At 29.7% G+C, this 49,873-nt stretch carries 51 protein-coding genes, 1 tRNA gene and 1 rRNA gene (1 of these 53 cut by a window edge); 20 read left to right on the top strand and 33 right to left on the bottom strand.

The window, feature by feature from the left end; genetic code table 11:
• Positions 1–593 (bottom strand): 16S ribosomal RNA (locus tag C7N41_RS04005); the annotation flags it as partial.
• Positions 594–1,159: 566 nt separating this feature from the next.
• On the opposite strand from C7N41_RS04005, the gene C7N41_RS04000 reads away from it, so the two are divergent.
• From C7N41_RS04000 to C7N41_RS03990, 3 genes are all read left to right on the top strand, one after another.
• Positions 1,160–2,338: a thiolase family protein gene (locus tag C7N41_RS04000; protein WP_105964433.1), complete on the top strand. Its 1,179-nt coding sequence runs from the start codon at positions 1,160–1,162 to the stop codon at positions 2,336–2,338.
• 146 nt (positions 2,339–2,484) lie between these two features.
• Positions 2,485–3,018, top strand: a complete 534-nt coding sequence (locus C7N41_RS03995; protein WP_105964432.1) for a GNAT family N-acetyltransferase — start codon at positions 2,485–2,487, stop codon at positions 3,016–3,018.
• Between the two features lie 16 nt (positions 3,019–3,034).
• Positions 3,035–3,226 carry a hypothetical protein gene (locus tag C7N41_RS03990; RefSeq protein ID WP_105964431.1) on the top strand — a complete coding sequence of 64 codons (192 nt, stop codon included), beginning with the start codon at positions 3,035–3,037 and terminating at the stop codon, positions 3,224–3,226.
• Positions 3,227–3,266: 40 nt separating this feature from the next.
• Here the strand turns inward: C7N41_RS03990 and C7N41_RS03985 are convergent, their stop codons facing one another.
• From C7N41_RS03985 to C7N41_RS03975, 3 genes are all read right to left on the bottom strand, one after another.
• Positions 3,267–3,860, bottom strand: coding sequence for a L,D-transpeptidase (locus C7N41_RS03985; RefSeq protein WP_225362860.1), 594 nt, complete (start codon positions 3,858–3,860; stop codon positions 3,267–3,269).
• Between the two features lie 204 nt (positions 3,861–4,064).
• A complete protein-coding gene (locus C7N41_RS03980) occupies positions 4,065–5,036 on the bottom strand; it encodes an AEC family transporter (RefSeq protein ID WP_105964429.1) in 972 nt (323 codons plus the stop codon).
• Positions 5,037–5,633: 597 nt separating this feature from the next.
• Positions 5,634–6,407 (bottom strand): (S)-acetoin forming diacetyl reductase, encoded by a 774-nt coding sequence (locus C7N41_RS03975; protein WP_105964428.1) that lies wholly within the window; start codon positions 6,405–6,407, stop codon positions 5,634–5,636.
• A 188-nt stretch (positions 6,408–6,595) separates the two neighbouring features.
• On the opposite strand from C7N41_RS03975, the gene C7N41_RS03970 reads away from it, so the two are divergent.
• The 3 genes from C7N41_RS03970 (at position 6,596) to C7N41_RS03960 (ending at position 10,164) form a co-directional block, all read left to right on the top strand.
• Entirely contained in the window at positions 6,596–7,930 is a 1,335-nt protein-coding gene (locus C7N41_RS03970) for a dihydrolipoyl dehydrogenase family protein (protein WP_105964427.1), read from the top strand.
• A gap of 148 nt (positions 7,931–8,078) precedes the next feature.
• Positions 8,079–9,419, top strand: a complete 1,341-nt coding sequence (locus C7N41_RS03965) for a dihydrolipoyl dehydrogenase family protein (protein WP_105964426.1) — start codon at positions 8,079–8,081, stop codon at positions 9,417–9,419.
• An 82-nt stretch (positions 9,420–9,501) separates the two neighbouring features.
• Positions 9,502–10,164, top strand: coding sequence for a DUF975 family protein (locus C7N41_RS03960; protein ID WP_105964425.1), 663 nt, complete (start codon positions 9,502–9,504; stop codon positions 10,162–10,164).
• Positions 10,165–10,277: 113 nt separating this feature from the next.
• Here the strand turns inward: C7N41_RS03960 and C7N41_RS07675 are convergent, their stop codons facing one another.
• Together C7N41_RS07675 and C7N41_RS07670 are read right to left on the bottom strand one after the other, a co-directional pair.
• Positions 10,278–10,433 (bottom strand): hypothetical protein, encoded by a 156-nt coding sequence (locus C7N41_RS07675; RefSeq protein ID WP_157944967.1) that lies wholly within the window; start codon positions 10,431–10,433, stop codon positions 10,278–10,280.
• A gap of 28 nt (positions 10,434–10,461) precedes the next feature.
• Complete coding sequence (locus C7N41_RS07670; RefSeq protein WP_157944966.1) at positions 10,462–10,605, bottom strand: hypothetical protein; 144 nt, start codon at positions 10,603–10,605, stop codon at positions 10,462–10,464.
• A 138-nt stretch (positions 10,606–10,743) separates the two neighbouring features.
• On the opposite strand from C7N41_RS07670, the gene C7N41_RS03955 reads away from it, so the two are divergent.
• Together C7N41_RS03955 and C7N41_RS03950 are read left to right on the top strand one after the other, a co-directional pair.
• On the top strand, positions 10,744–12,894 hold the full coding sequence (locus tag C7N41_RS03955) for a peptide cleavage/export ABC transporter (protein WP_105964424.1): 2,151 nt from the start codon (positions 10,744–10,746) through the stop codon (positions 12,892–12,894).
• 13 nt (positions 12,895–12,907) lie between these two features.
• A complete protein-coding gene (locus C7N41_RS03950; protein WP_105964423.1) occupies positions 12,908–13,576 on the top strand; it encodes an HlyD family efflux transporter periplasmic adaptor subunit in 669 nt (222 codons plus the stop codon).
• 971 nt (positions 13,577–14,547) lie between these two features.
• Here the strand turns inward: C7N41_RS03950 and C7N41_RS03945 are convergent.
• Together C7N41_RS03945 and C7N41_RS03940 are read right to left on the bottom strand one after the other, a co-directional pair.
• A complete protein-coding gene (locus C7N41_RS03945) occupies positions 14,548–14,979 on the bottom strand; it encodes a universal stress protein (RefSeq protein ID WP_105964457.1) in 432 nt (143 codons plus the stop codon).
• Positions 14,980–15,031: 52 nt separating this feature from the next.
• Complete coding sequence (locus C7N41_RS03940; RefSeq protein ID WP_105964422.1) at positions 15,032–16,606, bottom strand: Nramp family divalent metal transporter; 1,575 nt, start codon at positions 16,604–16,606, stop codon at positions 15,032–15,034.
• Between the two features lie 318 nt (positions 16,607–16,924).
• On the opposite strand from C7N41_RS03940, the gene ade reads away from it, so the two are divergent.
• Positions 16,925–18,598 carry an adenine deaminase gene (gene ade / locus C7N41_RS03935; RefSeq protein ID WP_105964421.1) on the top strand — a complete coding sequence of 558 codons (1,674 nt, stop codon included), beginning with the start codon at positions 16,925–16,927 and terminating at the stop codon, positions 18,596–18,598.
• A 65-nt stretch (positions 18,599–18,663) separates the two neighbouring features.
• On the opposite strand, the gene C7N41_RS03930 is transcribed toward ade, so the two are convergent.
• The 10 genes from C7N41_RS03930 to yycF all read right to left on the bottom strand — a co-directional run bounded on the left by C7N41_RS03930 (position 18,664) and on the right by yycF (position 28,462).
• On the bottom strand, positions 18,664–19,263 hold the full coding sequence (locus C7N41_RS03930; RefSeq protein WP_105964420.1) for a cation transporter: 600 nt from the start codon (positions 19,261–19,263) through the stop codon (positions 18,664–18,666).
• Positions 19,253–19,567, bottom strand: a complete 315-nt coding sequence (locus C7N41_RS03925; protein WP_225362867.1) for an ArsR/SmtB family transcription factor — start codon at positions 19,565–19,567, stop codon at positions 19,253–19,255. The genes C7N41_RS03930 and C7N41_RS03925 overlap by 11 nt, the downstream gene beginning before the upstream one ends.
• A gap of 86 nt (positions 19,568–19,653) precedes the next feature.
• Positions 19,654–20,457: a sulfite exporter TauE/SafE family protein gene (locus C7N41_RS03920; protein ID WP_105964419.1), complete on the bottom strand. Its 804-nt coding sequence runs from the start codon at positions 20,455–20,457 to the stop codon at positions 19,654–19,656.
• 160 nt (positions 20,458–20,617) lie between these two features.
• A complete protein-coding gene (locus tag C7N41_RS03915) occupies positions 20,618–21,412 on the bottom strand; it encodes a sulfite exporter TauE/SafE family protein (protein WP_263852009.1) in 795 nt (264 codons plus the stop codon).
• A 172-nt stretch (positions 21,413–21,584) separates the two neighbouring features.
• A complete protein-coding gene (locus C7N41_RS03910; protein WP_105964417.1) occupies positions 21,585–22,820 on the bottom strand; it encodes a S1C family serine protease in 1,236 nt (411 codons plus the stop codon).
• 69 nt (positions 22,821–22,889) lie between these two features.
• Positions 22,890–23,702, bottom strand: a complete 813-nt coding sequence (locus C7N41_RS03905) for an MBL fold metallo-hydrolase (RefSeq protein WP_105964416.1) — start codon at positions 23,700–23,702, stop codon at positions 22,890–22,892.
• 21 nt (positions 23,703–23,723) lie between these two features.
• The gene (locus tag C7N41_RS03900) at positions 23,724–24,560 is read right to left on the bottom strand and encodes a two-component system regulatory protein YycI (protein ID WP_105964415.1); all 837 of its coding nucleotides are present in this window, start codon (positions 24,558–24,560) and stop codon (positions 23,724–23,726) included.
• A gap of 17 nt (positions 24,561–24,577) precedes the next feature.
• On the bottom strand, positions 24,578–25,882 hold the full coding sequence (locus C7N41_RS03895; protein ID WP_157944965.1) for a YycH family regulatory protein: 1,305 nt from the start codon (positions 25,880–25,882) through the stop codon (positions 24,578–24,580).
• Positions 25,872–27,722: a cell wall metabolism sensor histidine kinase WalK gene (gene walK / locus C7N41_RS03890; RefSeq protein ID WP_105964413.1), complete on the bottom strand. Its 1,851-nt coding sequence runs from the start codon at positions 27,720–27,722 to the stop codon at positions 25,872–25,874. Before walK ends, C7N41_RS03895 begins: the two co-directional genes overlap by 11 nt.
• A 32-nt stretch (positions 27,723–27,754) precedes the next feature.
• Complete coding sequence (yycF, locus tag C7N41_RS03885) at positions 27,755–28,462, bottom strand: response regulator YycF (protein ID WP_105964412.1); 708 nt, start codon at positions 28,460–28,462, stop codon at positions 27,755–27,757.
• Positions 28,463–28,719: 257 nt separating this feature from the next.
• Between yycF and C7N41_RS03880 the strand changes: the two genes are divergently transcribed.
• Together C7N41_RS03880 and C7N41_RS03875 are read left to right on the top strand one after the other, a co-directional pair.
• A tRNA-Lys gene (locus C7N41_RS03880) sits at positions 28,720–28,792 on the top strand.
• Positions 28,793–29,110: 318 nt separating this feature from the next.
• Positions 29,111–30,241 carry a cation:proton antiporter gene (locus C7N41_RS03875; RefSeq protein ID WP_105964411.1) on the top strand — a complete coding sequence of 377 codons (1,131 nt, stop codon included), beginning with the start codon at positions 29,111–29,113 and terminating at the stop codon, positions 30,239–30,241.
• 1,303 nt (positions 30,242–31,544) lie between these two features.
• On the opposite strand, the gene C7N41_RS03870 is transcribed toward C7N41_RS03875, so the two are convergent.
• The 9 genes from C7N41_RS03870 to C7N41_RS03830 all read right to left on the bottom strand — a co-directional run bounded on the left by C7N41_RS03870 (position 31,545) and on the right by C7N41_RS03830 (position 39,281).
• Positions 31,545–32,414 carry a hypothetical protein gene (locus tag C7N41_RS03870; RefSeq protein ID WP_105964410.1) on the bottom strand — a complete coding sequence of 290 codons (870 nt, stop codon included), beginning with the start codon at positions 32,412–32,414 and terminating at the stop codon, positions 31,545–31,547.
• Positions 32,415–32,419: 5 nt separating this feature from the next.
• Positions 32,420–32,869 carry a Panacea domain-containing protein gene (locus C7N41_RS03865; protein ID WP_225362859.1) on the bottom strand — a complete coding sequence of 150 codons (450 nt, stop codon included), beginning with the start codon at positions 32,867–32,869 and terminating at the stop codon, positions 32,420–32,422.
• A 545-nt stretch (positions 32,870–33,414) separates the two neighbouring features.
• A complete protein-coding gene (locus C7N41_RS03860) occupies positions 33,415–33,657 on the bottom strand; it encodes a hypothetical protein (RefSeq protein WP_105964409.1) in 243 nt (80 codons plus the stop codon).
• A 956-nt stretch (positions 33,658–34,613) separates the two neighbouring features.
• A complete protein-coding gene (locus tag C7N41_RS03855; protein WP_105964408.1) occupies positions 34,614–34,796 on the bottom strand; it encodes a hypothetical protein in 183 nt (60 codons plus the stop codon).
• A gap of 516 nt (positions 34,797–35,312) precedes the next feature.
• Complete coding sequence (locus tag C7N41_RS03850; RefSeq protein WP_105964407.1) at positions 35,313–37,637, bottom strand: phage/plasmid primase, P4 family; 2,325 nt, start codon at positions 37,635–37,637, stop codon at positions 35,313–35,315.
• A 13-nt stretch (positions 37,638–37,650) separates the two neighbouring features.
• Entirely contained in the window at positions 37,651–37,854 is a 204-nt protein-coding gene (locus tag C7N41_RS03845) for a hypothetical protein (RefSeq protein ID WP_105964406.1), read from the bottom strand.
• Between the two features lie 128 nt (positions 37,855–37,982).
• On the bottom strand, positions 37,983–38,663 hold the full coding sequence (locus C7N41_RS03840) for a Rha family transcriptional regulator (RefSeq protein WP_105964405.1): 681 nt from the start codon (positions 38,661–38,663) through the stop codon (positions 37,983–37,985).
• A 172-nt stretch (positions 38,664–38,835) separates the two neighbouring features.
• Positions 38,836–39,105: a hypothetical protein gene (locus tag C7N41_RS03835; RefSeq protein WP_105964404.1), complete on the bottom strand. Its 270-nt coding sequence runs from the start codon at positions 39,103–39,105 to the stop codon at positions 38,836–38,838.
• A gap of 2 nt (positions 39,106–39,107) precedes the next feature.
• Positions 39,108–39,281, bottom strand: coding sequence for a DNA-binding protein (locus tag C7N41_RS03830; protein ID WP_140935001.1), 174 nt, complete (start codon positions 39,279–39,281; stop codon positions 39,108–39,110).
• 177 nt (positions 39,282–39,458) lie between these two features.
• Here C7N41_RS03830 and C7N41_RS03825 point away from each other — a divergent pair, with 177 nt between their 5' ends.
• The 4 genes from C7N41_RS03825 to C7N41_RS03810 all read left to right on the top strand — a co-directional run bounded on the left by C7N41_RS03825 (position 39,459) and on the right by C7N41_RS03810 (position 42,526).
• A complete protein-coding gene (locus C7N41_RS03825) occupies positions 39,459–39,884 on the top strand; it encodes a helix-turn-helix domain-containing protein (RefSeq protein ID WP_105964402.1) in 426 nt (141 codons plus the stop codon).
• Positions 39,885–39,892: 8 nt separating this feature from the next.
• On the top strand, positions 39,893–40,081 hold the full coding sequence (locus C7N41_RS03820; RefSeq protein ID WP_105964401.1) for a hypothetical protein: 189 nt from the start codon (positions 39,893–39,895) through the stop codon (positions 40,079–40,081).
• Positions 40,082–40,129: 48 nt separating this feature from the next.
• Entirely contained in the window at positions 40,130–41,290 is a 1,161-nt protein-coding gene (locus C7N41_RS03815; protein ID WP_105964400.1) for a tyrosine-type recombinase/integrase, read from the top strand.
• A 429-nt stretch (positions 41,291–41,719) separates the two neighbouring features.
• Complete coding sequence (locus C7N41_RS03810; protein ID WP_105964399.1) at positions 41,720–42,526, top strand: manganese catalase family protein; 807 nt, start codon at positions 41,720–41,722, stop codon at positions 42,524–42,526.
• A gap of 82 nt (positions 42,527–42,608) precedes the next feature.
• Here the strand turns inward: C7N41_RS03810 and C7N41_RS03805 are convergent, their stop codons facing one another.
• Positions 42,609–43,595: an ADP-ribosyltransferase gene (locus tag C7N41_RS03805; protein ID WP_105964398.1), complete on the bottom strand. Its 987-nt coding sequence runs from the start codon at positions 43,593–43,595 to the stop codon at positions 42,609–42,611.
• 120 nt (positions 43,596–43,715) lie between these two features.
• Positions 43,716–44,195 carry a hypothetical protein gene (locus tag C7N41_RS03800; RefSeq protein WP_105964397.1) on the bottom strand — a complete coding sequence of 160 codons (480 nt, stop codon included), beginning with the start codon at positions 44,193–44,195 and terminating at the stop codon, positions 43,716–43,718.
• 179 nt (positions 44,196–44,374) lie between these two features.
• Between C7N41_RS03800 and C7N41_RS07910 the strand changes: the two genes are divergently transcribed.
• Positions 44,375–44,539, top strand: a complete 165-nt coding sequence (locus C7N41_RS07910) for a DUF1304 family protein (RefSeq protein ID WP_318530562.1) — start codon at positions 44,375–44,377, stop codon at positions 44,537–44,539.
• Between the two features lie 3 nt (positions 44,540–44,542).
• Positions 44,543–44,734 (top strand): DUF1304 family protein, encoded by a 192-nt coding sequence (locus tag C7N41_RS07905; RefSeq protein WP_318530563.1) that lies wholly within the window; start codon positions 44,543–44,545, stop codon positions 44,732–44,734.
• A gap of 37 nt (positions 44,735–44,771) precedes the next feature.
• Here the strand turns inward: C7N41_RS07905 and C7N41_RS03790 are convergent, their stop codons facing one another.
• Both C7N41_RS03790 and C7N41_RS03780 read right to left on the bottom strand, forming a co-directional pair.
• On the bottom strand, positions 44,772–45,269 hold the full coding sequence (locus C7N41_RS03790; protein WP_105964396.1) for a hypothetical protein: 498 nt from the start codon (positions 45,267–45,269) through the stop codon (positions 44,772–44,774).
• 386 nt (positions 45,270–45,655) lie between these two features.
• Positions 45,656–46,339 carry a C39 family peptidase gene (locus C7N41_RS03780; protein WP_105964394.1) on the bottom strand — a complete coding sequence of 228 codons (684 nt, stop codon included), beginning with the start codon at positions 46,337–46,339 and terminating at the stop codon, positions 45,656–45,658.
• 111 nt (positions 46,340–46,450) lie between these two features.
• On the opposite strand from C7N41_RS03780, the gene C7N41_RS03775 reads away from it, so the two are divergent.
• Entirely contained in the window at positions 46,451–46,849 is a 399-nt protein-coding gene (locus tag C7N41_RS03775; RefSeq protein WP_105964393.1) for a hypothetical protein, read from the top strand.
• A 13-nt stretch (positions 46,850–46,862) separates the two neighbouring features.
• Positions 46,863–47,423 carry a hypothetical protein gene (locus C7N41_RS03770; protein ID WP_105964392.1) on the top strand — a complete coding sequence of 187 codons (561 nt, stop codon included), beginning with the start codon at positions 46,863–46,865 and terminating at the stop codon, positions 47,421–47,423.
• On the opposite strand, the gene C7N41_RS03765 is transcribed toward C7N41_RS03770, so the two are convergent.
• Positions 47,416–48,111: a helix-turn-helix domain-containing protein gene (locus C7N41_RS03765; protein WP_105964391.1), complete on the bottom strand. Its 696-nt coding sequence runs from the start codon at positions 48,109–48,111 to the stop codon at positions 47,416–47,418. The two genes, C7N41_RS03770 and C7N41_RS03765, sit on opposite strands and share 8 nt — an antisense overlap.
• 125 nt (positions 48,112–48,236) lie before the next feature.
• Positions 48,237–48,551, bottom strand: a complete 315-nt coding sequence (locus tag C7N41_RS03760; RefSeq protein WP_105964390.1) for a hypothetical protein — start codon at positions 48,549–48,551, stop codon at positions 48,237–48,239.
• 261 nt (positions 48,552–48,812) lie between these two features.
• On the opposite strand from C7N41_RS03760, the gene nrdD reads away from it, so the two are divergent.
• On the top strand, positions 48,813–49,873 hold the 5' end (the start) of the coding sequence (gene nrdD / locus C7N41_RS03755) for an anaerobic ribonucleoside-triphosphate reductase (RefSeq protein WP_105964389.1). It continues 1,114 nt past the right edge of the window; only the first 1,061 of its 2,175 coding nucleotides appear in the window; the start codon lies at positions 48,813–48,815; its stop codon lies beyond the right edge, outside the window.

Below are 49,873 nucleotides of genomic sequence, written 5' to 3'. Positions count from 1 at the left end.
AATAAATCCGGACAACGCTTGCCACCTACGTATTACGCGGCTGCTGGCACGTAGTTAGCCGTGGCTTTCTGGTTAAATACCGTCAAAGCGTAAACAGTTACTCTTACACTTGTTCTTCTTTAACAACAGAGTTTTACGAGCCGAAACCCTTCTTCACTCACGCGGCGTTGCTCCATCAGACTTTCGTCCATTGTGGAAGATTCCCTACTGCTGCCTCCCGTAGGAGTCTGGGCCGTGTCTCAGTCCCAATGTGGCCGATTACCCTCTCAGGTCGGCTACGTATCATCGCCTTGGTGAGCTTTTATCTCACCAACTAGCTAATACGCCGCGGTCCATCCTAAAGTGATAGCAGAGCCATCTTTCAAGTTGGAACCATGTGGTTCCAACTAATTATACGGTATTAGCATCTGTTTCCAAATGTTATCCCCTRCTTYAGGCAGGTTACCCACGTGTTACTCACCAGTTCGCCACTCGTCCCGAATCCAAAAATCATTTATGCAAGCATAAAATCAAATTGGGAGGACTCGTTCGACTTGCATGTATTAGGCACGCCGCCAGCGTTCGTCCTGAGCCAGGATCAAACTCTCATCTTATAGATGAAAAGCTTTTAACTAGCTCATCAAATTAATTGTTTTTTATAAGCGAATTGACTTCGCAATGTTTAATTTCTTATGATATAAATCATAAGAATCCTTACACATCATCGATTATCAATCTTGTTCAGTTTTCAAAGATCTACTTATCAGTTAGCTGCTTTCAATAAGCAGCTCTTTAATTATATCAGGTTATCAACTTAATGTCAACAACTTTTTATAATTAAATTTTTGAATTAATTTGTTGCTCTTTGTCATATCAACAACGCAACATTAATTATTATGCCATTTTAACAAGTGAAAGTCAATAACTTTTTATAATTATTTTTCAATAACTAACTTGTCTTTTTCAACGACAATTACAATAATACCAAAGCTGTAAAACAACGTCAACAACTTTTTATAATTATTTTTTTGCTACCGTTATCAAAAACGACAACAGGAATAATAATATCAATAATTAATATCAACGTCAACAATAAATTTAAAAAATGATTAAACTTCAACAAAAAACAAATCATAACCTTTATAATGAAAAATAAATTACTTAAAAGGAGAAAAGTATATTGGAAAAAGTAGTTATTGTAGCAGCGAAGAGAACCCCAATTGGGAAAATAAATGGTGAGCTTAAAAATTTTTCATCAGTTGAATTGGGAACAATTGTAACTAAAGAAGCAATCAAACAAGCAAAAATAAACAATGATAATGTCGATCAAGTTATCTTTGGTAATGTTCTACAAGCTGGGGCTGGTCAAAATATTTCCAGACAAATCGAAATAAACTCTGGCATCCCCTACTCAAGTACAGCCAACACTGTTAATCAAGTTTGTGGCTCTGGATTAAAAGCTGTGCGTAATGCCCAAGCAGCCATTGCTATGGGTGATGCAAACATAGTTGTTGCTGGTGGCGTCGAAAGCATGTCCAATGCTCCCTTCTTAAACATGAACATGAGAAAAGGCAAGAAGTTTGGCAATGTTTCATTAATTGATTCTATATATAATGATGCTTTAATGGATGCTTTTAACAAACAACCAATGGGAATGACTGCAGAAAATGTAGCTAAAAAATATAATGTTACTAGAGCAGAACAAGATAAATGGGCATATGAATCACATATGCGTGCTTTAAATGCTCAGAAAAATGATTATCTTAAGGAGGAAATTGTTCCTATTGAGATAAAGAGTCGTAAAGGTAGCTTCATATTTAAAGATGATGAAACAGTTAGACCAGATACTAATATGGAAGCTTTAGGAAAATTAAAGCCTGCATTTACCCAAGAAGGATCTGTCACTGCTGGGAACGCAGCTAGTTTAAATGACGGTGCATCTGCACTTGTTTTAATGAGTGCATCCGAAGCCGAAAAAAGAGGCATTAAACCCTTAGCTGTAATTGATGATTACGCAGAAACTGGATGTGATCCAGATTACATGGGTTATGCACCATATGATGCTACTAAAAAATTATTCACTAAAATGAACATTAGTATGGATGACATTGATTTAGTAGAACTTAATGAAGCATTTGCAGCACAAGTATTAGCAGTGGCCAAAAATTACAATATCGATAAAAACAAATTGAACATTTCTGGTGGTGCTATTTCAATGGGACATCCTCTTGGTGATTCAGGAGCTAGAATTATTGGAACGTTAATATATAACTTAAAACGTACTAATAAGAAAAATGGTTTAGCTACTATTTGTATTGGTGGTGGCATGGGAATGGCAATGAAAATTACATTATTATAAAACAAATCACGTGGAACAAATATCGATTTGTTGTATCCTATATTATATGAGAGTTTTTTTATTCGTTGCATTTAACAGCGATTATATATATACTCTTAAGTTATGGTTTTTATAAATTAATAATTAATCCAAAAGGAAGTGTTAAAATGCCCGCAACATACTTAAGAAAATCAATAGAAAAGGATTTACCAGAAATTTTGGACATTATCCATTCAGCTATTGCATATTTAGGTGAACAAGGAATTGACCAATGGCAACATGGTTACCCTGCTGATGATGACTTGAAAAAAGATATTGCAGACGGAATCAATTATGTACTAGTAACTGATGGTAATATTGCTGGAACCGCAACTATCCATCAAGGAATTGATCCTAATTACTTAAAAATTGAAGATGGTGAATGGGTAAATGGTTCTGAAGCTCATTATGCAGCAATTCATCGTGTAGCAATTTCAAATAAATTCCGTGGACAACATCTTTCACAAAAACTAGTGAGCGGTTTAATTACAGTTTCCACTGTCTTAGGATTTAAAGATGTAAGAATCGATACTCATCCCGAAAATATGGCAATGCAACATGTAATCACATCTAATGGTTTTGAAAAACGTGGGATTATTCACATGCGTGAAAATGGTCACCCTTGGACTGCTAGATATGCATACCAATTACTAATTAAATAATAAAGGTGGCTAAAATATGATGGCTAGTGATTTCTCAGTTCAAATCAAATTAATCGTTATGTATGCAATCGGAGTGATTGCCATGCTTTTATTACTTGGATTTTTATATTACAAGCAACGTAAACTGCTTACTAAAAATATAATTCCAATTTTAATTATAGCTATTATAATGATCTTGATTTTAGCCATTGTTATTACTTTACCTTAAAACAAAAAATGTCGGTACGAATAAATCGTATCGACATTTTTTATTTAATGACAACTTTGGTTCCAAACGGAACATGTTGATTAATCCATTTAGCATCTGGTACTGATAAACGAATGCAACCATGTGAATTAGCCTTTTTACCCAATTCATGAGCATCCTTCATTAAATACTTACCATTTTTATCAACGGGAACACTATGGAACAAGTAAATTCCATGATCTTTCCAAGAAGTCCAATAATTAGCACCTTCTCCTGAACTAGCATTGTAAAAATGATTGCCACGTTCAGCTTGAATATGATAAGTACCCTTAGGAGTTGCACTATTGCCACTGCCAGTAGAACAATACATTGTATATAGAAGCTTATTTTTAGGGGTCATTACATAAACACGTTGATGTTCGCTAGAAACCAATAACCAATTCTTCTTTTTTGGATTCATATTAGGATAAGGGATCTTTTCAGAAGGTTTTCGCCAATCAATCTTTTGTAACTTGGCTTCAACTCGTTCATCAATATTAAAATGACCCTTTTTTATATTATTTTTAGCTGTTGCTTTTCCACAAGAAATTAAAATAAGAGTAGTTAAAAAACAAGACAAAATTAATGCAATTTTCTTTTTATTTAATAATTTCAAAATATTACCTCTTTTTAATAACAAATAATATAAACTGCAATTGTAATAATAATAGCGATTGCGATTAATACATAACATAATTTTTCAAACATATAAATTCCTTCTTCGTATGCAAATTAAGCTTAACTAAAAGTTTATTCTACCCCACAAACATTGTCAATCCAACAAAAAAGAGCTGCCAATTAATTGACAACTCTTTATTAACTAAATGTATTGAACAATTGTCATTAAAATAGGAATAACAACAATGAATAAAATAGTTGATGTAGTAACAATATTGGTAGCATATTTAACGTCACCATGAGCTTCAGCAGCTAGGATAGGCAATACAGCTAGCATTGGAGTAGCAGATTGAACAATCATCGTTTGGTTAAACATTGATGGTAATGAGACTCCACCGTGCATAGCTAAAACTAAGATTCCAATCATTACAACTGGTGCTAAAATGAAACGACCAATTAAGGCTACAACTGTATCACGATCAAATGAGATGCTCTTTAATCCAGCATCAGCTAAAACAATTCCAATGTAAATAAGTGATAATGGTGTTACTAAACTTCCTACATATGATAATGTTTGTGAAATAAATGGTACTTTTAATACTGGAATATTTAACAATAAGAAAATCAAAGCGATTAAGAATCCAACAAGTGGCATTGGAAGAACTTGCTTCCAATTAATCTTGTGATGTTCTTTTGGTTGGTCTTTCTTAGTAGGATCATCATTACTAATTAAGAAGACCCCAAAGGCCCAAGTCGAAACGGTATTAATAATGTAGTAAACCAAGAAATAAGTCATTGAGTTAGGAAATAGTGCTAAGTTCAATGGTAATCCAATAAAAATAGTATTGGCATTTACAATGGCATTAATAAATACTCCACGACGACCCACTCTGATCTTCATGATTTTAACAAGTGCAAACGCAATAATATAGCCAATGACTACTGAAATAATTCCCCAGATTAAATAACTACTAAAACCAACTAGCTGATCACGAGTTAATTTATTTAACACTGCAACAAAGATTGAAGCAGGTAGCGCAATATTTTTAATTAGTTTAGAAATATTCTTACTAAATGTATCAGCAAACCATCCAGTTTTACGCAATACATAACCTAGAATCATGATTAGTACAACTACTAGGACACTTTGAATTGATGTAAAAAATACACCCATTTATAACCCCTCCTATTAATTATATAAAATTTTATTTTTAAATTTATTTAACGATAACAAACTATAAAACATCGCATAAGATATAGTCAAAAAATAAGTTCATTATAAATAAAATTTATATGTCAATAGAAAGATCATTTATATTGTTGTTATAAAGCTATTTGTGTCTTTTATTTTGACGATGAAGAATCCAAACAGTAGTAAATGTTGATACTAAAAATAAAATTATTACAAATAAAATTAAATAAATAATAAAACTCATTATAAATCCTCCCAAATATGTATTCGTAGACAAAGTATATCTAAATTTAGAAAAAATACCAAATTTTTGTTGCATTAAAATTAATATTATGGTTTAATATTAATTGTTGATTAGTAATCGACAATTAATTCAATATTATGAGCTGTTAGCTTAAGGTAAAAGCACTCAGTCCTTTGCTGAGAAGATGGTGTTCGAAGCATCACAGCTCACTAACCAAAGTACTTTGAAGATTTAATTTTTGGAGTACTTTTTTATTAATATTGTTTTTATTATATCTCACACAAAAGGACATGCATTTTATGCATGTCCTTTTATTTTTGTCTAATATGGAATTATTAATGAAATTGCATTCCACCATCTAATTCAAGTGTTTGTCCAGTAATATAATCTGAGTCTTTACCTGCTAAAAAGGCAACCCCATTAGCAATATCTGCAGATTCAGCCAAACGACCTAATGCAATATCTTTGGAGAAAGTACTCATTCCCCATTCATCATCTTTACCTGCATTTTGAGCAACTTGATGTGCAATATCCATCATCATAGGAGTCTTAACAATTCCTGGGGCAAATGCATTAACTGTGATATCTAATGGAGCTAAGTCACGAGCTGTTGATTGAGTAATTCCACGAATAGCAAATTTACTACCACTGTATAATGCTAAATTAGGATTACCCACTACCCCAGCTTGAGAAGTAGCATTGATAATTTTTCCACCATGACCTAATTTTTCAAATTTTTCTTTAGCTGCTTGAGTGCCCCAAATTACTGAAGCAACATTGGTTTTATATACAAAATCAAATTGATCTGGAGTAATTGTATCAATTGGAGTTGTTGGACCCACTCCAGCATTGTTAACAACCACGTTTAAATCACCTAACTGTTCAACTGTTTCATCAACCGCTTTAAACATTTCATCACGTTTTGATACATCGACTTGAACAAAAATTGCCTTTCCACCATCAGCATTAATTTCTTTGGCTACTTTTTCACCTTTTTCTGCAGTACGATTTGCAATAGCGATTGCAAAACCATCTTTTGCTAATCTTTTAGCAATTGCTTCTCCAATACCCTGACCACTACCAGTAACAAATGCAACTTTTTGTGCCATAACAAGATCCCCTTTTTCTATTAATATAATTCACTATTATAATACATAATGAACATTAAAAATACATAAGATTTTCATCGTACTCTAAACAATCTAAGACAAAATATTTGAATTATAATAATAAGCCAGCTATTCTAGAATTTAGAAATATTAATTAATAACTTTAATAATGTTAGGAATGATTATAAATGACTGATAAATACGATTATGATGTTTTATATATTGGTGCTGGTCATGGTACATTTGATGGTGCTATTCCATTAGCACAAAAGGGTTATAAAATTGCAGTCGTTGAAGCAGATAAGGTTGGTGGAACATGTCCTAATTGGGGATGTAACGCTAAAATTGCTTTAGACATTCCAGTTCAATTAAATGAAACTCAAAAGCGATTACAAAATATCATTAATGGTGATACTTCAATCAACTGGAAAGAAAATATGATTAATAAACACAAGGTAATTGATGGATTACCTGATGCAATTAGTGGATTAATCACATCACTTGGTATCAATTTAATTCATGGTTTTGCTAAATTAAATGATAATCATACTGTAAATGTTGGTGATAAAAGCTATTCTGCAGATAAAATTGTCATTGCCACTGGACTACGTCCAAATCGTTTAGATGTTAGCGGTAAAGAATTAGCTCATGACTCTAAAGATTTCTTAAACTTAGATGAAATGCCAAAACATGTAACAATCATCGGTGCTGGATATATTGCAATGGAATTTGCAACTATCGCTAATGCTGCTGATGCTCAAGTCACTGTTTTAATGCATGGTGACAAAGCACTTCGTCAATTCAATCAAGAATATGTTGATATGGTTATGAAAGAATTGGAAAATAAAGGTGTTCGTTTTGTAAAAAATGCTAAAATTAAAGATTTTGTACAAAAGGATGACTGCGTAACCGCTGTTCAACTAGCTGATGAAGATATTCGTACCGACTACATTTTAGATGCCACTGGTAGAATTCCCAATGTTGAAAACATGGGCTTAGAAGACTTAGGTATCAAATATGATAAAAATGGTATCAAAGTTAATGATCATTTAGCAACAAATGTTGATAATATCTATGCATCTGGCGATGTTGCTGATACTGGTAAACCTAAGTTGACCCCTACTGCTATGTTTGAATCAAAATATCTAACTAGTTTATTCTCTGGTGAAACTACAGCTGCTATTGATTTCCCTGTAATTCCATCCGTTGTCTTCACAACTCCAAGGATTGCAGAAGTTGGTGTTTCAGTTGATGAAGCTAAGAACAGTGATGAATATACAGTTGAAGAAACTGATATGACAAAAGATTGGTATCGTGCCATTACCAAAGAACAAATTGCTAAACGTGCATATGTCTTTGATAAAGAACATCATTTGGTAGGTGCTACTGAAGTATCTGATCAAGCTGATTCTGTTATCGATTCAATCTTACCTGCCGTTGCTCTAAAACTAGATCAAAAACAAATTGGTCGTTTGGTTCACTTATTCCCATCCATCGGAAGCGATGCATGGCAAAGTATTTAATCTCTAAAATTTAAAACAAGCATATCTATAAATAAAAATTCCAGGAAACTGGAATTTTTTATTTATATAAGTCTATTTGTTTGTGTATTCATGAACACTATATTAAATTAAGTGTTGATAGATACATATATTATGAGGAGGATTATTTATGCAAAATAATAAATATAATTACGATGTAATTTATATTGGTTCTGGCCATGCTGCTTTTGATGGCGCCAAAAAGCTATGTAAGAAAGGTTTTAAGATTGCTTTTGTTGAAGCCGATGCAGTTGGTGGAACATGTCCTAATTGGGGCTGTAATGCAAAAATAACATTAGATTTGCCAATCACTTTAGCCAAAAAACAACATCGCATGAGTAGCATTGTTGAAGGTGATACCAAGATTAATTGGCATGCTAATATGCAAAATAAACATACTGGAATTGATAATATTAAAGTAAATCGTGAAGCTACTATGAAGTCATTAGGCATGGATGTTATTCATGGATTTGCCAAATTTACTGATGCTCATACATTAGAAATTAATGGTGAACATGTTACTTCCGATAAAATCGTCATCGCAACTGGTTTAACTCCTCATAGAGTGAATGTAGAAAATACAGAATTATCTCATGATTCTAAAGATTTCTTAAACTTAGATGAAATGCCTAAATCCATGGCCATTGTAGGAACCGGTTATATCGCAATGGAATTCGCTACTATGGCTAATGAAGCTGGTGCTGATGTCACAATGCTAATGCATAGTGATAAAGCATTACGTGGCTTTTATCAACCATATGTAGAAAAAGTAATTAATGAAATGAAAGAATCAGGCATTCATTTCATTCAAAATGCTGATATTCATGCTTTTAATCGTGATGGCAACAATTATGTTGTAAATTATGGTGATAAAAAAGAACTAAATGTAGAATGGATTTTAGATGCATCTGGTCGTGTTCCTATGGTTCATAATATGGGACTAGAAGAAATTGGAGTTAAATATGATGATAAAAAAGGTGTTATTGTAAATGATCATTTACAAACTTCAGTTGATAACATTTACGCTTCCGGTGATGTTGCCGCTACTGGTCAACCTAATTTAACCCCTACTGCTACCTTTGAATCACAATATTTAAATCATCTCTTTGCTGGCGAAACTGATAAGGCTATTGATTTCCCTGCTATTCCTTCAGTTGTCTTTACATCTCCAAGAATTAGCCAAATGGGTGTCTCAGTTGCTGCTGCTGAACAAAGTGATGCATATACAGTTGAAAGACATGATATGGCAGGAACATGGTTTAGACAAGCCACTAAAGCTAAAATTGCTGAAAATGCATATGTCTTTGATAAAGAACATCGTTTAGTCGGTTTTACAGAAATTTCTGATGATGCTGATAATACAATTGATACACTTGTTCCCGCAGTTAACATGCGTATGAATGAAGAAGAAATTGAACGAAATGTTCATCTTTTCCCTTCAATCGGTCATGAAGCTTGGAAAAACTTATAAAAAATAAAAACTCTTTAAGTAAATTGCTTAAAGAGTTTTTTACATATAGTATAATAAAAGAAAAATATGAGGAGGTTTTCAATTGGATCGTTCACAACTAAAAATGGAAGCTAATCAAATGGTAAGTCAACATTTTGGATTCTTCTTTACCTTATTTATACCATATTTTATTATGGCGATAATAACAAACATGACTAACCAAGGTACTGAATCTTTTTCTTTGACCGATGGTGTATTGCAAACAACATATAATAGTAATTTAGTTTTATCAACTGGTATTTTTGGAATTGTATCAGCAATATTCGCTTACAGTGCTCAATTTAATATATTAGATGTATGGCGAAACAAAAGTGATTTTGAAAATGGATTTTCTAAATCATTTAACATTCTATCTAGTAAAAGAGTTTTCTGGGGAACGATTGGTGTATATATAATGTCATTTATTTTCATTACTTTATGGGCATTTTTACTATTATTCCCTGCATTCATTAAGGCATGTTCATATTCACAGGCAGTATATATATATCGTGATGCTGCACAAAGTGGTAATCCGATTGGCGTACTAGAAGCTATCACCAAAAGTCGTCAACTAATGGATGGACATAAAGCTGAATATTTTGTCCTAAGACTAAGTTTCATTGGATGGTGGTTTGTTGTAATAATAACATTTGGAATAGCTATTATATATGTTGGACCTTATTACTATTTAACTACTACAAAATATTATTTAAAAATAGTTAATTAGCAAAAATATTAGCTTATATTTAAATAATATAATAAAATATGTACAAAGAAGCGGGTAAAATTATTTACTCGTTTTTTTGTACATATTTTTAAATAAATAATTGAAAAAGAAGATTAATCATCTAAAAAGCCATGAACAAAATCTATAAAATCAGATCCAGCTCGACCATAACCATTACAATTACGTCTTACTTGAGCACTTGTGTAAGATTTAAATCCTCCATTTATGTTGACTAATGAATCATCTGGAATTTCAATATATTTTTTCATAAAATATCACCATCCTAAAAAATAAATATTACAAAGACTTATATAATTCCCATCCTTCAGCAAAAACATTAAAAGCTTTTCTAGTATATCTACCAGCATTGTAAGCTGTTCTATTAAAACCACCACTGATGTTAACTAATGAATCATCTGAAATTTCAATATATTTTTTCATAAAACTCACCTCCTATTTATTATTTCACAAATTACTATAGTTTATTTTTCAGTATATGTCAATTTTTTTTTTAGTGTTCCCTAAAATAAAAATATAAGTTATAATTACTGTGTAAATATTATACAGTAGGTGTTGATAATGATTAAAAAATATTATGTACCACAAATAGATGAAAGTGATTGTGGTGTAGCTGCCTTAGCAACCATCTTAAAAAAACATGGATCTGATTATTCTTTAGCTCATCTTAGACAAATGGCTAAAACCAATATGGAGGGAACTACAGCTTTAGGTTTGGTCCGTACTGCCAAAAAATTAAAATTTGATACTAAAGCAATTCAAGCTGATATGTCTCTATTTGATATGAAAGATGTGCACTTTCCTTTTATAGTGCAAGTGTTAAAGAACAATGAATTTTATCATTTTTATGTTGTCTGCAAAGCTAATAAGAAAAATATTACCATTGCAGATCCTGATCCAAGTGATGGAGTTCGTAAAATAAGTAAGGAACAATTTGAAAAAGAATGGACTGGAGTAGCTTTATTCTTCACTCCTCAAATTGACTATCAACCAGTCAAAGAAAATAAGAATAGTTTATGGAACTATACTAGCATCCTTTTTAAACAAAAAAAATTGATTATTAATATTGTCATTGCTGCCTTATTAACTACCATAATTGGTATTGCCGGATCTTACTACTTACAGGGAATGCTAGACAATTTCATTCCGAATCAGGCCTTTAACACTATTACGATTGTTTCCATGGGATTAATATTTACCTACATAATGCAACAAATATTATCATTTGGACAAAATTATTTATTAATGGTTCTAGGACAAAGACTGTCTATCGATGTAATTTTAAGCTACATCAAGCATATTTTTAAGTTACCTATGTCTTTTTTCGCTACAAGAAGAACTGGAGAAATAGTTTCTCGTTTTACCGATTCAAATAAAATTATTGATGCTTTAGCTAATATTATAATATCAATGTTCTTAGATACATTTATTGTAGTTATATTGGCAGTTGTATTAGCCGCACAAAGCATGACTTTATTCTTCTTAACGTTATTACTTATTCCATTATATACAGCTATTATTTATATTTTTGTGAAACCTTTCGAAAAATATAATCAAGAAGTCATGGAAAGTAATGCTAAACTAAGTTCTTCTATTATTGAGGATATCAATGGGATTGAAACAATTAAATCATTAAATGCAGAACAAAATAGCTATAACCGTGTTGATCATGAATTTGTTAAATATCTAAAGAAATCGTTTACTTATAGTAAGCTGGATTTAACCCAACAAGCTATAAAAACAGGCATCCAATTAATCATGAATGTGGTTATTTTATGGATCGGTGCTCGATTAGTTATGAATAACGTATTAAGTATCGGTCAATTAATGACTTACAATGCTCTATTATCATATTTCACTAATCCTATTCAAAATATCATTAATTTACAAACTAAATTGCAATCAGCACGTGTAGCCAATAATCGTTTAAATGAAGTATATTTAGTTGAATCAGAATTTAAAAAACAACGACCTATTAAAGACATTAATAGTATTAATGGAAATATTGAGTTTAAGAATGTTACTTATAATTATGGGTATGGATCACCTGTATTAGACAATTTAAATTTAAAAATAACAAAGAATCAAAAAGTTGTATTAGTAGGTATGAGCGGTTCAGGAAAAACTACTTTAGCACAATTATTATCAGGCTTTTACCCAATAAAACAAGGTAATATTAAACTAAATAATAAATCAATAGAAAATATTGATCGACATATTCTCAGAAGTTATATCAACTATATTCCACAAACTCCTTATTTATTTAATGGAACTATTTTAGAAAACCTAACTTTGGGATGTAGACCTGAAGTCACAATTAATGATATAAAAAAAGCATGTAAAATGGCTGAAATTAATCATGACATTAAAAATAAACCCTTACAATATCAAACAGAATTATCTGAAAATGGAACCATTCTATCTGGTGGACAAAAACAACGCTTAACGATTGCTCGTGCTTTATTATCTCCTGCACAAGTCCTTATTTTCGATGAATCTACCAGTGCTCTAGATACAATTACAGAAGATAAGATTATTAATAATATTTTATCATTAACTAATAAAACCATTATTTTTGTTGCGCATCGATTAAATATTGCAAAAAAGGTAGACAAAATTGTGTTATTAGATAAAGGTAAAATCGTCGATCAAGGTTCACATAAAGAATTACTACAAAGTAGTGATTTTTATGCGGAACTATTCAATAAATAAGGAGATTTGGAATATGAATAAAGAATTATTTGAAAGTACTGAATTTTATAATAAACGATATAAAAATTTTTCGACTATCATTATTATTCCCATTTTTATTTTATTGTTAGGTTTAATAGTTTTTATATTTATGGGTAAGATGGAAATTACAGTCAATGGATCTGGAAATATTATGCCAGTTAGTAAAATTGTTAATGTTACTAGTTCAAATAATATAAATATTGTAAAAAAACCTATCAATAATCAGATTATAAATAAAGGTCAAACAATTATTAAATATAAAGATGGGAAAAAAGTAAAATCACCTTTCAAAGGTATTTTTTATAAAAATAATGATAGTGACTCCAAAAGTTTGGGGCATGTATATCCAACTATAAATAATACAAATAAATTAATGACCAAAGTATATGTAACATCCAAAGATATAGTTTCTGTTCAAAAGGGACAAAAAATAACTATGTCCTTACCTAATGATAAAAAGAATATGTTAATTAAAGGATATGTAAAAGACTATTCATCATTACCAACAACATATAAAGAAAACATTTATTATGTTGTCACATGTTATTTAAATCCCAATAATAAAGATATTAAAAATATACTTTATGGAATGAATGGTAATGTATCAATTAATACAAGTAAAGTAAGCATGTTAGAATATATAAAAAATAAAATTGTTTAAAATAAGATTAATAAACTGACTATTGATTTAATTATTAAAATTTTCTTAGATAAAGAAATTAAATTGCCATTATTTATATTAAAGCTCTAATCATAAATCACTTATAAATTTAATATTTCCCCTTTTCTAAAAGCAATTTAAGAAAATTAAAAATAACTGCTAAGATTTTATAAAGCTGAATACAAAAATTACATAGTAGTCAAGCCTTTTGTTTCCTCTAAAATTTTTTCATTATTATAAACTTATAATAGTAATTATCTTATATCATTTAGTTTTTACGATTAAGCCATTCATATTTTCATTAAGATAAATAAACTTTCTTAAAGTGAATTATAATGGAATTTTTTCTTTCAAAACATTGATTAACAAAATCCCAAACTTTTAATAAAGTTTGATAAACATAACATTCTTAATCAGAATGAATAATTGTGGCTATTCCGTTAATAATTTGATTTGATGTCCCATTTTCACTGTATTTAATATTAATTGAGTATTAGGATAAAAATTGACCGTAATTTCCAATATTTATTTGCTAGATCTTTTAATTAATAGTATATATATTCACATTTTCATTTATCAACTTAAATTGAGTAAAATAAGTATAAATAAATTAAAAAGTGATACATTAATTAAATAAAAATATTAAGAATTATTTAACCTATAACCCAATTATATGAGATATATTTTTAGTATGTATACTTATAAATGATTACTCTATTAATATTAATTTTGGCCGTATGAATATTAAAGCCATTTTTATTTACATGTATTACAATCCAAGTTTTAATAACATATCTGCTAATGCAACTTTTTTCATAATTTTCTCCAAAAATAATTTATTGTTTTGTACAATTTATTTTATGTCTATCATTAAAAAAATTACCCCGTAATCGTTAGAATTTGTCTAACGATTACGGGGTAATTCATTATTTTTATAGTAGTTAATAATTTAATTAGCTTTCAAAATAATTTTATCTAATAACCATAACTGAAACTGGTGAGTATTTAGCCATGTAAGCAGCTTGACTACCAAAGTGTCTGGATAACCCTTTTTTGGATTCTGATCCAACAATTAATAAATCAGGATTTATCTTAGGGATAACATCCTTAACGATAGTTTCTCCAGCTTCACCTTGTGACGCCATAACTGCAACATCTTTAACGCCAGCTTTTTTAGCTGTTTCTTCATATTTTTTAATATGCTTTTCAAGATCTTCATATTTACCATGAACATACTTTCCAGATAACGCTTGATAAATATTAATATCTTCATCTTCAAGGACTGAAACAATAGTTAACTTAGCATTTTCTTCTTTGGCACGTGCAATAGCATATTTAAAAGCTAAAATGGCGTCATCAGAATCATCAACGGCAACTAGAATATTTTTAAAGTTAATATCCATATTCATATTTTTCATATTTAAACCTTCTATTCTATTAATATTAGTTTAAAGATTAGTCATTATTTAATTCAGGGTGAGCATTAATGAATCGCTTATTACCACGGTGCAATTCAGTTAATGTCCAAATTAATAGTAACACAATTAAAATATTGATAATCCAAGCAATAATAAAAGCTTGATTGGTTTGAGCTGCAGTTGGGTTATCACCATAGAAACCAGAAATTGAATCTGGCATATTGTATAAACTAAATCCAGTTATAAACAATACCGATAACCATCCACAAATGTTAACCCAAAGCTTATTTTGAAATTTCTTACCCATTTCAACTTTACTATTAGTCATCATTAATAATGGTAACATTGAAAATGGTAAAGCAAAGGCAAGAAAGACTTGTGAATTTTCAATTAAATCATTAATTGCAGCATGTTGAGCTAATGTTGATTCACCAGCGGTCATTGATACACAAATTAATACTGGAATAACTGAGATTAAACGAGTAATTAAACGACGAGCCCACAATGGAACCTTCAAGTTAATGAAACCTTCCATAATAACTTGTCCAGTCAATGTACCAGTAATAGTAGAATTTTGACCAGAAGCTAGTAAAGCAACAGCAAACAATGTTGATAAAATTCCTGACCTAGCAACATCAATTAAAATTGGATTAGATAACATCTTAGTATTATTTAAAGCATCAAATAAACCAAAGAATGAAGTATCTTGAACAGCACCTGATTTGAATACCGCAACACCCATAATTAATAGTAATGCATTAACAAAGAATGCAAATGTTAATTGAATGTTAGAGTCCCATGTTGTAAAACGAATTGTTCTAGCAACATCTTCATCATCACTGTGATCAATTTTACGAGTTTGTGAAATAGCTGAATGCAAGTATAGGTTATGAGGCATAACAGTAGCACCAATAATACCTAAAGCACCCTTTAGAGGAGTCATACCTGCTACTTCATGTCCTGTAGAAAATGTTTCAGGTACTGGAAGTAATCCTTTAAAAGCACCAGCCCAATCAGGATGTGATAGGACTACTTGGTATACGAAAACAAGTAGAATAACCACAATTAAACAAACAACAATTGCTTCAATTTTTCTAAAACCGATTTTAGTTAATAATAGCAAGATCAATACATCAAAAACAGTCAAGAAAACAGCCAATATTAGTGGAATATTAAATAATAGATATAAAGCAATTGCTCCACCAATAACTTCGGCGATATCAGTAGCCATAATAGCAAATTCTGTCATAATCCATAGTACAATTCCTAGTGATTTACTAGTTCTTGCACGAATAGCTTGCGCTAAATCCATCTGACTCACGATTCCAAGTTTAGCTGCCATGTATTGTAGTAACATCGCAATCAAACTTGAGATTAAGATGACAGACATTAATAGGTAACCAAAATTTTGACCACCAGTAATTGAAGTTGCCCAATTACCGGGATCCATATAACCAACGGCAACTAATGCACCTGGACCAGAATATGCGAATAATGTTTTCCAAAATCCCATATTCTTAGGCACGGAAATTTTTCCGTTTATTTCATCTAGAGAAGGTCCGTTCGCATATTGAACGAAACCTTTTTTTGCGTGTGAATTGTTTTCACTCAAAACTTTCCACCCTTTCCATAATTAAAAAACATCTTTCAATAAGACATCTGTATTATACATTATATTTTAATAAAGTTAAACGTTTTTTTAGGTGATACTAAAAAATATGCTATAAATTTAAAAAATATATTAAAAAGATATCTAAGTTTTAAATTTTTGAATTGATGATAATCTAGTACCTTAAAAAATTAATAAAAGGCTTTTTTAAATAATCAATTAACATAAAAAACGAACTATTACAACAATTGACAAATCAATGTTAATGTTTCATAATATTTGATAATTTTATTCGTACAAAAAAAGGATGGGACTATCAAAATGCAAACAATTGATTTATTAATTAAAAATGGACAAGTTTTAAATGTATTTACTAAAAAATTTGAAAATAAGAATTTATGGATTAATAATGGAAAAATAGTTTCAACCGAAAAGAAAACCGATTTTAAAGCAGAAGAAATTATAGATGCCAAAAATGAATATCTGGTCCCAGGATTTATTGATTCACATGTACATATTGAAAGTTCTCTAGTTACCCCATCTGAATTAGGTAAAGTCATTGTTCCTATGGGTGTAACATCAGTAGTTACTGATCCCCATGAAATTGCGAACGTATCTGGCATTGAAGGTATCAAATACATGATTAATGATGCTAAGCAATCACCCTTAGATGTCTTTGTCATGTTACCATCTAGTGTTCCGGCTACTTCTTTTGAACACAATGGTGCTACTTTAAATGCTGATTCATTACACCCCCTCTATAATGAATCATCTGTCATCGGATTAGCTGAAGTCATGGATTATCCTGCAGTTCACAATCGCAACCAAGATATGATGAACAAAATCAATGATGCCTTAAATCACGGTTATCAAGTTGATGGTCATGGTGCTGGGTTATCAGCCAAACAATTAGGCGAATACAAAGAAGTTGGTATTTCTACCGATCATGAATCGACTGATTTAAACCAAATGTACGACCGTTTAGATGTCGGCATGAATATCTTTTTAAGAGAAGGTACTGTGGAGCGTGATTTACAAAATACTATCCAAGCTGTCAATAAGGATAATATCAACCATTTTTCATTTTGTACTGATGACAAATTTATAACTACCATCATTAATGAAGGTAGCATTAACTTTAACATTAAATTAGCAATTGAATATGGTATTAATCCTGAAGATGCTTATATCATGGCTAGCTTAAATGCGGCCAAAGCACATAAAATAAATAACTTAGGCGCACTATCTTCTGGATATAAAGCTGACATTGTAATGGTATCTGATCCTAAAAAAGTAGATGTAAAAAAAGTGATTAAAAATGGTCAGTTAATGACAGAAGATCATTTCAAAACTACTCCATTGAAATTTTCCAAAAACACCGTTCACCAAAATATTGAACTAAATGATTTAGCTTTACCTTTAACAAGTAATTCAGAATGCCATGTAATTGGTATTCAACCTAACCATATTGAAACTGATCATTTAAAGATGAAATCGCCAGTGAAAGATGGTTGCTTTAAAGCTGATTTAGACAATGATATTTTAAAAATGGTCGACGTCGAACGTCATCATAATCTAGGTACTTTTGGAATTGGATTAGTTCATGGCTTCAATATTAAACATGGGGCTGTTGCCACAACAGTAGCTCACGATTCACATAATATCATTGCTGTTGGCACTTCTGATGAAAGCATTTATAAAGCAATTCAAGCAATTACCAAAGTTGGTGGAGGCATTTCTGTAGTTGATGATGAAAAAGTTTTGTCAACGATGCCACTTCCTGTAGCTGGACTGATGTCTAATAAATCATGGCAGAATGCCAGTCATGATTTAAATAACATTACTGAGGCTTTCAAACAAATTAGTGAAGACATTAATTTCAATCCCTTTATTACACTATCGTTCTTAACTTTACCAGTTATTCCTACTATTAAATTAACTGATCAGGGTTTATATGACTTTAATAAACAAGCATTTATTGATATCCAAAATTAATATATTTATAAAAAAGAACAAACTGTCCAAATTTTATCTAGGCAGTTTGTTCTTTTTTATATTTTTTATTCACCTTTAATGCCTTCTAAGCCTTCGCTTGCAATAAAGTATACCAATACTAATGCTGCAATTGAGTCGGCCCACCAGAAACCAAAGAGATAGTTTAAGATCATTCCCAATAATACAGTCCCTGCAATATAAGCACAAGTAACATTACAATAACTATCTTCGATCAAAGCACCCGAGTTTAACAGATTACCATAACGACGTTTTTTAATAATGAAAAATGGCATGATTAATATTGATAAAACTGCAATAACAATTCCTGACAATGAATCATCCGCAACACCATGTCCAAATAAATTAAGCAAAGAGGTAATCGTTACATATACTGACAATAATATTAATATTATGCCCACTAACTTTGAAGTTATTTTTTCTGTTTTTTCAATCGTTTCACTAGCTGCACCATTAGCTTCTTTTTTCAGGCGCCAAATTAAGATACTACCAGAAATAATTTCTAAAAAGCTATCCAGTCCAAAGGCAATTAATAAAATAGATTTAGCCATAATTCCTGAATATAATGCAACCACGAATTCAATTAACATCCACAAAGTCGATAAATATTCAATGTTAATACTTTTTCTAAGTGTACTATTCTCCATGCTTTTTCACCCTAATGACGTGACTAGAATGTTGAACTGCTTCATTCACAATATCTAAAATATGCGGATCATCTAATCGATAATAAATAGATTTACCTACCCGATCAGTATCTACTAATTGATGTTTCTTTAAAATAGACAATTGATGAGAAACTGCAGATTGCTCAATATTAAGTAATGAGCTTAAATCATTTACGCTGATTGATTTATTTTCCAAATTAACTAACATTTTTAATCTAGTTTCATTACTCAAAATTTTAAAAATCTGACTTGCTTCATTTAAATAATTAATATTCAATAATATCGAGGCTCCTTATATGATTTTTTTATCATATGAAAAATATATCATATGTACATTAAAAATAAAAGGATGAATATTCATCCTTCAATTTAAAATAAATAAAATAGCTTAATATTATATGCCACTGAGAATTGCGTATACGCTAAAATTAAAGCTAAAATACCAGTTAAAATTCTAATATATTTGATTGGTAATACTCTAACAATTTTAGGACCTATGTAACCACCAATAAAAAAACCGATTCCTAATGGCAATACTAAAATCCAAACAATATGCGCTTCGAATGAATAATAAATAGTTGCGACGATATTAGCGGCACCCATTGCAACATTTCTAATTGCATTACTTACTGTATACTCATTTGAACTAGTTCTAGTTAATAATACTAACAATAAAATGCCAGAAGCAGCACCAAAATAGCCACTATAAGCACCAATTAAATATACTAAGACAATAATTAAAATATTACGCAACCATGAATGTTGATTAACATGCCTTTTACGTGGTTCAAAATCATTTGCCCCTGATTGTTCTTCTTCATTTTTTGATGGAATCAAAATCATAATGCCACCAGCAGCAATAAAGACTGGCACAATATGCGTAAAACTGGATGAAGGCAAGGCAGTTAACAAGATAGCTCCTGTAATTCCACCGAAGAAAATAATAATCATGGTTTTAAATAATTCTTTCCAATGACCATGTAATTCTTGTGTTGATGAAACAGCTGAACCAATTGAATTAAACATTAAGGCAGCTTTATTAACAACATTAGCAGAAACAGCAGGTAATCCTGCAAAATATAATAAGGCTGGATATGATGCTAATGAAGCTAATCCAGTCACAGTTCCAAGGATTCCTGCCAAAATCCCAACGGGTATGAATAATAAAATCATCCATATACTAATCCCAAAAATAGTAATTTTAATCGACCTTCTTTTTATAAAATGAAACTCTTAATTTAATTCTAACAATATTATGTAAAAAGCCCAAATAAATGATGAGTGATATTAAAAAAGCTATCCTTAAATAATTTAAGGATAGCTTTTACTTTATTTAAAAGAAGTAAAATAAATGAATACTGTAAGCTGAAGCAAATTGCGTATATGCAAGCACTAAAGCAAGAATTCCTGTAACAACTTTAATTAATTTAGTTGGTAAAATACGCACTAATTTAGGTCCAACGTAACCACCAATTAAGAAACCAATACCCAGTGGAATAGCTAAGGCCCAGTAAATATGGGTAGAACCATGTTGACCATATTTAAATGAATATAAAATGGTCCCAATGACATTGGCAGAACCCATGGCAACATTTCTAATTGCATTATAAACGGGGAATGGATCTTTACTAGTTCTTGAAAGTACTGCTAACAAGATAACTCCTGCTGCAGCACCAAAGTAACTACCATAAATACCAATTAAGAAGTAGCCAATAATTAATGCAATATCAGCTAACATTTTCTTAGAGCCCACTGATTTTTCTTCAAACTCAGCAGAAGTATTAGCCTTGGTGGTATCTTTAGATGGTAATAAAATACCGATTCCAGCAGCTGCGATGAAAACAGGAACTGCATATTCAAAATCTTTTGAAGGTAATAATGTTAGTAAAATCACACCAACAATTCCACCAAAGAAGATGATGGTCATAACCTTCATTAATTCTTTTCCATGACCTTTCAATTCTTGTTTTGATGAAAGACCAGAACTTACAACATTAAATAATAATGCTGAAGTATTAGTGATATTTGCTGAAATAGGATTCAATACCCCACCAGTTAAATATAATAATGCCGGATAAGAAGCTAGTGAAGCTAATCCGGTTACAGTACTTAAAATTCCTGCAATTATACCTACTGGTATAAATAAAAGCAGGGTCCAAATACTAAATCCAAAAATAGTAATAATAAAAGACTCCCTTAATAATATTAAATAACATTATATATAATATTACTTTGGCAACAAAAATAAAATAGTAAATACAAAAAAGCACTAATAAATCATATTATTAGTGCTTTATTTTTTAATCATTAATTTTTAATTGTGAACTATTTTCACTCAACTTGATGCTTCCATTGTGGACATGACCACCACGATAGAACTGTACTGGAACCGTTGAGCCCATCTTTTGTTCATATAGAATACTTCTAATTTGATCTTGGCTGCTAATCTTCTTACCAGCCAATTCAGTAATGACATCATATTTCTTCAAACCAGCATTAGCAGCAGGGCCATTCTTAGTAACATCAAATACTACTACCCCATTTTCTACTGATGAAGGTAATTTTAATACTGACTTTTGTTGACTAACAGCGATATTAGATAAATTAATATATCTAATCCCTAATGCTGGACGTTCAATTTTACCATTCTTAACTAGTTCGTTAATAATTCTAGTAACTTCATTACTTGGAATAGCAAATCCAATTCCTTCAACACTAGTACCTTGCCCATCAGAAGCTAGTTTCATAGAATTGATTCCAATAACTTGTCCAGCTAAATTAATCAATGGACCACCAGAGTTTCCCGGATTGATAGCAGTATCAGTTTGAATAACTGATGCGGTATTACCAGTTTGTTGACCATTAGAACCAGTTAGTTGCACTTCACGCTTCTTAGCAGAAATAATTCCTTGGGTTAGTGATGAAGCATAAGCTGAGCCTAGTGGAGAACCAATTGCAAGTGACGTTTCACCCACATTAATATTATCGGAATTTCCAAAACTAGCAATGTCTTTAATTTGGCTACCATTAATCTTTAATACGGCTAAATCAGTTACTGAATCACGACCTACCAACTTAGCTTCTAGTTGCTTACCATTGCTTAACAAGATTTGTAATGCTGAAGCTCCAGCAACCACATGATTATTAGTAACAATGTAAGCGGCATTACCACTCTTTTTATAAATGACCCCAGAGCCTTCACTATTAGCTTCTAATTTATTAGAATCCTTACTACTTTGATTTTCACCAAACATGGAGGCAAATGGATTATTACTTGATTGTGATTGTTTTAAATTAATAACTGAAACAACTGAATCTTTAACTGCTTTATAAGCTTTTTCAGATTGATTTTGAACATTAACTTTAATGTTCGAAGTTCCAGTAGTGCCACCATCATTTGATCCAGTGGGCACTGCTGTATCCAAACCAGAATTTTGGAACATATTAATTCCACCATAAGTAATTCCACCACCAAGTAGTCCTGCAACTAATGCTGCAATCACTACTTTGGGCATTAAATGATTATTATTTTTCATAAATAATCCTCCCACATTTTACTATGTTTATATTATAACTTTGAAGCTTAAAATAAGCTAAAAAAAGCACTATAAAGTATACAATGGCGATGCTTGTTCAACATCAGTATCTAATAAATCAAAATCATGACCAACACCAAAATCGTGTTCTTCTAACATTGAAGCAACTGTCAAATGTGCTAATTCTTTAACATTATTATGATGACTGCGATGGCCAATGAAGATATGTTCGGTGTTTCGACCAATACAATCCATTAGTGCATCGGCACCATCTTCATTAGATAAATGACCTTCGTCACCCATAATTCTTTGTTTTAAAGACCATGGATATTCGCCACTACGTAACATTTCTAAATCATGATTGCATTCAAATACATAAGCATTAGCGTTATCAATAACCCCTGAAATATGATCAGAAACATATCCAACATCAGTAATTACAACAAAACTCTTATTATTATGATGAAAATTATAAAACTGAGCTCTTGCTGCATCATGGGATACGGCAAAACTCTCGATATCTAAATCACCGAACGACATTGTCATATTAGGCGGAAAAATATTCTTTTGGCATTCTGGAACTTCACCAATTGTTGAAGCCATTGCTTTCCAGGTTTGTTCGTTAGCATAGACATTTATTTTGGGATACTTACGTGCCAAAATGCCCACAGCTTTACTATGATCAGTATGTTCATGTGTTACTAGTAACATATCAACATCATTCAAGTCACGATTAATTGATTTCATTAATTTTTTAATTCGAATACCGCTTAATCCGGCATCTAATAAAACTTTATGTTGGTTAGTTTCAATATAAGTGACATTACCTCCACTACCGCTAGATAAGACACTAATACTCATCGAGTCAGCATCGTTACTCATAATATTCCTCATTTCTATAATCTAGTTATTGTTGACACTTTCACTAGCAGATTTAGTAGTGCCACTACCATCTAAAATAGATCCAGTATAAGCGTTAATGCGCTTAACTGTTGCATTTGAAGAATTATCACTACTAAATGAAATAACCCAAGTTGGGATTAATACTTGATTATCTTTAATTGAAAGTAACCTAGTATAGTACAAATGAATCCAATTAATTTTAGAATTATTAGGAATTTCATTATATTGATACAAACCAACTAAGGCACTTTTCTTGGAAATAACATCAGATTTTTCACGAAGAATCTTTACGTTATCCAAATAACTTTGTGTATATCCAGTTAAAGTATGGTCATCACTAATATCAAATTTAATTTGACCACGAGTTCCAGAATAAATATATCTATCTTCTGCTTTTTGCAAATAAACGATTGTATTATTAGTAGATAAATCAGCACTATATTCATAATCTGACCCGTTAGCAATAATATCTTTATTCTTAATTAATTTATCTAGTAAATCTTCTGGATTAGATGAATAGATTCCAAAAGGTCGTTTGAAAGAACTTCTTAAAATATGATTATCATATGAAATTTTTTGGTTTTTCAAGTTCTTACTTTCTCGTTTTAAATTATTATTCAAAGTTGCAGACAAATAGTACCCAGTACTTTTTTTGTCACTGAGATTGGGTTTTACATTAATTTGATCATTCTGCATTTGTTTTATGATTTCAGAGCTACTGCCCTGATTAACACTTTCACTTTGTAATGAAGTATTTTGATGAAACATCATAAACAAAAATACATCAATCATGACAAATATAGCCAAAAATATCATCTGAATTTTCTTAAAATCCATTCAATTCACCCCAATCTCTAATATCCAACCTTATTAATCATTTGATTATAATTGTTCCAACGACCGTTATAATAAACAAACCATGTAGGTTGTAATGTAACTAATATATTAGAATCCTTAGAACTACTCCATTGATAACCTAATTCAATGGGGCCAATTTTACTAACATCATAGCCAGATTTAGCTAAACCATTTACAACTTCCTTAGTAGTCTCCATTTTAATATTGGAACCGCCAGTAGGAACTGGAATTTGTAAGTTATTTAGTGAAAAATTATATCTCAAGGATGTATTATCAACTAATTTAATTTGTACAGCTCCATACTGATTTTGATTAAAAATTGGAAAACCTTCAACATAGTTGCGATAGATAATAGTAGAATTCTTAGGACTATAGCTAAAATATCTAAGATTACTTAAATTATCACTAATACTCAATTTAGAAATATTCTTATAAGAATCAATCAAAGTTTGAGTAAAATCACTAGATATGAAGTTAGGTCGACTATCAAAATATTCTGCTTCCCCATTATTATAAAATGTTAATTGTTTAGAAGATTGATCATTGTAAACAACTGAATTACGGTGACGCTTAATATTATTAGTATTATGCAAATTGGGTAATAAACGTGTTACATAATAATTTTGTGAGGTCTTATTAATTAGATAACCATACTGAGGCATCTCAAAAGACTTGATAAAATCAATTGTTGGCATTTTATTAACCAATTTTAGCTTTACAGGGATGGTTCCAACATTATTTTTAATGGCATCCTTTAGACCTGAAACATTAGTGTCTTTAAATTTCACTTTGTAGATATGAAATCCATCATCACGTAATAAATAAATTTCATTACTGTCATCAAATGGAATAACAATCCTATTGATACTATCATTAGGCCCCTTTGATAATGAATCATTAATAAATTTGCTAAAAATTTTGATTGAAATTTTAGCAGGATAATTTAAAATAATAGAATTTTTATATCCCAAAAACTTTTTGTATTCATCAATGTTACCTGATGATAATTTATTAACTGATTTGCTATCATAATTTTTCATCTGATTACCAATTTCAGAGATTAAATTACTTGAATGGTTAGTTAACATATTTTGTTTACCATTTTCATCAGTTTGAATTAACTGTGTAGGTGAATATACATACGACATCGGTTTATTATCAATAATTGAATTATTACTTACACTTGTTTGTTGACTATTACGATAATGAGCTGGATTAATCCAAATTGAAGAAGACAAAACTACACTCACTACAACTGCAATACCTAGCAATCCTGGTAAAATTAAGTTTTTAATTTTCATCCCAAAGATCCTCCTCAATTGGTTCATATGGTAAAGCAATATAGAATGTAGAACCTTTGTTTTCAGTACTTTCAACCCAGATTCTACCACCAAGTGCTTGTATAACTTCTTTTGAAATTGCTAATCCTAGTCCAGTTCCACCTTGTGCTCTGGAACGAGCTTTATCAACACGATAGAAACGATCAAAGATATGTGGAATTGAACTGCGTGGAATTCCTAATCCTTGGTCTTTAACACTCAAAATAACATTATTATGAGTTTCATAAAGCGAACAAGTAATTGTCCCACCATCTGGTGAGTATTTAATAGCATTATTCATTAAGTTATCAATAACTTGGGTAAAGCGATCAGTGTCAACTTCTACCCATAGATCGAGTTTCGTGAATTTTCTGATAATTTTATAATCTTTGCTAGGTTTCTTACTATCATCATCACTTTTAATGATCATGTCAAAACGATCCAAAATATAATTAAATAGTTCTTTAATATTAACTAGTTCTTTATTAATCTTTTGCGTATTAGAATCCATTCTAGATAACGTTAACAAGTCATTAATCATTCTAATCATGCGATCAGTTTCGTCTTGAGTAACCTTTAAAAACTTAGGTGCAATGGTACTATCTTTCCAAGCACCATCTTGTAAAGCTTCAATGTATGAATGCACACTAGTTAACGGAGTTCTCAATTCGTGTGAAACATTAGAAACAAATTGTTTACGATCATTATCAATCTTTTGTTGTTCAGTAACATCATGTAACACACAAACTAAACCTGAAACAAAGCCAGATTCTCTTTGAATAAGTGAGAAGTGAGCATGCAAAATTAAATCTCGAGAATTATCGGAACGATCAATAATAGTTTCATCAGGATTTTCAATAATTTCTCTTAAAGTATATTCGTCACCAATATCTAAAACATCAAGAATTGATTTATCAATTGCTTCAGATTCTGAGGTTTCAAGAGAATTAGCCGCTTCATCATTCATAATGATAACTTTTCCACGACGATCAGTTGCAATCACACCATCAGTCATATTGGTTAGAACTGAATCTAATCTTTGTCGTTCAGATTCAGTCGACTCTTGTGATTCTTCAACCTTAACTGACAAATTATTAACCGCATTAGCTAGCTGCCCTAATTCATCACGACCATAAACATGGACTTGGCCAGAATAATCACCCTTAGCAATTTGCAAGGTTTGTTGTTTCATTTCATCAATGGGTTTAGTAATCGCTCTAGATATGACAATCGAAATTAACAATCCTGCTAAAATAGCAACTAAAGCAGCCGCAACGTATATCAAAGTAATTTGATTAATTTCTCTATATACTGAATCTAAATTGGCACGTACATACACGACACCGACTAATTCATTATTACTACTCTTAATTAAAGGCGTAATAACTGTATAGTATCTAGAATTACTAGGATCACTCATAATTCCACTATAAGATTGGCGATTAATAAGTGTATTTTTGATATTAGTTTTCAGATTTTTTTGTCCAACCTGACTCTGATTACCACTTTCATTGGTACCACGAACAGTGTTCTTAGCATCAACTACTTCCACCTCAGTTGAATTTTTATTATCCACATCTGACAATAAGGAACTAATGCCAACATTGGCTTTACTGATATTAGTTTTTGAAAGCTCGTTAATTAAGGTTGTATTTACATAGGTAGGAAGTTGTACTTGTTTTTTATATGAGTCCACATTTTTAGTCTCAAGTTGACTAACAAAAACAGCCCCCACAATTTCTAGGGTTACTAATAAAATTAACGCTAAAACCAGCGCAATCTTAAAATGAATTGATTGGAAATACTTAATTTTATTATTCAATGTAAAATACTCCTTATTGAATAGTTAATAAACTATTCATTTTCTGAATTTCTTAAGTAGTAGCCAACACCACGTCTAGTAATCAACCAAATTGGATGACTAGGACTATCTTCAATCTTTTCTCTTAATCGACGAACTGTCACATCAACTGTTCTAACATCACCAAAGTAATCATAGCCCCAAACAGTTTGTAATAGGTGTTCACGAGTCATAACTTGTCCAATATGTTGGGCTAAATAATGAAGTAATTCAAATTCACGATGAGTTAATTCAATGTTTTCGCCGCGTTTACTTACGGTGTAAGCTTCTGGATGAATTACTAAATCACCAATTTTAATGTCTTTATTTTCATCATCTTGGGCTTGCGCATTATCATTGCTAGATTGTCTTCTTAGATTAGCTTTTACACGGGCAACTAATTCACGGTTAGAAAATGGTTTAGTAACATAATCATCAGCACCTAATTCCAAACCAAGAACTTTATCTAGTTCAGAATCTTTGGCAGTTACCATAATAATTGGCATATCATGATTTTTTCTAACTTCTCTGGCTACTTCTAATCCATCGACTTTAGGTAACATTAAGTCCAAAATAATTAGATCTGGTGTATCGTCTTCGACTTTTTGAATAGCTTCTTCACCATCATAGGCAACAGAAACTTCATAGCCCTCTTTTTCTAAATTAAATTTTTCAATATCAGTTATCGGTTTTTCGTCATCTACTACTAAAATTTTTGTCATAAATAATACTCTCCTTTTACAAGAATACTTTACATTTTAAGTTTATTATTTTTATTTTAAGTTTACTTGGGCTAATATTAATTAACCATTATTATTATAACACGCAAGACCAACTCATTTCTTCATAGGCAATCTTATGATGGCTAAATTTAATAGTTTTTAAATATTTGTAATATTTTTTATAAAAAGGCTTGTCAAAATATTTTCTAAATGATATTATATTATTTGTTGAGTTAATAACGACTTAATAATTATTTGGGCAGTTAGCTCAGTTGGTAGAGCAACGGACTCTTAATCCGTGGGTCCAGGGTTCGAGCCCCTGACTGCCCATAACTGGTATAAAAGCTATTGTAATAAGGTTATAAAATCTTGTTATGATGGCTTTTTTTGTTTATCTAACATAGTTATATAAATTAATAAAATAGAATTAAATGGTAACCGTTATGGTAACCACTAATTTATCATAAATATATGTAAGTGTGGGACGGGATGACTAAGCTACTCTTTTGAGTGGCTTTTTTATTTACAAAATGTATTTTGTTGAATAACAGCATTTTTTGTTATATTATGTATTTAAATTAAATAATTTCATTTAGAGGAGTTTGTCATTTTAGGTGGCAAACTCTCTTTTTTTGGAGGTAGAAAGCTATGGAAGTTTTAGGTGTTTTGTTTTTAATATTAATAACATCATTGATAATGGGACGTTTAAGCACTGCGATTGGTCTGCCGAATGTAGTTGGACAAATATTAGCAGGAATAATTTTAGGACCCGCTATTTTAAATATAGTGCATTCCAATGAATTAATAACCGTCTCTAGTGAACTTGGAGTTATATTATTGATGTTTATGGCTGGACTAGAATGTGACATTAACAAATTAAAAAAGTATTTAAAGCCATCTTTTCTAGTTGCTATAATGGGAATTTTAATTCCCATGATTACTTTTTCTTTATACGGTGTGATACTGAAACAAGACTTTAAGAATGCAATATTTTTAGGTATTATTTTTTCAGCAACTTCGGTATCTATAACAGTTGAAGTTCTAAAAGAATATAAAAAGCTGGATTCGTTAGCTGGATCGATTATAATAGGTTCCGCAATAATCGATGATGTATTGTCAATCATTATTTTAAGCTTCTTTACATCATTAACTTCTGAAAGTGGTAATAATTTATTAATCAACTCTATTTTTCAAATATCATACTTTATATTAATTTATATCTTAGTAAAATGGTTGGGTAATTTAATAATTAAATATTCAAAAAAAGCATTCAATATTGAAGCAATGCCAATAATAGTTATTTCTTTAAGTATAGGTATGGCATATTTAGCTGAATTGGCACATTTGAGTACAGTATTAGGTGCTTTCTTTGCAGGACTATCATTAGCACAAAATAATAATAAAAAAGAAATTAATTCCATTGTAAGCTATGTTGGCTATTCTACTTTCATTCCAATATTTTTTGTATCCATAGGGTTAGGAATCAAATTTAACGGAATTTTAGATAATTTAAGCATTCTTATAGTGATAACTATTCTAGCCTTATTAACTAAATGGTTAGGTAGCTTTATAGGTGCTAAAGCTTATAAGGTATCAACAAATGACTCCAATATAGTAGGATTTGGCATGATATCCAGAGGTGAAATGTCATTGATAATTGCACAAATTGGAATAAGTGCCAATTTAATTTCAACTAATTTATACTCTATTATTATCTTATCGATTGTTCTAACAACAATAATTGCTCCTATTATGATTAAATTAGGTTTAAAAAAATAAATAATATATCTCCATTTATAGTATCCCTAATTTAAGAAACCTAAATACGCTTCTCCAATAATTTGAGAAGCCAATTATATTAAATATATCAAAGCTCAATTATTAGCCGTGATATTACATTGGGTCAATATGAACTAATTGTTAGATCATTACTTAAATAGGTCTGCTCAATTTTGCGCATACCCCGTGATAGTTCTAGTTTAGGTTTCTCAAAAATGCGTGGTTGTCTGATTATCCAATTTTGGGAAAACTAAATATATAAGCCCTAAGCGTTATTATAATTATCCTGACCTGTTTTAGGGTCAACCAAACCAATAGTGGTTCGGGCTCAATTATGAGCTGGTTATAGTGTATGGAAAATACTATGATGCTAAGTTTTCAGCATATTAGCGTTAAACATATACAAGTAACTCTTATTTATGACCTGCATACCTAATTTGGGTACGCAGCATTAAACATATACGTGGCTCCAATATTTCGGAAACACGCAACGGACGCAATTTTGCGTTGGGAAATATAAAGATTATAAACAAGTACCACCAATATGTTTATTTATAGGCGTATACTCATGCTATTCAACATAATCTATACATTTCTGATTCATTATTAGCTACTGATTTAATTATCAGTGGCTTTTTTATTTTACAGGAGTGTTTAAGTTAAACAGCCCTTTATATTATCTGGGGTGGCGATTCGGCACCCCCCTACTTTGTATTTAAATGTTATCAATGGTGTACTGCTTTGGTACCTCATTCATTTAATTATGTAGGTATCGGTAAACTACCGACCCCTTTTAAAGAATGTAATGATTCATGAAGCCCTCATATTCCACATTTTTGAGGATTACAAATCAATTTCTAAGGGGTCTCCAAATTGCGTACCACTTAAATATACAACGATCCATAATAAGCTGGTTGGTATTTTGGCACCTAGATACCACATTCCCATTTTAGGCAGTTGCTAATTAACTAGACATTTTTACCATTTCTACGTATGCAAAGGTTGCATACATGGTTGCACAAATATATTTAATGCATGCACTACTAAATGCCGTTACTAAGGCAATACCGTAGCAAAATGAAACACAATTATATTAAATCTTAATCACCTATTATCACCTTTTTATGTATGCAATGGTTGCAACTATTACGTAAAGGACAAATAAGTCCGTAACGATAAAAAAAGAGCATCTTCAATTATGAAGATACTCATATAAAATGGCTATATATATGTCATTTATTATTTTTATTTCAATATTAATATAATTGCTTCAATGAAGTAATTATATTTAAATCAACCTTTATCATAATTTATCATATATTGAGGTAAGAACAAAAATAAGCAATAATATTAACATACCAATAGTATAAGTTGGACACTTAATAGTAAATTTAGATATTTTTAATGGCTTATCAACTTCTTTATCTGCTAATGTAGCCACAAATTTTAACAGCAAAAATATAATGGACAAAATAGCCATCCCCGTTAAAGAAGTAAACATCATTATTCTGTGTACTGGAACATTATTTGATAGTTGTGAAAAAGAAGTAGTAACCATCTTTGCAGCACTAAACAAAGAAAATATGATAGCTGAAAAAATACTTAATATAGAAACAAATTGAATGTAAATATTGTCTTTCATTTTATAAACTTTTTTCAATTTTTTCTTTGTTTTCTTTATTGTTTTTAAATATTTTTCTAAATTTTTTTCTTGTTTATCTATCTGTTGTTTTTGATAATCTAGCTTGGATTGCTGCTTGTAATATAAACTATCCATTTGCTTAAAAGCAAGTTTCATATGTTCTACACATTTTATCAATATTTCGTGATAGTAAAGTATATATTTATCGTTACATTCTTTTATACTTTTTTCGATTTCACTACTAAACAGCATAACTAGTATATCGGATCCATCAGTATTGTCTGAATAAAATTTATACATTATCCTAGTAACTTGGGAATAAGGAACTAACTGACTTTTTATTTTTTTAGTTACTTCTAATAATTCATTAAAGTCATTATGAAAAGATTCATTATCATTAGATAAAATGTCACCATATTCTTTATTTTCAAACTTTTTTACAATTGATTCAATCTTGTCAACAAATTTTTGTTTATCAGCGTCATCATTCAAGTAGTCGATAGCTGAACAGGATGTTATTTCTGAGGACATTTTTATTATTCTCCTGAAGCTACATTTTCTAAATTATATGCTTTTGTACTTCTCCAACCATCAATATATTGCTCGTTTTTTTGCCAAAAAGGCTCGCTATGTGACTCTCTGACAAGTTTAAAAGGATTATCTTTTATAAGCTCTATAATTTTACTATTTAATTTGTTTAAAGGTTCAAGTGTTTCATATTCATCAGTTATTGGATCGGAACCATATATTTTATATTCTTCATATATACTTTTTTCAACAGGTCCATATCTCCAAACTAAAAACTTTTCGTCGTACATATTTCTAACAAAATCATCGTCTAACAAGTGATATCTTAATGCATATTGCAAAGTAAAATACATTACCTTTTGTAATTGAAGGTTAGTGATATTTAGACTGTTTTCATGTGCAGTTTCTATTATATGTTTGGCAAAAGAAAACATATTTAATTGTGGTGTATTATTCATAAAACATCACCCTTTCTAAAAAAGACATATTAATCTTTCAGTAACCAAATATAACATATATATATCTATAAGTTAATTACAATTATAAAAAAATTAAAAGGAAATAATACAATTATAATATTGAAATTAACAAAATTATTAAATATTTGTAAAAAAGTACAATATTATTAAAAACAGAAAAAATGGTTTAAAAAATTATGTTGATACACACTTAAATTCTAATATAACAATGTTTAAATGTTATCGTCTATTTTGGCGATTACGGTGGCACAATTTTGTGCTACCGTAATTAATACATATAAGTTGGCTTAATTTTCAGCCAGCCCCATGCATGGTAGCCGATTTTTCGGCTAACCTATTTAAAATACTAATATCAATGGCTTTCGGTTTTTTACCGAAACCGCTTTATCTAAATTACATAAACCCAATGGCAACCAAATGACAACCATATGAAAACGAAATTTTGTGTTCTCTAATTAATGGGATCAGCCAATTTTGGACACACCCATATAAGTAATAACGACATAATACTAATTATGTATTTGCTAATTAAAAATTAGATATATCAAACATAATAAAGAATATACCACCATAAAAGCATTAAAAATAAAATATGCTCGATTACTACCATTTTCGTCTACAACAGTTCTCTTTAAAATCATTGATCCAACAGTTATAAGTGCAACAATCGACCCCATAATAATATGTAAACTAGTAAACATTATCATAAATTGAACAAATAAAACAGAAGTAAAAATATTAGAAACATTTTTGCTATTAATTCTCATAAAAAGCAACTCCTTTATAACAAGATTATACATGAATTAGTATTTCGGTAAAGCATAGAAAACCTGACAAAATATGACTTAAAAGTTGAACATTTTAGCCAAATAAAACAAACAAAGATTCTTGCTAATACTTTCATATAGGCAACAACAAGACTTAACTATGTAATTATATTAATAAAAGTTCAACTTTTTTCATGTTTTTACAGGTTTTAATAATTAAGCTGCTTTTTCAAATGGAACTTAAATATTATAATATCTTATCAATTCTTATCAAATTAAACTAAATATAATGCCAGTAAATGCGAGTAATTATACTGAGTAAATCTGAGTATTTTAGGTGTGAACAATACCGTGAACAAGTGTGAACAATACCGTGAACAAGTGTGAACAAAATTGGAAACGATACTGGAAACAGTACTATAAAAATTTCCAACATAGTATGCATACTTTTTTAATTTTGTATGCAACCATAGGTGCAACCTTTTTACTTTTATAGGTGCAACGGTTGCAACGTTTTAGGTTATCATTAGCAATCAATTTAGACGCTCACAACCTCAACAATTCTCAACATTCATGTTAGCATTTGCAAGCATTTATAACTTAGCAATTCTTAGCATTTCTTGCACTTACATGGTTACATAATCTTGATAAATATAGATTCATTTACCTTAGTATTTCTTAGTATTTTATTCTTAACATTTCTTAACATTTTACTCTAGCATTTCCTAGCAATTCTCAATAAATCTTAACTACATGATCCACATTTACATAAACTAAATTACCTTATCAATTCCTATCATTCAATTGACTGTTACACCGTTACAATGTGTTACACCCATAACCTAATATGTTACATTTATAATCAAAAATATATCGTTTATGATAATTTACATTTCTAATATAAAAAAATAAGACAAAATAAAAAGCTATCCAAATAAATGGATAGCTTGTATTAACTACATAGTTTTAACTCGTGTTTTATCAATTTCATCAATTAAAGCATTAATATCACATTTTCTAGCAATACATGAACCATTAATATCTGGTGTATCGTCCATAAAATCAATCATCATATACTTTAAACTTTCATAGGTCCCTGCATTAATAATATATTTAGTAGTTTCTTTGTTATTTTCCATTGTTATAACACCTGTTTTTTAATTTAGCGGAATACTTAATGTTACGCTTTTTAAGTATGATGTTACGGTTTATGTTTAGTCATATAAGTGCCTGTCTAACAGTATTTATAACATTTTATAATATATAATTTGTTATGCTTGTTACGGTTCTATTTTTTAATGTGTAACATCCATAAGAGTTTATAAATCAGCCTTTATAGGCAATGTGTTACGCTTGTTACGGTTTATTTTAATTTCCTTATTATATATATTTATTTATTATTTTATTTTTTAATGCTCTTACGCACGAAGAAGTTATATAAAAGCGTAACAAACGTAACATACATAAGATAAAGTATTGACACTAAAGTAATTATCAACGTTACGCTTTTATTTTTAAAGTGTAACATTCAAATAAGCTTTTTAGTCTAAGAAAACTAATATATAGGCATTTATACAACTTGTTATGTTTTTATACGAAACCGTAACATAAACCGTAACATTAAATATATTTATCATATAAAAAGCATACATAACCTATAATCTAAATAAACACCTTGAAGATTTACCTTTATTTCTTAAGTCTATTTCTGATAATAAATTGTTTTCACTGTATACTTTATACAATTTTTTAAAATCTTCAGAGCTAATTCTGGATACTCCTGTATTATAATCAGGTAATAAAGTATTAACTCTACGTATAAAACGTCCTTTAGACGAACTAGAATAACCATTATCCTTACAGTACCTTGTATATGCTTTATATAATGCCTGTGTGGTTATTTTAGGAACATCCCATTTAATAAACTCATCATCTACAAATTCTTTAATTGGATCATTTTCTTTTTCAAACTCATTCAAAGCATTGTTAGAAACATCTGGCATATCAAACTTTTCAAAATCAGAGTATTCATTTAATGCTTTATATAATGTATATTCTAAAACATCTTTTCTCTTTAAATATACGTCTTTAATCTTCCAATTATCTGTATTACCTTGATAGTGCTGTTTAAAGGGAACAATTAACATTCTTCGATAAGTACCGCCTTTATTGCTAAAATGTGGCAATCCATTAAAGGACTGAATGACAGTCGGCGTTAGTTGTGCTGTAAAGCTGTCTTTACCTTTGTATTCAACATTAATAACATCTCCAGTAATCACACTATTGAAGTTACTGCTATCCTTAATATAGCCATTGGGGTTATCATCCCCTATACATACAGACTTTCCAACTAAACGAGCCATTGAAAACCTATCACTAAATTCATTTACTTTTAAAGTGGCTACATTGCATTCTCCCACTAAGTTCGTGATAAGGCTTTGAAATGTACCTTTACCACTACTACCATGCTCAGAGTTCAATAATATGGCTTTTCTGCGAGTATAATTACCATTCAAAGAATCAGCAATAACTTGCCATAATAGTTTAACTAATTGGTTGTTAATATTGCCAGTTTCATCTTTACTTAAATCTTGCAACCAATTATCTAAGTTCCAATTTCCTATTTTAGGGATGTTTTTATCATCTTGATATTTATTATTATAATTAGTGCTAACTTTACTAGAAAACACATAATTAGGCGTGTATGGATCTAATCGTTTAGTCTTTAAATTAAATACTCCATTGCCAACTGGTATTAAATATTTAGTTCTTTCGGGATGCTTTACATTAGTTACTAGCATTTCAATTTTATTTAAAACTTCATTAATTCCCTTAATGTTGTATATTGGATACATAGCATTTATTAAACGTTTAATATAGTCATAATTTTGAGTATATAAGCCATATAAACTATTATTAGAATCATCCACATACACAGCAATTCTTTCATTCTCATTCATTGAAAATCTAACAAAGTGAAAATGTTTAAGCATAATCTCGGCACCTTGTAAGTATGGTAATCTTTTAACATCTTTATGCTCATTCATCCATTTATTAGCTTCATTTTTAGCATTTAGAGTACTTTTAAATGGTCTTGCTATAATTGTTCCATGTTCACGTTTAGAAACGCTCTTATAGATTTTATTTAACTCTGATTGTTTCAAAGGTGGATTAACATAATTATTATTAATATGCGATAACCATGTATGCACTTTTTCATCACTTGCACCAGTAGCATATAGATAGCCCGTAATGCTTGCCATTTTATTATTTCGATTACCTTGTTCAATACCATTTAATAAAGTATCATTTAAATTGATAACCCATTCCACTGCTCGTTGATTAACATTAGAATGCCTTGGTATTGGCTTATTTTTACTACTTACAGCACTTTTAATATAGTCTTTAAGCCATTTAGGCATTATTCCAATATCTGTTGTAGCAAGGCTTTTTACTTGTTTATAATTATCACTAGGATAAATAGTTGTTGATTGTGTTTTTAGTTCAATCGAGTTATTAGAATCTATATGTGTGCCGTCTTTAATATCAATATCCAAATCGTTAATGTAAAAATGATGTACCCCATTATTAGGTGTTATTTCCATGACCTTAGATTGCATTAAATTGCCATTATTAGTTTGTTTACTTATCCACTCAGTACCATATTTATGAGGTTTACCTGTAGACCTATTAATTGGTGTATTTTTAGATGAATCTTCACTATCTGTTTTAATATGATTATCAATATCAACTATTATTAAATTGCTTTTTATAGGAGATATAGCAACATCATAGGCTAATTTACCTTGCTCATTGGGTTTAAACTTTTTCTTTAATGTTTCTATATCATCTGTTGCTTGCTCTATCAAAGAACCTTTAAAAACAGCTTTTTTAGTACCTTTACGCAAAGGATACATACAGATACCCTTATCAGCCAATTCTTGAATATATTGCCAATTATTTAGCTTTGTATTAATCAAAATAATTCACCACCTATCTTTTAAGTACATTAATTACTTCAATACCTGTATAGACTTTATTGTTATGTTTGTACTTCAATAAATTAGGATATTTCAACATATCAATAACCTTAAGTAGTGTAATTGGATCAGTACATAGATAATTTATAATAACTTTTTCATTCATCCCTAAACGCTTGTTCCAGTTGCTATCGGCTAATTTAATTACTTGTTGCATATTGCTAACCCCTTTATTAAATTTGTATTTTTGATATAATAAAAGGGTATAAAAAGCCCTTTGCTAGGCTCACAAGACTGCGGTACTTTGGCGAGTAGCAGTCTTTTTTTATACCCTTATTTATCATGTTATTTACTTCCTTGTAATTGATTACTTGGTAAATTTTCAAGTGTTTGCTTAATTGTTTGATAATCTAAGTTCATATCTAACAATGAGATAACCAAACGCTTAATTTTATTTAGTTCTTGTTGCTCATCAACATTCAAATAATAACTAATTACATCATGTTTAGGGATGCCTTTAGTCTTTCTTAATTGATTGGTGTTAATGCCTAAAGCATGTTTATATATCAGCTTATTAAAGGTACTATAAGCAAACTTATTAGTAATATTAGGATTATCTTGTATTGCTTGCCCTAAAGTCTTAGTTATTGGCTTACTATTAGCATGTGTTATTTGTCTTGTATTTAATAAACTCTTGGCTTCAACAAAAGCACTAGCTAAATTTCTTTTAAACTTAACAACAGGTTTAGTATTTCTTAAAAGTGCGATTATAAAGACTGATTGTTTTTCATTTAACAAATAAGTTATTTTAGGTCTTCCATTGGTATTTTTTTCAATTACTTTAGGCACTTCACGTGCGTTTAATCCTAATGATTTCATTTCTGATTTGTATCTTCTTATTAATTGATTAACAGCATGTACCTTAATTCTTGCATATTCAGAAATTACATAATTAGTTGTTATTGGTGTATCATTTTCATTTTCTGATTGTGTGAATACTAAACCAGTATTTAATAGATCATACATAATTATCAACTCCTATTTATAGATTAATTGAAACAATCATAAACTTTCATATATCATCCCCTTTCATATATCATCCCCTTTCATATATCATCCCCTTTCAAGTTCATATTTATATATGGACTTTTTATTTTGCTATGTTATAAGTATTTTCCGCCCCACACGGCAATAAATTTTATTGTTCTAGTAAATACTTAGTAACTTCACGTTTGTTAAAGAAACATATTCCCATATCGTCTAAATAATGTACTGGTAAGCCTCTAGTCATTAGTTTGTTTAGTGATTGTGGACTAACATTTAACCACTTACAAGCTTGTTTCTTTCCCTTAATCCATGGTGTATTGAGATTGGCTTTATTTTCCACATTATCAATCGCTTTACTCAATACATCACTTACATGTTTATATAAGGCTTGTTCTTGTTCCTTCGGTAGTTGAACCTGCATATTTACACTTCCTTTTTAATTTTAAAAGTATGTTCAGATATAAATTTTTCTGCTTGAATTTTATCTATAAATTTCTTATTTCCAATTTTAGTAACAGACAAACCGTTTTCAATATACTTGTACAAAGTATTGTAAGAACTGATGTCAAAATAATTCAATGCCTGTTTATAATTCATAAGTCTCAAATAATCACCTCTCTATACTTTTCTTTACTAAAAGCTAAAAATAAAAAAAGAAATCATCAAATTTCTTTACAAAACAATACTAATACATATGTCATCTTTTTTCAATACTTTTCTTTACAATTCAATTTGTTATATAATATCAATAAATTAACATTTAAGGGGTAGATTATGAACAGTACTGGAAATAGAATAAAAAAGATAAGATTATCAAAAGGAATGACACAAAGTAAATTTGCAGAAAGCATAAATAAAAAAGAACAGACTAATAAAATAAGCAAGGGAACTATAAACAATTGGGAGCATGATAGAAACCTACCTAATAAGGAAAGGCTTAAAATAATCGCAAAAATAGGTCAAACTTCTATTTTTTATTTATTAAATGGTGATGTAGAAGAAGATAACAAAATAGATAATAGAATAGAAATGAACAAAAACACTGAAAAATCGAATATAAGACTTACTAATATAATAAATAATAGACAAAAAGAACTTAAAATGTCTTCCAAAGAATTAGCAAAAAAACTAAAACTTCAGTTTCAACGCTTTATAGACACAAGAAAAAGGGATTTGCTTATACAAAGATTGGATATTTAGAAGATATTATGCAGGTCTTAAATATTAGCCCTAGAATGATATTTGGCAACTTAGATCATTTTGAATCATTAGAAGATTTTCAAAAAATTACAGTTATGCTAGATTATATAAAAAGCTTTGTAGATAAATCCGATTTAAAAACACTAGAATGTGTATACAAATACATCAAAAAATTAGATAAAAATAAAGATAAATAACCTTTAATACATACCGCCCCACATGGCATTATTAAGGGATGAAAGATAATGGCAAGTATAAAAAGTTACACAACTAAAAATGGCGATAAACGTTATACAATTTTCTTGTATGGTGGTTTGGATAAACAAACAGGTAAACCTAAGAGAATTCATAGACGTGGCTTTAAGAGCAAAAAAGAAGCCACCCTAGAAGCTTCAAGACTAGAACTTGAAGTTGCACAAGGTGGCATTAAAAAAGAAAATAATATTAAATTTAATGAAGTTTATAATCAATGGTATCAAGCATATATTAATACGGTTAGAGAATCTACTTATGCACGTACTAATGGCATGTTTCAAAATCATATTTTGCCTGCTTTTGGTAATAAGAGAATACGGACAATCAAGATTAATGATGTACAAAGAGCCGTAAATAAATGGTTTAAAATTGCTCCTAGTACGTTTACTAAGTGGTTTCATTATACTTCTATGGTATTCGATTATGCCATTAAGGAAGGTTATATTAACCGTAATTATGATTCTAACCCTTGTAAGTTAATTAGCATCCCTAAGAAACAAGATGAAAAAGGTGATAAGCCTTTAAATTTCTGGGATAAAAACCAATTAATGCAATTCTTTAAATGTATTGATCCGAATAGAGAACTTGAAAAATATACTTTATTCAGAGTTTTAGCATTTGCTGGTTTAAGACGTGGTGAATGTTTAGCACTAACTTGGGACGATATTAATTTTAATGATATGACACTTAGAATTAATAAAACGCTCACGCAAGGTATTAAGGGCAAACAAATTGTGCAAGCCCCTAAGACTAGAAAAGGACGCCGTACAATTATTCTAGATAAATTGACTATCAATTATTTAAAAGAATGGCGTGTTAAACAAAAAAGAATCTATTTAATGCTTGGTTTTAATACCTTCAAAAAGTCACAGTTAATATTTGCCACTAACAATAATAAGCATAAATGTTTAAATACACCAGCTAAGTGGCTAAATAAGATAATTACACATAATAATTTACAAAAAATAACTGTTCATGGTTTTAGGCATACACATGCTTCTGCACTATTCGCTTCTGGTGCAAGTATCAAAGAAGTACAAGAAAGATTAGGTCATGAAGATGTACAAACTACTATGAATATTTATACACATGTTACTAAACAGCAAAATAAAAATGCGGTTAATAAATTGGTGAATTACCTTGATTTTTAGACCAATGGTAACCAATATGGTAACCGCTTAGTATAATAATGATTGTTATACCCTATATAAATAGCGTGTTATAGGCATTTAGTGATTTTCAGTATTCAAAACCCTGACTGCCCATAACTGATAAAAAGCAATTCCTTTTTAGGAATTGCTTTTTTTGTTTACAAATATATTTATTCGATCCTTCTCATGCAAAATAATAAGCATAAAATTTTTTATGAAAATTTAAAAGTCATTATATTAGACTACAATTTTTAGTCGTGGTATATTAAATCGTGCAAGATATAATTATATAAAACAACGTTGTTATTGCAGATTTATAGCATTTATCACAAGAGATCTGAAAATTATATATTAAGTGATACATAATCTTTGTATTTCATCATATTTAATTGCTTCATTTTCTCAGCATTCAAAAGGAGAAAGATTTTTATGTTTAAACACACTCGTAAATTACAATATAATGCTAAGCCAGATAGACCTGATCCATTAATGGCTCGTAGATTACAAGAATCACTTGGTGGTCAATGGGGTGAAGTAACTGGAATGATGTCCTATTTATCACAAGGTTGGTCATCTACTGGTGACGAAAAATATAAAGACCTACTATTAGATACAGGAACAGAAGAAATGGCCCACGTAGAAATGATTTCTACCATGATTGCTTATCTTTTAGAAGATGCTCCTTTAAATCCTAGTGAAGAAGATTTGAAGAAAGATCCTTCATTAGCTGCAAAATATGCAGGTATGGATCCAGAACATTCAATTGTTCATGGAATGACAGCTAGCTTAAATAATCCTAATGGTGGTGCCTGGAATGCAGGCTACACCACTTCAAGTGGAAATTTAGTTGCCGATATGCGATTTAATGTTGTTCGTGAATCAGAAGCTAGATTACAAGTAAGTCGTTTGTACTATATGACCGAAGATGAAGGGGTTCGCGACATGCTAAAATTCTTGTTAGCTCGTGAAACTCAACATCAATTACAATTTATGAAAGCTCAAGAAGAATTAGAAGAAAAATATGGTGTCGTTGTTCCTGGTGATATGAAGGACATTGAACATGATGAATTTGCACATGTATTAATGAATTTCTCTGATGGAACCGGTTCACGTGCATTTGAAGGCCAAACTGCTAAAGATGGTGAAAAATTCACTTATCAAGAAAACCCAGAAGCTATGGGTGGTATTCCAAAAACTAAACCTGCAGACAAACGTCTTCATAACGATCAAGGTTAAACACTTTTTCACAATAAGTAATCTAATATAATTTTTAATAACTAAAAGGACTCATCAAATAATATTGATGAGTCCTTTTTATTTAATCAACTAAATTCATAGTTACTAATTTATAATTGTACTTTTCATTGGTTTTGTTTATATTCTTAATTTTATTAGAATTCTTTTGTTGATATGAAACATATTTAACATTAGCATTCACATTTTGAATTCTAGTAATCACCATTTTTTTACCTGAATTTAATAAGTATTCTTTTTCATTTTTACTCTTAGAAATTGAATTAATATAAGCACCATTATTACCAGCAGGAACATTTAATTTAATTAGAATGTTATTATCAGGATTTTTTTCACTAGTGTTTAAGAACCCAATTGCTGCATTTTGGTCAACACTTGTTGATTGAAATGCTTTATCTGAATAAACTGATCCAACTTGGTTAGGTTGACCATTTAAACCTTTGGCAAATCCAACACCATTTAAGCCACGATATACCGTCATTGGCTTCTTTAAATTAAATTTACTCAAAGCAGCTTGGATATTTTTCACTTCTTGCTTGGTTTTAGCAATTTTTTTAGATTGACCTGTACGTAGATAAGTATTGTCGTCAGTATATCCAGAAAGGCTGTAATCACCAACTGCTTTATATTGCTTTTTGCTCAAACCTTTAGCCCATTTGGCACCTTCAGCATATAAATTCTTATAATCCTTTTGACTATAGTAATAGCTCTTATTTGGATAAGAAACACTGTTAATATCATTTACTGCTAAATTAGCTGCATTTCCAGGAATTGTAACTAAGCTGTTATTACCATCCTTAATGGTCATAACAGTTCCCTTTTTAATTTGTACTTGATTAGAAGTGTTTTGTTCAGTTGCGGTAAAATCTTTACTTGCTACTCTTTGGGTTATAGGAGTATCAGATGTATTAAAATTAGCTGATTTATCATAAGAACTGTATACATAATTAGTATTATCTTTCTTTTGTTTAGCATTGGCTACTTGTCCAGAAGTAATTGTAAATCCAATGGCTAATGTTGATAAGACAGTCATTAAACGTGCTTTCTTCATAATATTACGTCATCCCCTAATAATAAAATATAGTAAATAAATTATATCTTTTTATATCAAAATAACAAAGCATTTGCACTAAAAAAGCCCTCATGCATTCTTGCATAAAGGCTTCATATTTTATAGTTCTTTATTGTTAATTCTGTATTCCAAATATTCATTGAATTCTGGACGATCTTCTAGTTTATCAAAGTTCTTGTAAACGAACTTATCAAGAGCATGACCCATTCCAACGATTTCAGGAGCAGAGAAACTTTCATCTAATTCATCTTGAATTTCTTGTAAATGTTCATTGTAACCATTTAAGAATTCTTTAAGTAAATTGATTTTTTCTTCTGGTTCATTAGCTTTTGTTAAGTCATCAATCTTAACCATAATTAACTTTTGTAATTTGTAGTAATGGTTAAAACGTTTTGCATAAGTCTGTAGTTCTCTTAAATTAGCAATAAATGTGTAACGTTCATCAAATTGTCCATCTAGGGCAATTCTTGAAAAACGGTTAATCATTTTAACAATTGGATCATATTTTTCGTCTAGTTTGCTAAGAGTAATTTGTCTTTCTGGTAATTCAATTACTGGTAATGTACGTTCTTCTGGCATAATTAGAAATCTCCCTTTCAGTTATATATTTATTATATATATTTGATATTTCTGTTATTAACACTAATTCATAGTTGCCAATTAGTCAATTAAAACATTGTTGGAATAGTAATGAATTGATTAAATCGTTTTTTTATTTAATAATATTAATAAAATTTAAGTAAAGTGTGGTAATTAAAATGAGTATCTTATCAATTATTTTCACTACATTAGTAGCAATTGAATTTATATATATTATGTTTATTCAAACGATTCAAACACATTCAAAAAATACCAGTAGAATTTTTAAAATTCCTGAAGGCGTTTTGAATAATAAATTTACTGCAACTTTAATGAAAAACTAGGGTATATATAATGGAATAATTGGGATCTTATTATTATATGGAACCTTTATTGCTCCTCACCCTAAAGAAATAGTAATTCCTGTTTTAATTTATGCAATTGTAGTCGCAATCTATGGCGCTTTAACTAGTCAAAAAAGTATCATTATCAAACAAGGGTTACTTCCAATCATCACTTTAATAATTTTAATTATATAAAAAAGGTAGTCGAATCAATTATGATTCGACTACCCTTTTATTTTACAAATTTTCTAACAATTATAAATACAATAAAAATCGGTGCAAAGATAATCACGATAATATTTACCAAATATTTTTGTAAAAGATTTAACAAACTACCAGAAAGATCACCATATGATTGAGTTGATGAAAAAGAATAATTATAAGGATTATTCATATGAGAACCGCTTACTGACCACACACGATTAGTGTGATTTTGATTTAAATCTTGATTATGTAACTTCATCGCCCGATCTTTATAAGTATCAATTTTACTAACATGTTTTTTATATAAGATAGGTATTTGATGAACAACATATGGTAATAATATTAGTAATGAAAAGATAAAATAATAATCCCAATAATTATAAACCATTTTAAAACTCATTGAGCTTTGCCCCATCGCCGTTGTAGAACTAGTAACTTGAATAGTTTCATTAAAATAAAAAATAGTAATTAAAGCAAAAAAGCCCCAAATAATAGTAACAATGTAATTAAAGATTGTTTTGAACATCAAAAACACCCTCTTATATTTAAATTGATAATATCATAACCCTATTTATAAAAATGTTAAACTAATAGTAAACAAAATTTGGGAGAAATAAGATCATGCAAAAAATACAAAATCTTTGCTCAAAGATAAACTCGATAGATATTATTAAAAGAGCAATTATTGTTTCAATTCTTCAGATTATTTGCCTAATAATCGAATTAGCAACTAAAACGTATAATTTAAATTACATAATAGGAATCGCCGTCTTTTTTATGGCCATCAACATTAATACTATCTATCGTTATAACAAAGGAAAAAATATAGAAAAAAGTCCTCAAATATTATTTTGGGGACTTATAACGATTTTTGCGATTATTCAGCTAATAATTTACTTGATTTTCTTTTGATTATTGGATAGCAACCGCATATCTTTTATAGTTATACGCTTTTTCAAATAAATTAGCTTTAACCCAATATTTGCCACGATTGGGATCAGAAATGTGATAATAACCACGTTCATAGCCATCCATTAATACAACATGGCTATTTACAATACCTGATCCCCATTTATAACGTTGATATTCAGGACTTTCATTATAATGACTCACAATATAAGTTACTACTGGATTGCCATGTTTAACTTGGCTTTTAAGATCATTGGCAGTTGAACCGGTCATATCTTCCACATGATGATATAAGTTCCCCCAATTACTTAGTGCCTTGGGATAAATAGACTGTAAGGCATTTTCTTGGTTTTCTATATATGGTGAACCAGCATATCCATAGTTAGGATTGTCATTTTTACTATAAGGCATTTGTTTCAAAAAGTTGTCTAAGTTTGTATTTAATAAAATACCTTTTTCATGAAATCCTTCTAATAGACTAGCAGCTTCACATCCATTCCAAGCCTTATCTGATTGTTGACTGATATATGGAGCATTCAACTCAACAACTTTGGCATCTTTTTCAATGGGACGATCAGCATATGTTCCTGGAATATGATTACCACTTACAATCATATTAGTAGTATAAAAAATACCTATTATAAAAAGAAATCCAATTAATATTGTAGTTTTTTTGTATTTAAACAATTTAATTGACCACCTAATTTTTCAATAATAATTACTATATTAATCATAATTAATATGAATGTACATTTTTTTGCCTAACATATAAAATATCAATTAAGGAGTTGATACAATTTGTACACTATTTTAAACATTAACATTGATGACAGTGTTCTTGAATTCCCGGCTAATGATGAATTAATTAGATTAGCGGTTGGTCAAAGTAATAACAATAAAGATAATAAACAAAGTATCTCCAATGATAATGGCCAAACATTGAGTTATGGCAAAGATACTGCTGAATATATTGATTCATTAATCCAATTGAATCATTTTATAAAAACATACTATCCATTTTTTAATTATGCTAAATTGTATGATAATGCTAAGCAAAATAATGAAGAAACAGTTATCGATAAGTTCAAAACAATTGCTTTAGCAAACAAACCTCGCCTAGCTGATGTTGACGATAAATACATAAAGAATGATTTAATCTTAGATTTGTTTAAACAACAAGCTGCAAAAGTTCAATAATCGAGATGATTTCATGAAAAAGAAAAAACTAGAAGATAATCCATTTATTTTTTATCTAATTTTGAATGCAATTATATTTTTTGTAGTATTTGCAACCACTTGTTCGTTTTTATTAAGCTTATTTGTTTTAGCACTATTCAATTTATACCTATTAATTCGGTACATTTGTAAAAAATTGGGTAAGCTAGAATCATTTGATGATCTTACTGAAAAAGTATTAAATACTTTCAAAAAAACAGATAAAAAGATTAGACATTTTTTCGCCGAAAATCGAGTAATCGTATTTATTGCTAATTCATTTACCAAGCTAAATCAAAAATTAATGAAGATTAGTATCACTATAAGGTACTTTATAATTAAATTTTTGCAGCTAATCTTCTTCGTTATTGAATTTACCACCGGTTCATTTAATATATGGATTATTATAATGTCGATAGTATTGATCAAGCTGGTCACTGAAATGATTAAATTTGATGATTTTAAAGATAATGCTAGCGAATTAATAGTTTGGATAGTTATAACTGGATGCTCAATTGTTCAGTTAGGCTTTATTCTTTTACGATTCTTCATTTAAAATATTTTTCAAATTTCTTCATAAAATATATCAAATTAGGAATAAGCAAAAATTCCATACCTATTATCATAAATACAACCCCAAAAATAACAAGATAATGCAGATTATCAAAAGTTAACATTATAATTAAAAAACCTAATAACATTGTAAATACACCAACAATATTTTCTATTAGATAATGTTTAAGAATAAAAGGTTGAAATTTGTCATAAAATATCTTATTAGATTTAGAATTCCTTACCTTTTCTGCCCATCTGTGATTTCTTTCTATGCCAATTTGTCTTCTTAACTTATCTACAATTGATAATGCTATTACATTTAAAAATGCCATAATAAAAATAGAAATATCAATAATATATCCAAAATTTATAATATTTAATGTTATTCCAATCATAAATACAGAAAATATAATATCCATAGTAACTAATATCCAACTAACTGGTTTAACATCATTAGCTAAATCTTTCTTTCTCAAATATTCGCGCATCCCATTATCCTCCTTCAACAATAAATCCAGTGAAATATCATAATATTCACTTAATTTAATTAGACTCGTAATGTCAGGATATGTTTTTTCGTTCTCCCAACTAGAAATTGTTTGCCTCGAAACTATCATATGTTTTGCGACAGTATCTTGGGTTAAATTTTTATCTTGGCGTGCTTGTTTTAAACGTTCACCAAATTTCATTAATGTATCACCTCTTTGTTTTAATTAAATAATAAATTTTTCATATATAAAATGCTAGCAATGATTCCTTGCAACATTGTTATATCAGCATTTAAAAAGCACTTAGAATTTTTCTAAGTGCTTTTTTATTCGAATAATTTAAATGTTTCTTTGTAATTACCATCAGATAATTCAAAAGATTTTTTATTATGTATGTGCCCTTTTACTTTGTGATTAAATAAAATTACATTTCCAGAAACTGTATATTCACCATTTTTTTGTAGTTTACTTGGTAATTGTCCTCGATTAGATACAAAATAATGATCATAATGATTTAGCATTAGCTCACTTTGATTTGAAGAGCCTGTATAAAATCCATTGGATAAATGTGGAAGATTTAGTAAAAAAATCCCTAATAATACTAAAGCCATGATGAAAATAAAATTAAATCCTTTTTTCATAAACATACCCTTTGCGCAATGATTTGATGTCACTAATATTAACATAATTTTAGAACGATTATATTATATTTTTTTGAAACGTTAAGATTTTTATAAAAGCATTGCCATCTTTGCGGCTTTCTAAGAAAATTAAAAGCTTTTAATTGTTAAGTATGCACTATTCAAATTACTTTTCAAGAATGTAATTGCACTATATGTATGTGTTAATCTGGAAATGGACACAATTTATAGTGTAATTTTATTTGGAAAGGTTATGTATAAATGTTAGACACTCTATTCAACCATTTAAACGTTATCAAAAAGACTGGAGATAAAACTCCATTTTATAAATACAAGATTGATTATATTTTTGATCAATTGAAACTTTCTGATGAACAAAGAAAAAATTTCTTTGAAAAATTAAACTTATTAACAAAAGACACTAATGAAATTACTGCAATACATATTCATGATTCCATTATTCAATTTCTAGAAGAAAATAATTTACTAGATGCAAAAAAACAATATCTTGATTTTCAAGCTAAAGATCAAGACAAATTTGCTGAAGCTACTGATGTTGAACATCGCATTAATCAACTATTTGGTCGTGAGGATCGTGTTGTTCACGAAAATGCTAATAAAGACAGTAATGTTTTCAATACCCAACGTGATTTAGAAGCTGGTGCTGCTAGTAAGGCCATCGGATTAAAAATGTTACCTGAAATGGTCGCAAAGGCCCATCTTCGTGGTGATATTCATTGGCATGATTTAGACTATTCCCCAGCTACTCCAGAAACCAATTGCTGTTTAGTTGATTTTAAAGAAATGTTAACTAATGGCTTTAAGATTGGGAATGCTGAAGTTAAATCACCACGCTCAATTCAAACCGCAACTGCACAAGTTTCACAAATTATCGCAAATGTGGCTTCCTTGCAATATGGTGGTTTATCTTTTGATCGTGCTGATGAAGTGTTAGCTCCATTTGCTGAAATTAACTATCAAAAGCATCTTGAAGTGGCTAAAAAATGGGTTCCTGAAGATGAACAAGAATCATACGCTAAGGAAAGTACCAAACAAGATATTTATGATGCTATGCAATCATTAGAATATGAAATCAATACTTTATATTCATCCCAAGGACAAACTCCATTTACTACCGTTAGTTTTGGACTAGGTACTAATTGGATTGAAAAAGAAATTCAAATTGACATTCTAAAAATCAGAATTAAAGGTTTAGGTAAAGAACGCCGTACCGCAATCTTCCCTAAATTAATTTATACCCTAAAAAAAGGCTTAAATTTAAAACCAAATGACCCTAATTATGACGTGAAAGAATGGGCCAT

The sequence above is a fragment of the Apilactobacillus micheneri genome (assembly GCF_002993975.1).
Taxonomy (GTDB): Bacteria; Bacillota; Bacilli; order Lactobacillales; family Lactobacillaceae; genus Apilactobacillus; species Apilactobacillus micheneri.
This window is presented reverse-complemented; position numbering and strand designations above follow the sequence as displayed.

Bases quoted from the DNA above. Each gene is read 5' to 3' on its own strand.
- C7N41_RS03995 (WP_105964432.1), top strand. From the start codon at position 2,485: ATGCCCGCAACATACTTAAGAAAATCAATAGAAAAGGATTTACCAGAA.
- C7N41_RS03990 (WP_105964431.1), top strand. From the start codon at position 3,035: ATGATGGCTAGTGATTTCTCAGTTCAAATCAAATTAATCGTTATGTAT.
- C7N41_RS03980 (WP_105964429.1), bottom strand. From the start codon at position 5,036: ATGGGTGTATTTTTTACATCAATTCAAAGTGTCCTAGTAGTTGTACTA.
- C7N41_RS03975 (WP_105964428.1), bottom strand. From the start codon at position 6,407: ATGGCACAAAAAGTTGCATTTGTTACTGGTAGTGGTCAGGGTATTGGA.
- C7N41_RS03970 (WP_105964427.1), top strand. From the start codon at position 6,596: ATGACTGATAAATACGATTATGATGTTTTATATATTGGTGCTGGTCAT.
- C7N41_RS03965 (WP_105964426.1), top strand. From the start codon at position 8,079: ATGCAAAATAATAAATATAATTACGATGTAATTTATATTGGTTCTGGC.
- C7N41_RS07675 (WP_157944967.1), bottom strand. From the start codon at position 10,433: ATGAAAAAATATATTGAAATTCCAGATGATTCATTAGTCAACATAAAT.
- C7N41_RS07670 (WP_157944966.1), bottom strand. From the start codon at position 10,605: ATGAAAAAATATATTGAAATTTCAGATGATTCATTAGTTAACATCAGT.
- C7N41_RS03955 (WP_105964424.1), top strand. From the start codon at position 10,744: ATGATTAAAAAATATTATGTACCACAAATAGATGAAAGTGATTGTGGT.
- C7N41_RS03950 (WP_105964423.1), top strand. From the start codon at position 12,908: ATGAATAAAGAATTATTTGAAAGTACTGAATTTTATAATAAACGATAT.
- C7N41_RS03945 (WP_105964457.1), bottom strand. From the start codon at position 14,979: ATGGATATTAACTTTAAAAATATTCTAGTTGCCGTTGATGATTCTGAT.
- ade (WP_105964421.1), top strand. From the start codon at position 16,925: ATGCAAACAATTGATTTATTAATTAAAAATGGACAAGTTTTAAATGTA.
- C7N41_RS03930 (WP_105964420.1), bottom strand. From the start codon at position 19,263: ATGGAGAATAGTACACTTAGAAAAAGTATTAACATTGAATATTTATCG.
- C7N41_RS03920 (WP_105964419.1), bottom strand. From the start codon at position 20,457: ATGATTTTATTATTCATACCCGTTGGGATTTTGGCAGGAATCCTTGGA.
- C7N41_RS03910 (WP_105964417.1), bottom strand. From the start codon at position 22,820: ATGAAAAATAATAATCATTTAATGCCCAAAGTAGTGATTGCAGCATTA.
- C7N41_RS03905 (WP_105964416.1), bottom strand. From the start codon at position 23,702: ATGAGTAACGATGCTGACTCGATGAGTATTAGTGTCTTATCTAGCGGT.
- C7N41_RS03900 (WP_105964415.1), bottom strand. From the start codon at position 24,560: ATGGATTTTAAGAAAATTCAGATGATATTTTTGGCTATATTTGTCATG.
- C7N41_RS03895 (WP_157944965.1), bottom strand. From the start codon at position 25,882: ATGAAAATTAAAAACTTAATTTTACCAGGATTGCTAGGTATTGCAGTT.
- yycF (WP_105964412.1), bottom strand. From the start codon at position 28,462: ATGACAAAAATTTTAGTAGTAGATGACGAAAAACCGATAACTGATATT.
- C7N41_RS03875 (WP_105964411.1), top strand. From the start codon at position 29,111: ATGGAAGTTTTAGGTGTTTTGTTTTTAATATTAATAACATCATTGATA.
- C7N41_RS03870 (WP_105964410.1), bottom strand. From the start codon at position 32,414: ATGTCCTCAGAAATAACATCCTGTTCAGCTATCGACTACTTGAATGAT.
- C7N41_RS03865 (WP_225362859.1), bottom strand. From the start codon at position 32,869: ATGAATAATACACCACAATTAAATATGTTTTCTTTTGCCAAACATATA.
- C7N41_RS03860 (WP_105964409.1), bottom strand. From the start codon at position 33,657: ATGAGAATTAATAGCAAAAATGTTTCTAATATTTTTACTTCTGTTTTA.
- C7N41_RS03855 (WP_105964408.1), bottom strand. From the start codon at position 34,796: ATGGAAAATAACAAAGAAACTACTAAATATATTATTAATGCAGGGACC.
- C7N41_RS03845 (WP_105964406.1), bottom strand. From the start codon at position 37,854: ATGCAACAAGTAATTAAATTAGCCGATAGCAACTGGAACAAGCGTTTA.
- C7N41_RS03840 (WP_105964405.1), bottom strand. From the start codon at position 38,663: ATGTATGATCTATTAAATACTGGTTTAGTATTCACACAATCAGAAAAT.
- C7N41_RS03835 (WP_105964404.1), bottom strand. From the start codon at position 39,105: ATGCAGGTTCAACTACCGAAGGAACAAGAACAAGCCTTATATAAACAT.
- C7N41_RS03830 (WP_140935001.1), bottom strand. From the start codon at position 39,281: ATGAATTATAAACAGGCATTGAATTATTTTGACATCAGTTCTTACAAT.
- C7N41_RS03825 (WP_105964402.1), top strand. From the start codon at position 39,459: ATGAACAGTACTGGAAATAGAATAAAAAAGATAAGATTATCAAAAGGA.
- C7N41_RS03820 (WP_105964401.1), top strand. From the start codon at position 39,893: ATGCAGGTCTTAAATATTAGCCCTAGAATGATATTTGGCAACTTAGAT.
- C7N41_RS03815 (WP_105964400.1), top strand. From the start codon at position 40,130: ATGGCAAGTATAAAAAGTTACACAACTAAAAATGGCGATAAACGTTAT.
- C7N41_RS03810 (WP_105964399.1), top strand. From the start codon at position 41,720: ATGTTTAAACACACTCGTAAATTACAATATAATGCTAAGCCAGATAGA.
- C7N41_RS03805 (WP_105964398.1), bottom strand. From the start codon at position 43,595: ATGAAGAAAGCACGTTTAATGACTGTCTTATCAACATTAGCCATTGGA.
- C7N41_RS03800 (WP_105964397.1), bottom strand. From the start codon at position 44,195: ATGCCAGAAGAACGTACATTACCAGTAATTGAATTACCAGAAAGACAA.
- C7N41_RS07910 (WP_318530562.1), top strand. From the start codon at position 44,375: ATGAGTATCTTATCAATTATTTTCACTACATTAGTAGCAATTGAATTT.
- C7N41_RS03790 (WP_105964396.1), bottom strand. From the start codon at position 45,269: ATGTTCAAAACAATCTTTAATTACATTGTTACTATTATTTGGGGCTTT.
- C7N41_RS03770 (WP_105964392.1), top strand. From the start codon at position 46,863: ATGAAAAAGAAAAAACTAGAAGATAATCCATTTATTTTTTATCTAATT.
- C7N41_RS03765 (WP_105964391.1), bottom strand. From the start codon at position 48,111: ATGAAATTTGGTGAACGTTTAAAACAAGCACGCCAAGATAAAAATTTA.
- C7N41_RS03760 (WP_105964390.1), bottom strand. From the start codon at position 48,551: ATGAAAAAAGGATTTAATTTTATTTTCATCATGGCTTTAGTATTATTA.